This is a genomic window from Christiangramia crocea, from assembly GCF_022410465.1.
Lineage (GTDB): Bacteria > Bacteroidota > Bacteroidia > Flavobacteriales > Flavobacteriaceae > Christiangramia > Christiangramia crocea.
The window spans coordinates 57672-115342 of the sequence record NZ_JAJSON010000018.1; the positions used below are offsets into that span (position 1 = coordinate 57672).

General features: G+C 40.7%; 41 protein-coding genes and 1 tRNA gene (2 of these 42 cut by a window edge). 13 read left to right on the forward strand and 29 right to left on the reverse strand.

Annotation, left to right across the window (positions count from 1 at the left end; translation table 11 throughout):
• From cyoE to ruvB, 12 genes are all read right to left on the reverse strand, one after another.
• A protein-coding gene (cyoE, locus tag LU635_RS07825; protein ID WP_240097884.1) for a heme o synthase crosses the window boundary here: on the reverse strand, positions 1-873 show its 5' portion. 30 nt of this gene lie to the left of the window's left edge; 873 of the gene's 903 nt are visible here — the first part of the coding sequence; the start codon lies at positions 871-873; the stop codon falls past the left edge of the window.
• A gap of 87 nt (positions 874-960) precedes the next feature.
• Positions 961-3084 (reverse strand): gliding motility protein RemB, encoded by a 2124-nt coding sequence (locus LU635_RS07830; protein ID WP_240097886.1) that lies wholly within the window; start codon positions 3082-3084, stop codon positions 961-963.
• A 116-nt stretch (positions 3085-3200) separates the two neighbouring features.
• A complete protein-coding gene (locus tag LU635_RS07835) occupies positions 3201-3923 on the reverse strand; it encodes an energy transducer TonB (protein ID WP_240097888.1) in 723 nt (240 codons plus the stop codon).
• 570 nt (positions 3924-4493) lie between these two features.
• A complete protein-coding gene (locus LU635_RS07840; protein WP_240097890.1) occupies positions 4494-4892 on the reverse strand; it encodes a VanZ family protein in 399 nt (132 codons plus the stop codon).
• Entirely contained in the window at positions 4882-5262 is a 381-nt protein-coding gene (gene gcvH, locus LU635_RS07845; protein ID WP_240097892.1) for a glycine cleavage system protein GcvH, read from the reverse strand. The genes LU635_RS07840 and gcvH overlap by 11 nt, the downstream gene beginning before the upstream one ends.
• 61 nt (positions 5263-5323) lie before the next feature.
• Positions 5324-12412, reverse strand: a complete 7089-nt coding sequence (sov, locus tag LU635_RS07850) for a T9SS outer membrane translocon Sov/SprA (RefSeq protein WP_240098105.1) — start codon at positions 12410-12412, stop codon at positions 5324-5326.
• Positions 12413-12486: 74 nt separating this feature from the next.
• Positions 12487-13068 (reverse strand): Holliday junction branch migration protein RuvA, encoded by a 582-nt coding sequence (gene ruvA / locus LU635_RS07855; protein WP_240097894.1) that lies wholly within the window; start codon positions 13066-13068, stop codon positions 12487-12489.
• Positions 13069-13152: 84 nt separating this feature from the next.
• Positions 13153-15441 carry an NADP-dependent malic enzyme gene (locus LU635_RS07860; RefSeq protein WP_240097896.1) on the reverse strand — a complete coding sequence of 763 codons (2289 nt, stop codon included), beginning with the start codon at positions 15439-15441 and terminating at the stop codon, positions 13153-13155.
• A 55-nt stretch (positions 15442-15496) separates the two neighbouring features.
• Positions 15497-16420, reverse strand: a complete 924-nt coding sequence (gene queG / locus LU635_RS07865) for a tRNA epoxyqueuosine(34) reductase QueG (RefSeq protein ID WP_240097898.1) — start codon at positions 16418-16420, stop codon at positions 15497-15499.
• A gap of 409 nt (positions 16421-16829) precedes the next feature.
• Entirely contained in the window at positions 16830-17708 is an 879-nt protein-coding gene (locus LU635_RS07870; RefSeq protein WP_240097900.1) for a helix-turn-helix domain-containing protein, read from the reverse strand.
• Between the two features lie 130 nt (positions 17709-17838).
• Positions 17839-19167, reverse strand: a complete 1329-nt coding sequence (locus LU635_RS07875) for a cytochrome P450 (RefSeq protein ID WP_240097902.1) — start codon at positions 19165-19167, stop codon at positions 17839-17841.
• A 70-nt stretch (positions 19168-19237) separates the two neighbouring features.
• The gene (ruvB, locus tag LU635_RS07880; protein ID WP_240097904.1) at positions 19238-20266 is read right to left on the reverse strand and encodes a Holliday junction branch migration DNA helicase RuvB; all 1029 of its coding nucleotides are present in this window, start codon (positions 20264-20266) and stop codon (positions 19238-19240) included.
• Positions 20267-20364: 98 nt separating this feature from the next.
• On the opposite strand from ruvB, the gene LU635_RS07885 reads away from it, so the two are divergent.
• Complete coding sequence (locus LU635_RS07885) at positions 20365-22557, forward strand: DUF5916 domain-containing protein (RefSeq protein ID WP_240097906.1); 2193 nt, start codon at positions 20365-20367, stop codon at positions 22555-22557.
• 162 nt (positions 22558-22719) lie between these two features.
• Here the strand turns inward: LU635_RS07885 and LU635_RS07890 are convergent, their stop codons facing one another.
• From LU635_RS07890 to LU635_RS07925, 8 genes are read right to left on the reverse strand one after another with little or no spacing between them, the layout of a single operon-like run.
• Positions 22720-24540 carry a cytochrome c oxidase subunit I gene (locus LU635_RS07890; protein ID WP_240097908.1) on the reverse strand — a complete coding sequence of 607 codons (1821 nt, stop codon included), beginning with the start codon at positions 24538-24540 and terminating at the stop codon, positions 22720-22722.
• A 23-nt stretch (positions 24541-24563) separates the two neighbouring features.
• Positions 24564-25769 (reverse strand): cytochrome c oxidase subunit II, encoded by a 1206-nt coding sequence (locus tag LU635_RS07895; protein WP_240097910.1) that lies wholly within the window; start codon positions 25767-25769, stop codon positions 24564-24566.
• Between the two features lie 32 nt (positions 25770-25801).
• The gene (locus LU635_RS07900) at positions 25802-27181 is read right to left on the reverse strand and encodes a quinol:cytochrome C oxidoreductase (protein WP_240097912.1); all 1380 of its coding nucleotides are present in this window, start codon (positions 27179-27181) and stop codon (positions 25802-25804) included.
• Between the two features lie 18 nt (positions 27182-27199).
• Positions 27200-27919 (reverse strand): c-type cytochrome, encoded by a 720-nt coding sequence (locus LU635_RS07905; RefSeq protein ID WP_240097914.1) that lies wholly within the window; start codon positions 27917-27919, stop codon positions 27200-27202.
• A 12-nt stretch (positions 27920-27931) separates the two neighbouring features.
• The gene (locus LU635_RS07910) at positions 27932-28453 is read right to left on the reverse strand and encodes a DUF3341 domain-containing protein (RefSeq protein ID WP_240097916.1); all 522 of its coding nucleotides are present in this window, start codon (positions 28451-28453) and stop codon (positions 27932-27934) included.
• Between the two features lie 5 nt (positions 28454-28458).
• Positions 28459-30273, reverse strand: a complete 1815-nt coding sequence (gene nrfD / locus LU635_RS07915) for an NrfD/PsrC family molybdoenzyme membrane anchor subunit (RefSeq protein ID WP_240097918.1) — start codon at positions 30271-30273, stop codon at positions 28459-28461.
• A gap of 35 nt (positions 30274-30308) precedes the next feature.
• Positions 30309-33371, reverse strand: coding sequence for a TAT-variant-translocated molybdopterin oxidoreductase (locus LU635_RS07920; protein WP_240097920.1), 3063 nt, complete (start codon positions 33369-33371; stop codon positions 30309-30311).
• A 47-nt stretch (positions 33372-33418) separates the two neighbouring features.
• Complete coding sequence (locus LU635_RS07925) at positions 33419-34780, reverse strand: c-type cytochrome (protein ID WP_240097922.1); 1362 nt, start codon at positions 34778-34780, stop codon at positions 33419-33421.
• Positions 34781-35004: 224 nt separating this feature from the next.
• Here LU635_RS07925 and LU635_RS07930 point away from each other — a divergent pair, with 224 nt between their 5' ends.
• On the forward strand, positions 35005-35394 hold the full coding sequence (locus tag LU635_RS07930) for an SPOR domain-containing protein (RefSeq protein WP_240097924.1): 390 nt from the start codon (positions 35005-35007) through the stop codon (positions 35392-35394).
• A gap of 72 nt (positions 35395-35466) precedes the next feature.
• Here LU635_RS07930 and infB read toward each other — a convergent pair whose 3' ends face one another.
• The 3 genes from infB to rimP are packed head-to-tail and all read right to left on the reverse strand — an operon-like array spanning position 35467 to position 39962.
• Positions 35467-38202, reverse strand: a complete 2736-nt coding sequence (gene infB, locus LU635_RS07935; protein ID WP_240097926.1) for a translation initiation factor IF-2 — start codon at positions 38200-38202, stop codon at positions 35467-35469.
• Positions 38203-38255: 53 nt separating this feature from the next.
• Positions 38256-39488 (reverse strand): transcription termination factor NusA, encoded by a 1233-nt coding sequence (gene nusA, locus LU635_RS07940; RefSeq protein WP_240097928.1) that lies wholly within the window; start codon positions 39486-39488, stop codon positions 38256-38258.
• A gap of 12 nt (positions 39489-39500) precedes the next feature.
• Entirely contained in the window at positions 39501-39962 is a 462-nt protein-coding gene (gene rimP, locus LU635_RS07945) for a ribosome assembly cofactor RimP (protein WP_240098107.1), read from the reverse strand.
• A 159-nt stretch (positions 39963-40121) separates the two neighbouring features.
• Here rimP and LU635_RS07950 point away from each other — a divergent pair, with 159 nt between their 5' ends.
• Positions 40122-40949, forward strand: coding sequence for a universal stress protein (locus LU635_RS07950; RefSeq protein ID WP_240097930.1), 828 nt, complete (start codon positions 40122-40124; stop codon positions 40947-40949).
• On the opposite strand, the gene LU635_RS07955 is transcribed toward LU635_RS07950, so the two are convergent.
• Positions 40946-42466 carry a hypothetical protein gene (locus tag LU635_RS07955; RefSeq protein ID WP_240097932.1) on the reverse strand — a complete coding sequence of 507 codons (1521 nt, stop codon included), beginning with the start codon at positions 42464-42466 and terminating at the stop codon, positions 40946-40948. The genes LU635_RS07950 and LU635_RS07955 overlap by 4 nt on opposite strands.
• Before the next feature lie 188 nt (positions 42467-42654).
• Here LU635_RS07955 and LU635_RS07960 point away from each other — a divergent pair, with 188 nt between their 5' ends.
• The 3 genes from LU635_RS07960 to LU635_RS07970 all read left to right on the forward strand — a co-directional run bounded on the left by LU635_RS07960 (position 42655) and on the right by LU635_RS07970 (position 44047).
• Complete coding sequence (locus LU635_RS07960) at positions 42655-42876, forward strand: hypothetical protein (protein ID WP_240097934.1); 222 nt, start codon at positions 42655-42657, stop codon at positions 42874-42876.
• A 90-nt stretch (positions 42877-42966) separates the two neighbouring features.
• A complete protein-coding gene (locus LU635_RS07965) occupies positions 42967-43584 on the forward strand; it encodes a metallophosphatase domain-containing protein (protein ID WP_240097936.1) in 618 nt (205 codons plus the stop codon).
• Positions 43585-43717: 133 nt separating this feature from the next.
• The gene (locus tag LU635_RS07970) at positions 43718-44047 is read left to right on the forward strand and encodes a hypothetical protein (RefSeq protein ID WP_240097938.1); all 330 of its coding nucleotides are present in this window, start codon (positions 43718-43720) and stop codon (positions 44045-44047) included.
• Positions 44048-44104: 57 nt separating this feature from the next.
• Here LU635_RS07970 and LU635_RS07975 read toward each other — a convergent pair whose 3' ends face one another.
• Both LU635_RS07975 and LU635_RS07980 read right to left on the reverse strand, forming a co-directional pair.
• Positions 44105-44491: a response regulator gene (locus tag LU635_RS07975; RefSeq protein WP_240097940.1), complete on the reverse strand. Its 387-nt coding sequence runs from the start codon at positions 44489-44491 to the stop codon at positions 44105-44107.
• Entirely contained in the window at positions 44488-46836 is a 2349-nt protein-coding gene (locus LU635_RS07980) for a PAS domain S-box protein (protein WP_240097942.1), read from the reverse strand. Before LU635_RS07980 ends, LU635_RS07975 begins: the two co-directional genes overlap by 4 nt.
• A 446-nt stretch (positions 46837-47282) precedes the next feature.
• On the opposite strand from LU635_RS07980, the gene LU635_RS07985 reads away from it, so the two are divergent.
• From LU635_RS07985 to LU635_RS08005, 5 genes are all read left to right on the forward strand, one after another.
• Entirely contained in the window at positions 47283-47870 is a 588-nt protein-coding gene (locus LU635_RS07985; protein ID WP_240097944.1) for a YceI family protein, read from the forward strand.
• A gap of 24 nt (positions 47871-47894) precedes the next feature.
• Entirely contained in the window at positions 47895-49121 is a 1227-nt protein-coding gene (locus tag LU635_RS07990) for a hypothetical protein (protein ID WP_240097946.1), read from the forward strand.
• Positions 49122-49224: 103 nt separating this feature from the next.
• The gene (locus LU635_RS07995) at positions 49225-49791 is read left to right on the forward strand and encodes a YceI family protein (RefSeq protein ID WP_240097948.1); all 567 of its coding nucleotides are present in this window, start codon (positions 49225-49227) and stop codon (positions 49789-49791) included.
• Between the two features lie 95 nt (positions 49792-49886).
• On the forward strand, positions 49887-51155 hold the full coding sequence (locus LU635_RS08000) for an acetyl-CoA hydrolase/transferase family protein (protein ID WP_240097950.1): 1269 nt from the start codon (positions 49887-49889) through the stop codon (positions 51153-51155).
• Between the two features lie 94 nt (positions 51156-51249).
• Positions 51250-51531, forward strand: a complete 282-nt coding sequence (locus tag LU635_RS08005; protein ID WP_240097952.1) for a hypothetical protein — start codon at positions 51250-51252, stop codon at positions 51529-51531.
• Positions 51532-51830: 299 nt separating this feature from the next.
• Here the strand turns inward: LU635_RS08005 and LU635_RS08010 are convergent.
• Positions 51831-51903: transfer RNA gene (locus tag LU635_RS08010), tRNA-Gln, on the reverse strand.
• A gap of 212 nt (positions 51904-52115) precedes the next feature.
• Between LU635_RS08010 and LU635_RS08015 the strand changes: the two genes are divergently transcribed.
• On the forward strand, positions 52116-55427 hold the full coding sequence (locus tag LU635_RS08015; RefSeq protein ID WP_240097954.1) for a glycosyltransferase family 117 protein: 3312 nt from the start codon (positions 52116-52118) through the stop codon (positions 55425-55427).
• 105 nt (positions 55428-55532) lie between these two features.
• Positions 55533-56210 carry a polysaccharide deacetylase family protein gene (locus LU635_RS08020; RefSeq protein ID WP_240097956.1) on the forward strand — a complete coding sequence of 226 codons (678 nt, stop codon included), beginning with the start codon at positions 55533-55535 and terminating at the stop codon, positions 56208-56210.
• On the opposite strand, the gene LU635_RS08025 is transcribed toward LU635_RS08020, so the two are convergent.
• Both LU635_RS08025 and LU635_RS08030 read right to left on the reverse strand, forming a co-directional pair.
• On the reverse strand, positions 56194-56490 hold the full coding sequence (locus LU635_RS08025) for a thioredoxin family protein (protein WP_131394147.1): 297 nt from the start codon (positions 56488-56490) through the stop codon (positions 56194-56196). The genes LU635_RS08020 and LU635_RS08025 overlap by 17 nt on opposite strands.
• 74 nt (positions 56491-56564) lie before the next feature.
• Positions 56565-57671: the 3' portion of a metallophosphoesterase gene (locus LU635_RS08030; RefSeq protein WP_240097958.1), read on the reverse strand. Its footprint extends 120 nt past the window's final position; the window shows 1107 of its 1227 coding nt (coding positions 121-1227); its start codon lies beyond the right edge, outside the window; it ends in the stop codon at positions 56565-56567.

Below are 57671 nucleotides of genomic sequence, written 5' to 3' on the forward strand. Positions count from 1 at the left end.
TACATATACAATTTGAAGCAGTGTTATGTAAGAAACACTGGCAAACATCAGTTTTTTTGCGGCTTCAGCCGTTTTTTGCTGAAATAATCTTATCGCGTAATAAAGCATTCCCAGCCCCAGAATAAATATGATCACTCCCGAGACAGGAGTTAAAAAAAGTTTTCCCGTCACCCCGAAAACAGGGATTAAGGAAACCAGTATCGTCCAGCAAGTATAAAGAATTATCTGTATTGCCGTTCCGCGATCCCGCTTGCCTGTTGGCAACATAAAGAAGCCGCCCTTTTTGTAATCATCAAATAACCACCAGCCAATTGCCCAAAAATGGGGAAATTGCCAGAAGAACTGTATCATGAAAAGCGTACCCGGTTCAATACTGAACTTTCCGGTAGCCGCAACCCAGCCCAGCATGAATGGTATCGCTCCCGGAAAGGCACCAACGAAAACGGACAGCGGAGTCTTTGTCTTAAGAGGCGTATAGATGCTTACATACAGAAAGATGCTTATCGCACCAAACATCGCTGTCTTGGGATTAATGATATATAAGACCACCAGACCCAGGACCGTAAAAATACTTGCAATACTAAATGCCACAGGAACCGACATTCTTCCCGCAGGCAGGGGTCGGTTTTTGGTACGATCCATCAGTGCATCCAGGTTACGTTCAATAATCTGGTTGTACGCATTAGAAGCCCCTACCATGAGGTAACCCCCAATCGCCAGCAGGGTCACTACCACGAAATCGATATTATCGGCACCTAAAAAGTAGCCTGCTACCGATGAAAAGACCACACTAATAGCGAGTCTCATCTTGGTTATTTCCTTAAAATCTGACAGGATTGAAGCGTTTGAACTATGTACGCGAGTGTTGCTCAAAAAGGCTTTTTTTAACTGGCGCAAAGATACTCCTTAATTGGGTTTTAACAAGAAAGGCAATGTGTTAATTTTCAGTAATAAAAATGACTAATAATCGAAATACCAGTTAAAGATATCTGTTCGCAGACCAAAATTTATCCAGGCTGTTGAATTCTCAAAATTGGCAGGCGTATTTGTTTGAGGATTGAAATCGCGGTATATGAAGCTGGCAAAAAGTTTCAGATTCGTGGTTGGATTCACGATATAACCTGCCTCAAGTTCAGTATAAAACGAGTTGGTGGTATTTCCCTGACCAATCTCCACTCCGGTTTCCATAGGCCGGTCTTCCTCAGTTCTATAGATATTTTGACCATAATTTGATTTTGAACCGAAATCAGTGAAATCAAAACCACGCTTTCCATATATAATTTTTGTGCTACCATACCAGCGATCGCGTTTATATCTCGCAATCCCGATAAACTCCCTGAAATTAGCTCCCCAAAGATGAGCCATAGACTGGTTGTTATGCCCGTAATTAAGGGTGATAGAATTATGGGAAAAGGTATAAGGCCTCACCTGGTTATATTCCACCTGCAAATAGAGATTTTCAACATTAAAGGCATCGAAATATTTCAGACCCAGCTGAAAACCAAGTTTATTCTTCCAGCTGCCTTCACCCCCAAAAACGTCACCTGAAGAGAATTCATCAATAAGCCACTGGCCATAAGTATACGCCCTGTCAGAAAACTTGTATTTCCCGGTAAGCCCTATGATTGCATTTCCCCCATCTGCTCCGGTAGCAAATTCGATAGCCCGGTAAAAAATCACAGGATTCAGATAATTAAGATCGAATCCTCGATCATTATCATTCTCCCACATTACCGACTCAAAAAACCCAAGGTTCAGGCGTTTGGTCACATTCCAGCTGAGATAATGATTCGCAATATATTTTGTCCTGAAAGATCCGCTATTTACTACGGCAGGCCTTACATCTCTTAGCGACATCCAGGTATTGGTATATTTTATTTTCCAGAAACTGGTGTTCAATTTAAGATAAGGATATGGAGAAGGATTATCACTTAAAAGCAAAGACCTATACCCATCCCCAATAAAATTATTTCCATGACCAAATTGAATATTGATAAATTCTGCAGGAGTAAAAGACAAATAACCTTCTGCGACGGGATAATCATAGCCTTCATCCATAAATGTCTTGGCAATTCCGCGTCCCGGCACTATTGCAGGATCTCCGCCAGCGGGTCTTATTGATTCGGCATACCTGTTATAATATTCTGCAAATCTCCCCTGACTCTCATAAATTACTGAATAGAAATTGAATTTTTTTCCAAGACCACCCTGAACAATAAACTCCCGCCCATTATTATAGGTGAAATCATGAGATGTTTGTTCAAAATCCTTTCCTATCTGAAGGTCGAAACCGGGATCTAAAGTAAACCAGTAATCATCGGTTTGAAATCTCACCAGATGTTCATTCCAAAGCTTTCTTCCTGCCCAGGTAGACCTGTTTTGCAACAAAGCATCACGGTGGGCTTCAAAATCATAATACCTGTTCACCTCATTAAACATAAGGGGCTTTGAAGCTGAATGTGTATTAGTCCCTATCCTGTTGAAATCAGCATCGAACCTGCTATAGAATTCATGTGAAAGAGGAATATTTATCTGGCTGGTATATTCCGGACTTGTAAACTCACCGGATTTTATATTTTCATATTCCGTAAGCGGATTATCGGTAAGACTCTCCGCCTGCTCCACTTCGGTCTTTAATTCGATCTCATCTTCTTCATCAATCTCCTGAACGACAACATTACTGTTCAGCGGAATTCTCAAGGGCAGTTTAAACTGCATATGAATTGGCCGCCCATTATAAGTCGCCGGTTTAAGAACCGGAAGCTCCTCAAAAACCCTTCTTATTTCATCCTTAAGCTCATCGTAGGCTGCATCCATATATATGATCTGGAACCTACCCTCTTCATCGACCTCAAAAATAATGGTTAGAAGACCTTTGTAATTTTCAGATTTAACCACTTCAGGCAATTGAAAACTTTCGGTGATAAAACTAACAAGGTTTCTATTAAAGCAGGCTGCCTGATCGTTATAATCAACATTTTCACACTCTTCAAATTCAGGATAAACTTCAGAAGACAGGCTTGTATCCTGAGCGGTTAGTTGGAAACTTAAAAATATAAAAGGAAGAAGTAAAATATACTTCATACGCTTAGGGGGCCTATTGTTTTACGGTTGTAATATACATTTTTTCCTAAAGGCAATTTACATAAAATAAAAAATCCCGGCGAATGCCGGGATTTAAAATATCTTTTTATGTAAAATTAGTCCTGAACCTTAAAGGCAATTGGAAGTGAGTACATAACCCCTACCGGTTTACCACGCTGCTTACCAGGTTTCATTTTAGGCAAACTGTTGATTACTCTCGCAGCTTCCTGCTCAAGTCTTGGGTGCGGAGCACGCGCTCTTACCTGACCAATATTTCCTTTCTCGTCAATTCTAAACTGTACTATAACACGGTTAATACCAGTTAATCCAAGTTCAGCACCAAGATCAGTATCAAATTCCTTATTAACGAAGCTACTAATCTTCTCACTCATACATTTCTTACGCTCATCATTATTCCTTAGGTTCTCACAACCCGGGAAGATTGGCACATCCTCAATAACCGCAAATGGAACATCTTCTACCTCTTCCTCTACTGGAGCCTCAACAACTTCTTCAACTTCCACGATCTCATCGAGATTGGTTTCAGTAGACTGAATTTCGTCTTCCTCTACCTCTTCTTCATCTTCCACAACCTCAATCACCTCTGGTGCCGGTGGCGGCGGTGGTGGCGGTGGTGGAGTGTTCTGCATTTCAGTAATCGGGACATCTTCCTCATCAAGAGCGTCCATATTTACTTGCCCTATATCTATCTGTTCAGGATCATAAGTCTTCCACTCAATTGCCTGCCAAGTTAGAAATAGAACGATGACAAGACCAAGCTGCAAGTAAAGCACTCTGTTCCTTGTTAAGTCAGCTTTAGGATTTTTCTTCGGTTCCATAATGCGTTATATTGTTAAGGGTTGCTAAAATAAAGATTTTTTCCAAAAAATTAAATTTATCTGAGATAATAAGCGATTAAAAACTCAGTATTTTTATAAAGTCGTCATTCTCAGTCCTGAACTTTGAATTTTAAAGGGATTATAAAAGAAGCAGGAACTGTTTTTCCTCTTTGTTTTCCAGTCTGCACTTTTGGGCAACCTTCTTATTACGCGTTCAGTCTTTTTCCAGTTCGGGGCTGGAGACGAGCTTTTGATCTGTTCAACCTCACCTTTCTGTTGACTTTATACATAATCACCTCAAGATTCGTACCAGTGAGACCCATCTCGAACTAAACCGTGTTGAACTCTTCGCATACCAGCAGTATACAACCGTGCTCAAGGATCCTCAACGAATTCGGAAGGAACATTTACCGGCTGTCTCCAATATCCCTAAACTCCTTTATTCATTAAGACTCCGCCAGGTCATCCAGATCTTTCCAGTTAGGGAACTCTATCTTCTTTAGCTACAATTCACGCACAAATATTGCAATGGTAATGAAAAATTATCAATGGCTTATTTAATAATAAAGATTAGTCAATTTTCTGTTTCAGGCTTTTTACTGTTGGTGCCATGACCAGAAAAAATAAAACAGCAAGAATAACACCCGTAGAGTTGGCCAGGATATCCCACCAATCGGGAGTTCTGTAACTGGTAAGGGTTCCCTGCAAAACCTCTATCAACATACCAAAGATAAAACAGGCGAATGCCACCCATAGCAGATTGGAAGTATAGCGCTTAAAACTGGAGTTTTTAAAAACAAAAAACAGATTCCACAAAAAGGCCAAAAACAAATATGCTCCGGCATGGAGCATTTTGTCTGTGGGATCAAATCCCGCCATACTAATCTTAAAGTCCATCACTATCAAGGAAAAATAGGTAATGGCACCGGTATAGATCAGTGCAGTAAATAAAAGTATTCTAGCTACCAATTATTTCTTTATATTCTTCAGCAGACAAAAGATCTTCTATTTCAGAGGCATCTGAAAGCTTCACTTTTATCATCCAGCCTTCACCGTAGGGATCAGCATTTACTTTCTCAGGCTCATCCTCAAGACTGTCATTAAATTCAATGATCTCACCTGAAACGGGCATGAAAAGATCAGAAACGGTCTTCACCGCTTCCACAGTTCCAAAAACTTCTTCTCTTTCCAGAGTCTCGTCCAGGGTCTCTACCTCAACATATACGATATCCCCAAGCTCTCCCTGGGCAAAATCTGTAACTCCTATGGTTGCGGTATCACCTTCTATCTTAACCCACTCGTGGTCTTTTGTGTACTTTAATTCTTGTGGAATGTTCATAGTTTAGTATTATAAGACCGCAAAGTTAGTTTTTTAGCGGAATTGTTCAAATAAGCCTTCGTTAATTTCCGAAATTATATATCAAAGTGATTCCAGATCTTATAGTAGTTTGAGGAAATGCCGTTGAAACCGCATATTCTGAAAAGCTATGATCGTAATAGAACCTTGCAGTAAGATTCCTGGTAAGACCATAATCAGCCGTGAAGTTAATTGCCCAGATATCCTGTCCTGAAATGGTTTGATTGTTTTCCAGGTCCAGGTAACGTACTATCGTACGGTTCTTTCTATATGAGACATCTGCCTTAAAATTAAGATCACTGCTTAGAATTCGATTCCTGCCTCCAAGGCCTGTGGAGATCTTTAGGTCCTTAAGCCGGTACCCAAGACCTACAGTATATTCATTACCACTATATTCCGTTAGCAGGTTATTATCAAAACTAAAGGCTAAGGAACGGTCTTTTTCCATCTGTGCAAGTACCTGAATATTACCCTTCGTCTCAAAATCTATACGAGCAAGGGGGGTAAAAAGTTCAGTGAGTACTACATTAGAATAAAGAATGGGGTTTTTAAAGTCACCGGCCTGATTCAACTCCTCGGGATTCTCAGGATCGTAATCCAGATTCGTCTGGAACTGGTTCAGTGTATAATCTGATCTGTATCCATGATTTATCGAGAATCTGCGGAATTTATCCCTGAACCACTCAAATCTCATTAGACCTGTATATTTAAGAGTCCAGTTTGGCAAGGGTGTATCTCTAAAAGGCCCAAGTTTAACTTTACCCGCATCTTTCCCGGAATAAGCCGAAATAAATGCCGGAAGCAATACAGCCTGATTCGATCTTCCTATACCTCGAGGATAGCCGTCTTCATCAACATCGTTCGGGTCCAGTCCCAGTTCAGCAGCCAGCCTTCGGGCGATCTCCAGCCTGTTCTCCCTGAAGGTCTGGAAGGTTTCCGAACTGGTCTCGGTTGATTGACTGAATGCCGTTTTTATAAGAATAGTGGAAATATTGAAGTTCCCATAAGTATATGGTGTTAAAGGCTGATACTCCAGGGAAACGGGATCAACCTTATAGTTTTCTGAATAGTTCTCTGAATAATTCTTTCTACCGCTAAGCTCAATAGTGAGATCTGGCAGAAAATCCAGAGTGGCCTGGGCATCCAGTTGCTCGTTTTCCACAGCACTGTATTGCTGGTTAAAATTCTGGTAAAGGGTTAGCCATCCTCTTTCGGCCGCCATATATCTGATCTCATCCTGGAACCCGAAAGTAAAGGCTGTCGTAGGCCTAAATGTCCCCATGAAACCAATACTTTCAGTATAGCCCGGCAGAAATATCCCCCGGCTATTGCGGTAATTTACCTGTAAACTTTTAATCCCTGTAACTATATTCACAAAGGTGTTATAGCCTTTATTCGTTTTTTGGCGGGGTTCATTTTCCTGCTGCTGTTCATTCTCTTCATCCGGAGGACCAAGAGTCGGCACACCACGGCTTCTTTCCCGGATACTCTTTGCCGCACTCTGCGGTTTCTTTTCCACCAGTCCAACATAATTATACAGATCCTGCATATTAAGATTTGCATTTATCTGATGGGTGTTTGAGTTCTGGACACTATTCCCGAGATCAGGAATACCTTCCAGCTGATCGAAAATCTGTGAACCTCTTTGCCACTGGAAATCACCGGTGTAGGAATAAGTTGCCCTGATGAATCGTAATACGGGAACCTTATCAAAAGGCACCTGATAATTCACCTGCAGGGTCTGGTAATGCAGATTAGGCTCACCTATGTTCAAGAAATCATCCCACAGACCTATGCTGTTATCTGCAAAACCTTCTTCATCAATATAGTTACGAATTATCCGGTTATTACTGGCATTAAATGCAAAGCTCAAAGATTTTGTCAGGTTATAATTAACACCATACTGCCAGTCAAACAAATAATTCCTCTGGTATAAAGTAGGTATTCCAATATCATTTTCACTCAGCTCAAGCGATCTGAACTTTTGCTGATTGTACTGTCTGAATATATTTGAGCTCGCATTGATATTGGATGGCAGATAATTAAAATTGAAATCCCTCAATAATGCAAAATAATCACTGCTATCCAGAACGGTGATCTTTTTAAGTGGCTCAACAGATTTTTCCGGAAAATTGAACTCATAGGTCCCGCCTACCCGAATGCTCTGATCCAGACTCTGCTCCACTTCGAAATCACGATGGTTTATCTGGTTATATGAAGTTGAAAAAGTAAAATTTTCCACATCATAAGGCATCGGCTTTTTCTCTCCAACCCGTTCCTTACGTAAACCTATCACATTTATGCTTTCCCTTTTGGTATAGGATTGAGATTGTTTCTTCACAGCCTCTCTCTCATCAGCATCCACAATATTCTCCAGCCTGGTATCCAGTTCCACATCCAGAAACTCCTGGTCATATTTTGGAGTAATAAGCTCTTCACCCCTGCTATAGTTCACCGGGATTTTGACTCCCCATTTCCTTGGAAGCAGTTGCCCCATATTCACATTGGTGACCATATCATATTGCTGCAGGTCTTCCCTGCTTCGCTGGTTTGGCCCCTGCTCTATGCTTCCGAAGCCTACGGTACTTCTCCTACCGGTTGCCGAAATATTGGCAAAATCGGCAAGGTTACTATCCATACTTACAACTCCTGCCCAGCCACCTTCATTCTTAAGATCGGAAAGCCTTAATTCATTAAACCAGACTTCCCCGCAAAGATCGGTAACACCATCCACCCTGGTTCCATTTTTCACACCAAGCATTAGAAGTCTTATATTCCCAAAACTCGGATTTCCTTTTACCCCAAGTCTTAATCTCCCCATATCATAAGGCGCTTCGGCATCTATCTGCTGAAGTTCCTCAGTAAAGAAATTGAGTTCTGTAGAATTTAAAGAAGGATCTCCCAGTACCGCTGTTTTGATCTGTTGAAGAAGATCCAGCTGCAGGTTCAATCGGTTCACCTCAGGCCATATCTCTTCAGGAGTGGAAGCTCCGAATAAGGTTGGGGATAACGGGATTTCTATCTGATAAAAGTTATCGCTGAAATCGGTTCCCATTCTAATGAAGGCTACCAGCTGCCCGTCCTTTAGAGGCTGCCTGTTCACCAGGGATTCCGCATGAAGGAACATCTCCAGATTCACATACTGTCGCATGTCTACCTGAAAATTCTTGTAAACAGCACGTGCATCCTGAGGCTCCAGCCCACAGGTCCTTAAAGAAAGCGACTGTTCGTTCTGCCTTATATTGGTATTGTTCTCATAAAGCTCTTCTCTTACCACTCCCGGAGGAAGCACATAAGGAACAGGCTGACGGTTCTCATTTTCCTCAATATTAACGGCATTCACCTCAAAAAGCGTGTTGGGGTTACTGGGACGCCCCTCGTCTTCAAAAAGGCTTTGAGTATATCTTCTATAATCTCCTCTAACCAGATCCATGGTTCCAAATCTCAACAGCGTAGGATCCTGAAAATCGGAAAGGTACATCCTGATAAAACGAATGGACCTGAAATCGGCAATTCCCCCTATCGCCTCTGTAGGTTCAAAGATTGGCACCTTGAACTGAAGCCATCTCACAGGTAGCTCCTGGCCATTTCTTAAAGTGGTGGTAATCTCTTTTACATCAGTTATGTACTGATTGTTGTCAATGTTCATTCCGGGGAAGAAAGGCACCTCATATTCAAAATAACTATTGATGGTATTCATCGTATTATCCCGGTTGATATCTTCAGTAGTCGGAAGGGTGGTATTCCCGCGGTTGGTATCGGTCACCTGGGTAGGTGAGTTCCCCTGGGTACCATTATAATTCCTATAACGCTCAAGTATATTTCCCTCAGTATTCAGGAAATACTCATAGTTATCTGCAGACGGGTCGGGAAGATTAGCAAAATCGGAAAAACGTATAGCCTCCTCAGCATCAAGAATTCCATCATAACCCGCATCCTGCTGAGTTCTCGCGTCCCCTTCGGTATCAAAAGCATAGACTAAAGACTGGTCAGCAGGAACATTTCCAAACGAAGTATTAATGATATTAGCTTCTCCCTCCCCTTCAGGCAATCCATTCTCATATTGTTTTCGTCCATCTTTCAGGACATCTTCGGAAATATTACCAAGGTTAAAATGAATATTTCCTCCCTGGCTTCCGGAGTTTTCGGAATAGATATAAGGATCCATCACCCAGAACTGTATGTATTCAACATTCGACTGTTCAAAGTTGGTGGTATTGATGGATCGCATGATCCCTCCAAAATTATTTGCGGGATTTGGAAGACTATTGCTTCCCGCAGCTGCCGGGTTATAATTGAAAGGACCTCGCTCTTCCGGATTATAGGCCACATCCATGGTATAAACTACCTGCGGCTGCCCCTGCACCACATCCGTATTCGGGAAGATCTCGTTGAGTGCCACCCGCCTCGCGGCATAGCTTGAAATATCAGAATCACTGATCCCAGAAGGCCTCCTGTTACTATAGAAAATAGGATCAATAGTGTACCATGACATTTTTGCCCTTTTATATCCAACATTCAGATCTCCGTTTGGAAGCTCTCCTCCAAAACCAATAGGCACACTGGAAAGTTCCCAGCTTAAAGGATTGTTTATATCTATCGAGGTCTGGGAAGCCTCAAAATCGTCTATATAAGTCGTTGCCTTGCCATCAAAATCGTTGGTAGCAGGCGCACCAGGCACCAAATAGGCAAATTCCCCACGAACCGAAACATTCGATTTTACATCAGTATCAATATTTGGCAATTTATTTACCATCCTGGTAAGGAAAGGAACCTCGGTACTGTAATTCAAATTAAGCCCAAGAATTGTATTATTTATTGGCTCATAACTATAATTAGCCTTTTGCGTTAGAGGGCGTTCTTTCAGATTGACAAAAGTACCTCCAATCAAGAAGTTCTCATTGAACTTATGTTCCACATTTATCCCTGTAAAGCGCTTTGTCTGCTGTCCGAACAAAGCATTGTTCTCGGTATTCACCTGGATGGGAATATCTGAAGCCAGCAAAGCTTCATCCAGGATCTGCACCCTTCCCAGTTCATAATTCACCACATAATCCACTCCTTCCTGCAGGATCCTTCCACCGGCTGTCACGGTAACTGAACCCGGGGGTAAATTGAAACCAATGGGAATGCCTTCCACCTCAGCCGACTTATAGCGTCCTTTTAGCTGGAACTTATTCTTATCTGCTTCTTCCTGCTCTGCCTGGGTTTTCGTAGTACGGTACATTGCCCTGAATACATATTTCTGCTGATTCTCATTCCAGGTTTCTGGGATGGTGTAATCTTCAGTGCCTGTATTAGGTGTTTCATCAAGTTTATCGAAGAGATGCCTTCCGAAAGGTTCGACTGTGGTAAAAATGATATTTCCATTCTGCGGATCAATCGTGATCTGAGGCACATAATCAAAGAAACCATCTCCACCGTTTATGGGGTCATTATTAGTATTTAATTGATCCAGCCTGAAAACCCGAAGCAAGGGTGTCTCAGCCACATCTGGCGGCAAAGTGGTTCCTTCAGCAGGTTTTATATAATTAAGTGGCTGCGGATCAGTATAAAGTATATTCATCCTGAAATCTTCCCGCTCCAGCTGATAGGCACCAAGACTATAGATATTCTTCATCATCAGGTCCCAAATAGGCTCATTTACATTAGTGATGGTACTCTTCAGTAATTTCACCACCAGATTCTGATTTGCTCGAGGATTGGAACCCGTGTCCGGTGTCTGGTCGGGATCATTGACAGTTGAATTCACCCCATCGTTCGCAAATTCACCCACCTGATAAACTTCCCCGTTGATAGTATACTGAAAGGCGACCGCAAGGACCTCATCATTGCTTAACCTCTGGTTAAGCGAAATATAACCTAACTGGGTGTTTACTGTATATTCATTTGGCTTAAGCTGCCTCGCGTTCTCAAGTTTAGCATAATCTGTGCCTTCGGAAACCGTCACTCCGCCAAAACCACTTTCAACCGTTGCAATATCACGAATGGCGGGAGTAAGTATAGATTCCTGGGGACCGGTAATACCGAAAGGATTAAAATCGTTATTCCGGTTATCGGGAAAAGCTCCTGCCGGCTGGTTAAAGAATCCTCCCGGTGGATTGTCCAGACCAATATTCCCAGGAACATTCGTTTCACCAAGATCCTGGACGGCCACAATATTCCTGGTGTCGGCAAGGTTCTGAATATTATTGGTCCTGTTGGTGATCCAGACCTGGATCCTTTTTATCTGAATATTGGAGTTAATAAAAGGGTAATTCCTTAATGCATCATCATAACTATCACGGAAATAATGAGCGAGAAAGAAGTGCCTGTCCTGATCGTAATCCAGCGCAAATTTCTCAAATTCCTCCACTGTTGCCCCTCCTTCAACATTCACGGTTCTTCTCTCTGACTTCTGTTCTGAAAAGACCCCTGTGATTCGCGTTTTCCCGAATTGAAGTTCTGTCTTGAACCCAAAAAGGCTTTGAGCGCCCTGGATCAACGCATTATTAAGAGGCATGTTCACATTACCAACCTCAATCTTCTGGACGATATCATCTTCATTGGGAGTGTATTCCAGTTTCAACTGATTCTGAAAATCAAAGGTCGACTCGGTATCGTAATTGGCAGTGATCTGTAGTCGCTCACCTATCTGACCAAGCAAACTCAGACTTATACGCTGATCAAAATCAAAGGAAAGATTCCGCCGATTTCTTGGTGAAAATGCCGGATTATCCTGTTTAGTGAACAGCAAACCAAGGTCCATTTCTACTGAACCCTGAGGGACAATATTAATTTCGCTACCGCCAAAAATGGTCTCAAAGAAATTATTGTTCACATAGAAATCCGGTAAAAGATCTCTTTGAATATCTTCTGAGCCTTCCTTTCTACCTGTAAGAGCGTCATTCTTCAGCTTAAAATAATCACGCATTTCCTCGGCAAGCACCAGATCTTCAAATTCTTCAGGAGTAAGTACCAGGGGAAGACCAAGGTTGATATCTCCCAGGCTTTCCTTATAGAAATAACGGTCAAGAATGGGGTCGTATTCGTATTTAGAGATGATACTTTCAGGATCGGGAAGGCTTATATCCCCCAGCACATAACCAGTTGCGGTGGTATCCTGCGGCGTTTCCTGAGCCACAGAATCCATCGAAAATACCAGTATTATCAGAAAAGTAAGGCGTACCGGTACAGATAATTTAAGGTAGTTGTTCCTCAATTTACTTACAGCTTTTTTAGAGCCAGTTTTATAATAGATTCTACGGTAGATTCGGGATTCTCTTTCAAAATCTTGTCTACAACCTTGCCGGCCTGACGCCTGTTATAGCCTAAGATCTCTAAAGCAGATAACGCTTCTTCCTTGTTAGTATTGTTTTGAGACACGAAAACTTCACCATCTCCAAGCACCTTCAGCACTTTATCCTTAAGGTCAAGAATCACCCTTTGTGCGGTTTTCGCACCGATTCCTTTTACACTTTGAATGGTTGGCACATCACCAGTAGCAATCGCTTCGGACACTTCCTTGGGATGAAGCGAAGAAAGCATGGTTCGGGCCGTACTGGTCCCAACTCCTGAAACGGAAATAAGCAACTTGAATATCTCCCTTTCAGACTTTTCAGCAAAACCATACAAAGTATGCGCGTCTTCTTTTACCTGCAGGTAAGTATATAAATTAATCGATTCAGAATCGGAGATTAGTGAATAGGTATGGAGTGAAATATTTACCGTATATCCAACTCCGTTGCAATCTATTACAACATAAGTTGGATTTTTTTCAATTAATTGCCCCTTTAGATGATGAATCATGAAAAAAACTTGTATTCAACTCAAATGTAGTAAAATAAACCAAAGGCCGAAATCAGGTTCAGCCTTTAGTCCGGTATATTAACCCTATTTCTTGGTTTTTTTTTCTTTTTCCTGAGCATCCACAACAGCCACAGCAGCCATGTTCACCATTTCCTCCACACTTGCCCCAAGCTGTAAAATGTGCACCGGCTTCTTCATTCCCATCATGATAGGCCCTATGGAATCTACATTATTAAGCTCCTTGATAAGCTTATAGGTGCTGTTAGCTGAATCCAGATCGGGATAAATAAGTGTATTCACTTTTTTTCCGGCTAGTTTTGAAAAAGGGAATTTGCTCTGAAGCATCTCACGGTTCAAGGCAAAATCTGCCTGCAATTCTCCATCTACCATCAGTTCAGGATGAAATCTATGTAAATAAGACACTGCCTCTTTCACCTTTTTAGCCCTGGGATCTTTAGATGAACCAAAATTAGCATAGGAAATCATCGCGATCACCGGTTCCATCCCGAATAGCTGAACGGTGCGGGCCGTCATCTGCGCAATTTTGGCAAGATCCTTTGCCGGCGGATCTATATTTATGGAGGTATCACTGATAAACAAAGGTCCCCTGGAGGTATTCATCACATTGGTTGCCGCGACCCTTGAAACACCCTTGGCCATCCCGATAAGTTCCAGCATTGGTTTTACCACAGTGGGATAAGCCCTGGAATAACCAGAAAGCAGCGCGTCAGCATCACCCTCGTTCACCATCATAGCCGCAAAATAGTTGCGTTCACGCATTAATTTTTCAGCATCATATTTGGTAACGCCATTTCTGTGGCGGGTTTCCCAGTATTTCTGAGCGTAAGTCTTACGGTGTTCCTCTTCTTCATCAGATTTCGAATCGATGATCAAGACATCTTCTTCTTCAAAATCGATCTCTGCCATCAGTTCTTTTATTACTTCTCTTCTTCCCAACAAAATCGGGATACCAATTCCCTCATCCCTCGTGATTTGAGCAGCCTTTAGAACATCAAGATGATCGGCTTCAGCAAATACAATACGCTTAGGATTGGTCTTAGCACGGTTGATTAGCAAACGAGTGATCTTATTCTCGTTACCCATTCTCTCAAGAAGCTCTTCTTCATATTTTTGCCAGTCCTGAATACCCTGCCTTGCCACCCCGCTATCCATGGCAGCCTTAGCAACTGCCGGTGGTACCTTGGCTATAAGTCTGGGGTCAAAAGGTTTTGGGATTATATAATCCGGACCAAAATTAAGTCGGGTTTCACCATAGGCGATGTTCACCTGTTCCGGCACGGCTTCTTTGGCAAGTTCAGCCAGGGCTTTGACCGCGGCCTTTTTCATTTCTTCGTTGATCTTCGAGGCACGAACATCCAGAGCTCCGCGGAAGATAAATGGAAATCCAAGCACATTATTCACCTGGTTAGGGTGGTCGCTACGCCCCGTAGCCATTATGATATCTTTTCTGGTTTTCATGGCCAGCTCATAATCTATTTCCGGATTCGGATTCGCCATTGCAAAAACGATAGGCCTCTTTGCCATGCTCTTAAGCATTTCAGGAGAAACGATATCGGCGATAGAAAGCCCTACAAACACATCGGCATTCTTCATGGCTTCTTCCAGGGTGTCGATCTTTCGGTCCGTTGCAAATTCAGTTTTTTCTTCGGAAAGATTATCCCTGTCCTTTCGGATCACCCCTTTACTATCTAGCATCACGATATTCTCAGCCTTAGCTCCGAATGACTTATACAGTTTTGTACAGGAAACCGCAGCTGCACCAGCACCACTCACCACGATCTTCACTTTTTCGATCTTCTTTTTTGCCAGTTCCAGGGCATTTAAAAGTGCTGCCGCTGAAATGATTGCAGTCCCGTGCTGGTCATCATGCATTACCGGGATATCCAGCTCAGCCTTTAATCGCTGTTCGATCTCAAAAGCTTCTGGAGCCTTAATATCTTCAAGGTTGATACCTCCAAAAGTTGGAGCGATATTCTTAACTGTTTCAATGAATTTATCCACATCTTTGGTATCGACTTCGATATCAAAAACATCAATATCCGCAAATATCTTGAAGAGTAAACCTTTCCCCTCCATCACAGGTTTGGATGCTTCTGGACCTATGTCGCCCAGTCCAAGAACCGCTGTTCCGTTGGAAATAACGGCTACCAGATTTCCTTTAGTAGTATACTTATAAGCGTTTTCCTTATCCTTTTCTATCTCCAGACAGGGCTCGGCTACACCGGGTGAATACGCCAGAGAAAGATCTCTTTGCGTAGCATATTTTTTAGTTGGTACAACTTCTATTTTTCCCGGCTTCGGTTTAGCGTGATAAACCAGTGCCTCTCTTCTCTTTCTGGAAGTATTACTCATAATTCAATTATTTGGCTGATTAACAAAGGTAGTAAGGCTGAAGCTAAATAGAAATCTATTCTTTCAAAAAGCTGATATTTCTTTTTAAACCTTCAAATTTGGTACGTTTCACGGCAGATTTCCGGAATATCTCATTAAATGTTTCCCGGGTGATCTCCTCCCAATCCTTCTTATCATTTTCAAGAAGAGCGGGATGTGGATTGAACAAAGGCTCATTATGAGGCTTTGAAAAACGATTCCAGGGACACACATCCTGACAAACATCACAACCAAACATCCAGTCATCGAATTTATACTTATAAGAATCTGGCAATTCGTCCTTTAGTTCTATGGTGAAATAGGAAATACATTTACTCCCGTCAACTTTGTATGGTTCCACGATGGCGTTTGTTGGACAGGCATCTATACATGCAGTGCAGCTTCCACAATGATCGGTCACAGGAGTATCATATTCCAGATCAAGGTCTACAATAAGTTCAGCAATAAAATAAAATGACCCGGTTTGTTTTGAAAGCAGATTAGAGTGTTTCCCAATCCAGCCCAATCCGCTTTTAGCAGCCCAGGCTTTATCCAGAACCGGAGCGGAATCTACAAATGCCCTGCCATGGAAATCACCAATTTCATCCTGAAGGCTGGATAGTAATTCTTTCAATCTATCCTTGATCACAAAATGATAATCCCTGCCGTAAGCATATTTACTAATCTTATAGGAATCTTCATTCTGAAGTTCATGCGGATAATAATTCAATAACAAGGAGATCACACTTTTGGAACCGGGGACCAGTTTGGTTGGATCGAGACGCTTATCGAAATAGTTTTCCATATAGCGCATTTCCCCATGCATATTATTGTTCAGCCAGTTTTCAAGCCGGGGCGCTTCTTCCTCAAGAAATTCAGCTTTGGAAATTCCGCAGGAAAGAAAGCCGAGGCGTTTAGCTTCAGATTTAATTAATTCAGAATGGCTTCTTTTTAAATTCATTTAAACTAACCTTGTTGGATACTCATTGTACCTCAAAAAAGTTAGTAAAAATATGAAAGCTTATCTAGTAAAACCGGGTAAGGCCTCCGGTATTTTAAAAAAAGTTATACATAATGCATTAAATAAACGATCATAATCTTCTAAGAATAAGTGTAGTCCGGTTTTTAAACAATAATAATAACCTTAACAATCTACTATGCGCCCCCCAAAGCGGATAATCAAAGATTATTAAGGTTATTGTCTTAAAATAAAAGTGCTTCTAGGATCACGGTCTTACAAATTAACACCCCTACTAATGATTAATTACTGAACGTCTTTTGATAAGCAATTTTTAAATTTTGGCCGTGATCAAAAATGGAAAGTTCAATTTATGATTCTTTAATAAATAAATTACTGTACAAACACGCCATTAATGATTTTTACTTTGTGTAGTAAGATAGGTTTCTATCAGTGGATTATCATTTCGGCGGAATGAAGTAGGTAATATTCCGGCCTTTTCTTTAAAATCATGCGCCAGATGCGCAACATCATAATACCCCGCACGAAAGGCTATTTCAGATAAACTGGATTTTGGATTTTCCATTATCAGTCTCATAGCATTTTCCATCTGCCAGATCTTAGCATAAGCGCTGGCTGAAATTCCCACCTTCAGGAGGAAATTTCTGCTAAAATTCCGATGGCTCATACAGTATTCCTGAGCAAGTTCATTTATCTTAACACAACCCTTATACTGAATGATTTTATTTACAGCATGATATATAGGATCATTAATGTAGCTTTCCTTTTTGGGAAGATAGGTGCTTAAGAACTCCTGAAGAATTTTATGGTCTATAGAATCGATCCTTTCATTTTTTTGCGCATTGCGAAGCTCCATACTTTTTTTGCTATTTAAAATAATACTGGTAATCTCTACCTGTCTGTTAGTGATCTCCCACATTGGCACCTTAAGAAAATAGTAACCTATTACAGGATGCATTCTAATAGCATAGCCTTTACAATCACCTTCCTGCTCCAAATGAAGCGCACCATCAGTAAATAGACCGGCAATGTATAACCTATTTGAAACAGCTTGAGACCCGGAATAATTTAGAAATTTGTTTTTATAACTACCGCCGCAATAGAAATTTAATACCAGATGTCCTATTCTTGGGAAGGGAGTGATGACCTTGTCTGGTATTTTCAGATTTAAGAGACAATACGGGATGGTATGATCATTGACTTCATGAATACCGAAATCATAATCCACTTCAAACTTTTCTAATCTTACCGGGATGTTATAATCTTTCATATTAATTGCTTCTTGTCCCTGTATTGAAGAAACAATTTATATAAAAATTTGGGCTATAACTATTTACAATATATCATTAACACTTGTTTAAGCACATCTGGTTTATAGCAGTTATGGATCATAAGAAAATCTATTCTCTTCTTATAAATTTTAAATAAGCATTCTTTGGCTTTAAGGTAATTAGAGGCGTGATCTCTATCCTGTTAGTAACAGGTAAGATTTGGTAGCGGGAGATAAGCTCGGCTATGGCAATGATCATCTCGAACATCGCAAAATTATTGCCTATACATTTCCTGGGACCGGCACCAAAAGGAAAATATTTAGAGGAGTATTTCTTTCCAGCTTCTTCAAACCTCTGTGGCATGAATTCATCAGGTTCTTTCCAAAGAGAAGGATGCCTGTGGATCTCATACAACGAGAACAGCAGGTTGGAGCCGGCTTTAAATTTCATTCCTTTAAATTGATCGTCTTCAAGATTCACCCGGTCTATAAAATAAGCCGGTGGATATAAGCGCATTCCTTCTTCTATCACCTGCTGGGTTAATGGGGACCGTGTAACCAGGTGCATGAGATCACTTCCCATATTTTCTTGAGATTCCTCATATAATCTTTGCTGCCATTCGGGATGAAGGGCCAGCAGCTGGGCAATAAAACTAAGCGCATTTGATGTGGTTTCATGGCCGGCTACAAAAAGGATCAGGATCTCATCGATAAGTTGCTCATCATCCATGATACTGCCATCATCATATTTCGCTTCCAGTAACATATCCAGAAGGTCACCATATTGTTCCTGCGATTCGCGCCTCTCATTAACAATTCGCTTCAGGATTTCCCTGGATTCTGCAGTTAAGCGAAGATATTTATCAAGTTTACCGCTAGCTTTGAACCACCAGCGTAAATAAGGCTGTCGTAATTCCCTTACCAGCATTTTCTGTGCAGACTCCGTAATGAACTGAAGCCGGTTGATCTCTTCCTGATTTACAGCACTGCTAAAAAGCGATTTTACAACCGTTTGAAAAGCCAGATCATTGAATACCGGAAATACATCAATCTTACTATTTGTTTTGATCTTATTAAATTCCGTAAGAATCGCTTCCCTTATTGATTCGAGGAGATTTGCAAGCTGCTTTTTATGAAATGCAGGCTGAATAAGCTTCCGTTGTTTTCTCCAGTGGTCCCCGTCTGAAGTAAGCAAACCTTTGCCCACATATTTCGCAAGATCTTTCGTCTGTATCTCAGACTTTATATAATTCTTCTGATTTTTCTGCAGAACATATTCCAGTAAACCCGCGTCCCTTGAAAAGATAACTGATCTGGCCAGACCTATATTCAGCCGGAAAGTATCTCCCTTTTCCTCAAAATTCTTATGATGGAACGGAAGTGGATTCTTTACAATATTGGTAGAATGTCTCAGAAAACGAAACAATGAGACTTCGGGAATATTGCTTTCTTTTTTCATTTATTATGTTTCTGCGGCAACAATAGACCTTTCAGATTTTATAAAAATTTAAAATCTGATCAATACAAATTTACTGATCAAACAGGCCTCCCTGAGAACTGCCTTTAATTCGCCCAAGATGTTTATAGGCATGCTCGGTAACCTCTCTGCCCCGGGGAGTTCTATAAATGAATCCCTGCTGAATCAGAAAAGGCTCATAAACTTCTTCAATGGTTTCGGCGCTCTCGCTTACCGCGGTGGCCAAAGTAGTTATTCCAACCGGGCCTCCTTTGAATTTATCGATGATAGTGGCCAGGATCTTATTATCCATCTCATCCAGTCCATGGGTATCCACATTCAGGGCTTTAAGCCCAAATCTGGCAATTTCGATATCTATCCTGCCATTCCCTTTGATCTGCGCAAAATCCCTTACCCTTCTTAATAGAGCATTGGCGATCCTGGGTGTGCCCCGGCTTCTTCCTGCAATTTCGATCGCAGCTTCCTGGCTGATAGGAACTTTTAGAATATCAGCGCTTCTTTCTACGATTCCCGAAAGCAATTCGGTAGTATAATACTGTAAGCGGCTGGAGATCCCAAACCTGGCTCTCATGGGAGAGGTTAGCAATCCAGACCTTGTGGTCGCTCCTATAAGTGTAAAAGGATTCAGATTGATCTGAACGGTTCTTGCATTCGGACCCGTTTCGATCATAATATCAATCCTGTAATCCTCCATTGCAGAATAGAGATATTCTTCTACAATAGGACTTAAACGATGGATCTCATCTATAAAAAGAATATCCCTTTCTTCCAGATTGGTAAGTAAACCGGCCAGATCTCCCGGCTTGTCCAAAACAGGACCTGAAGTGACCTTTATCCCAACATTCAATTCATTCGCAAGAATATGTGCAAGCGTGGTTTTTCCCAATCCCGGGGGGCCGTGAAAAAGTGTATGGTCCAGGGCTTCACCTCTCAGGTTTGCCGCCTGAACAAATACCTGAAGATTTTCAAGCACCTGCTCCTGTCCTGCAAAATCGTCAAAACTTAGCGGACGTAAGGCTCTCTCAATATCAAATTCTTCCGCTGAAAAATTCTCTCCTGTTGGATCAAGGTTCTCATTCATAAAACAAATATACAAATTGGACGATAAGCGCTGACGAAAACTATAATTAGACATTAAGGATTTGAATTAGTATTTTCGTATTCCCGATAATCACAATAATGAAACAACTACTTAGTCTCTGTCTAATACTCCTTCTTCCTACCTGTCTTATTTCGCAAACTAAAGAGTTTCACGTAAAGTATGTGAACACGCCGATTTCTATTGATGGTATTCTTGATGAACCCGTCTGGGAGCAGGCTGAACCTGCCAGCGATTTCTGGCAGTATTTCCCATCAGATAGTATTCAGGCCAAAAATCAGTCGGAAATCAGAATGCTTTATAATGAAAATATGCTATATGTAGGAATCAAAGTATATGTTCAGGGACAGGACTTCGTTATTCCTTCCCTTAGAAGGGATTTTAGAGCAGGGGGAAGTGACAATATCACATTAATGTTCGATACTTTTAATGACGGAGCCAACGCATTCCTTTTTGGTGTAAATCCTGCCGGGGTACGACGAGAAGCCCTTGTTTCAGGTGGAGGAACCAGTTTAAGAGGCTTTACAACCAGCTGGGATGTGAAGTGGACTGCTCAGACGAAAATATATAAGGAATTCTATATAAGCGAATGGGCGATCCCAATGAGTTCTTTTAAATTCACTGAAGGCACTAAAAAATGGCGATTCAATTCTTATCAGTTCGATACACAGGGCAATGAGCGTAATACCTGGATAAGGATCCCCCGTAACCAGTTTATTTTCAATCTCTCTTATATGGGAGACATGATCTTTGAAAAACCTCTTACAAATTCAAAAACTCCTATCTCACTGATTCCTTATGTGACAGGGATCCATAGTAAGGATTTTGAAAATGACAAGGATCTTAATGATTTCAAAGCCGGTGGTGATGCCAAGCTAAGTATAGGAAACAGTCTAAACCTTGATCTGACTTTTAATCCTGACTTCTCCCAGGTTGAAGCCGATAATCTGGTAACCAACCTTACACGATTTGAAGTAAATTTACCCGAAAGAAGACAGTTCTTTATTGAGAACAGTGACCTTTTTGGAAATTTCGGAAATCCTGGAGAAGCGAACCCTTTCTTTTCGAGACGAATAGGCATTGCTCGCGACTCCCTGGGAGTCAATCGTCAGATCGATATTCTTGCGGGAGCCAGGCTTAGCGGGAAACTTACGAACGATTTTAGAATAGGCCTGCTCAATGTACAGACAAATGAAGAAAAGCAGTTCGATATTGGGGCTAACAATCACACCGTAGTCGCCCTTCAGCATCGGGTATTTGAACGTTCCAATATTAGTGCGATCTTCCTAAACAGACAGAATACTTCTAATGAAGATTATATAAATCCGGAAGATGAGTATAACCGGTTAGTCGGCCTCGATTACAACCTTGGAACCCTTGATAACACCTGGGCAGGAAATGCATATATCCATAAATCCTTTACTCCAGGGCTTCATAAGAATGATTTTTCTACAGGATTAAGACTCAATTATAATAGTTTTCGATGGAGGATACGTGGCAGCGGGTTTTATGTAGGAGAAAATTTTAATTCGGATCTCGGATTTATACCCAGGAAAGGAATTCTTAGAATTGATCCCGAAATTGAACATTTAATTTTCCCTGCTCACGAAAAGGTCGTTCAACATAATATAAGCTTTATACCATTAGTGATCTGGAAACCTGATTTAAATTATAAGCTAACCGATTATAACATGATTGGTTTATGGAACGTTGAATTTACAAATACTAGCCAGTTTTCTGCAAAGCTATTCAACCGATATACTTTTCTATTTTCTGAATTTGACCCTTCTGGCACCGGAAATAAAGCTTTACCTGCCTTCACTGACTACCATTATACGAGTGGGGAGATTGAATACAGAAGTAATAGCAGAAAGATCTTTTTCTATGAACTCGAAAGCAATTATGGAAAGTTCTATAATGGAGAAAAATTTACTCAGGAGGCCAAGGTGAACCTGCGAATTCAGCCAAATTATCTCATGTCCCTGGAGGCAAGATATGATAAGATTGACATGCCCGAACCATATTCTGATAATGATATCTGGCTAATAGGAAGCAAATTTGATATTACCTTTAGTAAGTCCCTATTTTGGGCAACTCTAATCCAGTATAGCAATCTGGAAAATAATTTCGGGATAAATTCGAGGCTGCAGTGGCGCTTTGCTCCACTATCGGATATTTTTCTTGTTTATAACGATAATTACCTTTCAAATAACTCCTTTGAACCAAGGTACAGGAGTATCAACCTGAAGCTGAATTACTGGTTATATTTATAATATGAATTTCTTCGGGGAAGGCCCCCAGAGCATTCAAAAGGGCGAGATTTTTAAACTTTACAGCATTTACTAACAAGAAATCCACGGGGTATTTATTCTCCTAGAATAAATAAAAAAGGGCTTTTCTATGAATAGCCCTTGATATATTAAATTAGGTCTTGCTTAATGATTAAGCTCCTCTTCTTTATCCTGTAAAGGAACCGTTTGTGGAACAAAGTCCTGTCCTTTTATCACATAATCTCCGTTCTCACCGGTCTTGGAGTAATCATAAGCCCAACGATAAACCGAAGGAATTGCTCCAGGCCAGTTTCCGTGGATATGCTCTACCGGAGTAGTCCATTCAAGTGTGTTAGATTTCCATGGATTCTGAACGGCTTTCTTTCCGAAGAAAATCGAACCAAAGAAATTATAAAGGAACACCAGCTGAACTGCTGCAGTAATGATAGCCGCCACAGTGATGATAACATTTACATCTGCATAATCATCAAAGTAAGGGAAATTGGTATTTGTATAATAACGTCTAGGAAGTCCGGCAATCCCTATAAAGTGCATAGGGAAGAAAACTCCGTAAGCCCCTACTGCTGTTACCCAGAAATGAATATACCCAAGGTTCTTATTCATCATTCTACCGAACATTTTCGGATACCAGTGATAAACCCCGGCAAACAAACCGTACAGGGCAGAGATACCCATTACCAGGTGGAAGTGAGCTACCACGAAGTATGTATCATGAACATTAATATCCAGGGTAGAATCTCCAAGGATAATACCTGTTAGACCACCCGTGATAAAAGTAGAAACGAGTCCGATAGAGAACAACATTCCCGGGTTCATCTGGAGGTTACCCTTCCATAAGGTGGTTATATAGTTAAATGCTTTTACTGCGGATGGAATTGCAATCAATAAAGTCGTAAAGGTAAATACCGATCCAAGGAACGGGTTCATACCGGAAACGAACATATGGTGACCCCATACTATCGTTGAAAGGAATGCGATCGCAAGTATGGATGCAACCATCGCACGGTAACCAAAGATAGGTTTACGTGAGTTTGTTGCAATAATTTCTGAGGTTATCCCCAGTGCCGGAAGAATTACAATATATACCTCCGGGTGACCAAGGAACCAGAAAAGGTGCTCAAACAATACCGGTGAACCTCCCTGGTGACTCAAAACCTCTCCCTGAATAAAGATATCGCTAAGAAAGAATGAAGTCCCAAAACTACGGTCCATAATCAAAAGAAGCGCAGCTGAAAGCAAAACCGGAAATGAAACCACCCCTATTATTGCAGTTACAAAGAACGCCCAGATCGTAAGTGGAAGTCTGGTCATAGACATTCCCTTGGTTCTAAGGTTTATTACAGTAACTATATAGTTTAGTGAACCTAAAAGCGATGATGCAATGAAGATAGCCATAGACACCAGCCAAAGCGTCATCCCGGTACCAGATCCACCAATTGCCTGTGGCAAAGCACTAAGCGGCGGATAAATTGTCCAACCTGCCGATGCAGGACCAGCTTCAACAAATAATGAGCTAAGCATAATCACACTAGAAAGGAAGAACAACCAGTAAGATACCATGTTAAGGAAACCAGATGCCATATCCCTTGCACCTATCTGCAATGGAATCAAAAGGTTACTAAAAGTACCACTTAGACCAGCTGTTAGAACAAAGAATACCATTATAGTACCGTGAATGGTTACGAGTGCAAGATAAATGCTTGGCGTCATAACCCCATCTGGAGCCCATTTTCCAAGAAGGGCTTCAAAGACCCAGAACGATTGTTCCGGCCAGGCCAGCTGAATACGGAACAATATCGACATTGCGATACCTATGACCCCCATTATAAGTCCGGTTATAAGATATTGCTTGGCAATCATCTTATGATCCTGACTAAAAATATACTTTGTTATAAAAGTCTCTTTATGATGATGTCCGTGATCGTCGTGATGATCGTGTGCCGGTGCGTTTGCAATTGCTGACATATCTCTAATTCTTTATCTTAATCTTAGTTATTTTTTTCCACTACGGCCACCGCTTCGCTCTCCTGTGACTGCTCGTTAGTATTATCTTCACCTTCTGCATCTTCTTCTCCTTCTGATGCCGGAGACTCGCTTCCACTGGTATCTTCAGGACGATCGACATCCTTGCTCTGATCGGCCATCACACTACCAAAGGTAGGCTGTTCTTCCAGCCATGCATTAAAATCCTTTTCAGACTCAACAACTATCTTCATCTGCATATTATAATGTGCCTGACCGCAGATCTTGTTACATAGAAGGAAGTATTCGAATTCATATGGATCCAGTGTTGGTTCTCCATTAGCGATTAATTCTTCATTTCTCTCCTGTCTCTCTTCGTTCACACTCTGTACTTTCTCAACCATATATTCACTCTGGCGCATCTCTTCAGAAGTAATGGTTGGAGTAAACCCGAATTGAGTGATCATTCCGGGAACAACATTCATCTGTGCCCTGAAAAATGGGAAATAAGCGGAGTGAAGTACATCCTGAGAACGGAACTTGAACAAGACCGGTTTATCTACCGGTAAATGAAGTTCGGTAACGATCTTATCATCCTTTCCGTAAGAATCTGACTCATCCACACCTAACTGGTTAACGCCTTCTATAAATCTTACATTAGCTTTCCCTAAAGTATTATCTTCACCTGCATATCTTGCTCTCCACGCGAACTGGTATGCATATACCTCCACAATCATAGGATCTTCTTCGGTATTCACATTCATAATATCACTCCAGGTGAAAAGACCGTAAATAATAAGTCCAGCAAGGACGATCACCGGAATGATGGTCCAGACGAATTCAAGCTTATCATTATCAGCAAAGAAAAGGGCTTTCTTAGTTTTTTCGCCTTTATATTTAAATGCAAAGAAATGTAAAAGTCCCTGGGTGATCACCTGCACTACCATGATAAGTGCAATGGAAACGAACATCAGCGTATCATATTCAGACCCGTGTTCAGAAGCTGCTTCAGGAAGGTAGAACCTACCATATTCCCAGAAACAGTAAATGGTAATCACATAAAGAAAAATAACAAAGGCAAGCATCAGGATACCATTCAGCTTGTTATCCTTATCGTTTGCTATCTGCGAGGTATCAGCATCTGGCCTCTTAGACATTTCAAAGATCTTGGAGATCTGCCAACCTGTTACGGCCAGAAGTGCTAGTACGATTATTACTAAAAATACGGTCATTTTATAAAATCTTCTTTAAACAATCAATCTTTTTAATAATGGTAATGCTTGCTTTCCTTGATGAAAGGATTTCCTTTTACAAGCAAAGGCGCCTTTGTAAGTGCGTTGAAAACTACGAATAAGAAAAATCCTCCAAACAACAATACGGCACTTATTTCAGAAACACCTATAAACCAGGATTCTCCAACAGTTGCAGGCATTACCAGTACAAAAACGTTCAGGTAATGACCGGCCAGTATTATAATTCCTGTCATGATCACAAACCAGTTCACTCTCTTGTAGTCACTGTTCATAAGTAAAAGAACAGGGAAAATAAAGTTAGTTACAAGCATTCCCCAGAAAAGTACTGGATAATCTTCCATTCTTGTGATAAAATAAACAACCTCTTCCGGTATATTGGAGTACCAGATAAGCATAAATTGAGAAAACCATAGATAGGTCCAGAAAATACTTATTCCGAACATGAATTTAGCCAGATCGTGAATATGACTGTCATTCACAAATTCAAGATATCCCCTTGACTTAAGATATATACTTATAATAGCGATGGTAGTAATCCCAGACACAAATAAACTGGCAAATACGAACCATCCGAATAAGGTACTAAACCAGTGCGGATCTAAACTCATGATCCAGTCCCATGACATCATAGATTCTGTTACTATAAAGAATACAAGGAATCCTGCTGCCAGTTTAAAGTTCTTTTTAAAGTATGTGTTATCTGTAGCATCATCCATCTTAAGCGAGTTCTTTCTAAGCAGATGTCTGAACAAGATCCATCCACCAAGATAGATCGCAGCTCTTATCAAAAAGAAAGGAACATTCAAATAAGCAGTCTTTGCCTGGATTATTTCATCATGAGCCACTACTTCAGGATCCATCCAGATAAACAAATGGTTAACGTGGAAGCCAGAAAGCATTAAAAGCACAAATACTATAATTCCTCCAGGTAACAGATAAGCAGTGATCGCTTCCATTACCCTGAATAATACAGGAGACCACCCTGCCTGGGCTGCATACTGTATTGCATAGAATGCAAGTACCCCAAGTGAGATCATAAAGAAAAAGAAAGCTGCCACATATAGTGCTGACCATGGCTTGTTCTGTAACTGATGAAGCACATGCTCATAGTGTTCATTATCATGAGCGGCTTCTTCGCCGTGTCCGCCTTCAGCTGCGGCATGGGTTTCTTCGGCATGTTCCTCAGAAATACCTTCACCCGGTAATTGTTCTACATTAATTTCAGAAGATTCTACCCCTGCATGTTCTTCACCATGATGTTCAGAAGCCATCATTTCCTTGACATCCTCTACTGTTTCCGGTGCAGCGATAAATCCGTAAATGAGACCTATTGCGCCAACAATCATAAAAATGATCGCTGTTAATTTTAATTTACTGGATAACGTATACATATCGATAGATCTAAATCTTTATTCTTGAGTTTCGGTTTGGTTGTTTGCAGTTTCCTGCCCGTTTTCGTTTTCCATAGTTGAGTCTTCTTCACCTGCATCCTGATATAAATCGGCATCAGCTTTTGACGGATAAAGATTAGTTTTGGCAGAAGTTTCCTCTTCAAATTCCCTTTCCGGATTACCTTCCAGTTGATCTTTAAGACTCATCACATAATGAGTGATCTGCCAGCGCTCCTCAATAGAGGTTTGAGAGGCATATGAACCCATATTGTTAAGACCGTAATACATTACATGATACACACTACCTTCAGTAATTGCACGTCCTGCATCGTCATACGAAGGAACACCAAGGATCTTTTCACGTTCAACCAGTATTCCTTTTCCGGCACCTTTATCACCGTGGCAAACGGCACAATAAATAGTGTAAAGCTGCTTACCTTCGTTCAGATTGTCTTCAGTATAAGGCAAAGGATTGGTAAGATTAGCTTTAGCTTCAGCAGCATCCTGAACATTGTTCTGATACTCGTAAGGCATCCAGCCTCTGGCCACTGTTCCTTCTACCGGAAGTTTAGCTTCCTGCCCATTCTCAAAAACCTTGTACTCACCATAAGTCTCATAACTTACAGGCTCATACATATCTGGCATATACTGATAGTTAGGATCATCTTTATCCTGGCAGGACACAACTGTAAAGCCAAGAAGAAACAATGCTATAGTTTTATGGAACAAACTTCTCATTATCACTATTTATTATTCTATTAATTTAATTTCAGAAGCTCCAGTCTTATATAAAAAGTCTGTAAGGTCTTCCACATTATGATTGGCAGCATCCACCTCCATAAGGAACACATCGTCTGTAGTTCTTACATCAGGGTTCTCAGCTTTCTTAAAAGGCCATAGTTTACTTCTCATGTAGAAAGTGATCACCATAAGGTGAGCAGCAAAGAATACAGTTAATTCAAACATAATTGGCACAAAAGCCGGCATGTTCTGAAAGAAACTGAAACTTGGTTTACCTCCGATATCCTGAGGCCAGTCTTCTATCATGATAAAATTCATCATTGCGATTGCAACGGCTAATCCAACCAGTCCATACAGAAAAGATGTGATGGCTAATCTTGTTGGGGCAAGTCCCATGGCCTTATCCAGTCCGTGAACAGGGAATGGGCAGTAGATCTCACCAATATGATAGCGTGCTTCACGAATCTGCTTCACAGCCTGTAAAAGCAGATCGTCATCTCTGTAAATAGCGTGTAAAACTTTAGATGCCATCCTGATTATTTATTTTTTAGTTTGTTTGCCTGAGCTACCCATCCTTCTCTATTTTCTTGTATAGGGAAGTTTTCGATCACTTCATCAAGCAATTCAAAATCCTCTTCTTTTAGTTTGCTAACCTGATCGAATAGATAGATACCAACCTGGTGCAGGTGCTGCTGAAGCAAGGGTCCTACATTTTTAAGCCTGGTTAGATCGTCTGCTGTTTGAGTTTCAGGGTCAAATGTTCCTATTCTCGCAAGCATTTCATCAATACGATCTTTCATCACTTCAGATATAACAATTCCGTCTACATTAACGGTCTCTTCATGAGCCTGACTGGTATTATCGGAATTGTCATCATCACTATCATCGATCTTGTTATGAATTCCTTCTTCAACATTTCGGGCAGGATTCTTACCGTAAGTTTCATGCTCATGGTATACCACATTATCACCATGCTCAGCTCTAAGTTTTTTATACTTTTCTCCGGAAGCCTTAAGAATGGTCTTCACTTCAGCCTGGGCGATCACAGGGAACGAACGGGCATATAAAAGGAACAATACGAAGAAGAATCCAATAGTACCTATGAAAATCCCAATATCCACAAATGTTGGAGAGAACATGGTCCACGAAGACGGAAGGTAATCACGGTGAAGCGAAGTCACGATAATTACAAAACGCTCGAACCACATCCCGATATTCACGACGATCGAGATAAAGAATGAGAACATGATACTTGTACGCAGTTTCTTGAACCACATGAACTGCGGAGAGAACACGTTACAGGTCATCATACTCCAGTATGCCCACCAGTAAGGTCCGGTAGCCCTGTTAAGAAATGCGTACTGTTCGTATTCTACACCCGAATACCATGCGATAACAAGCTCTGTAATATAAGCAGTACCCACGATAGAACCTGTGATCATGATCACAATATTCATCAATTCGATATGCTGAATAGTAATATAGTCTTCAAGATTAGATACCTTCCTCATGATAATAAGCAGGGTGTTCACCATTGCAAACCCTGAAAATATCGCACCTGCAACAAAGTAAGGAGGGAAAATGGTGGTGTGCCATCCCGGGATTACCGATGTTGCAAAGTCAAAAGATACAATAGTATGTACAGAAAGTACCAGTGGCGTTGCAAGTCCTGCAAGTACCAGAGACACTTCTTCAAAACGCTGCCAGTCTTTGGCGCGTCCACTCCATCCGAAAGAAAGTATACTGTACACCCTTTTTGTAAAGGGAGTGATCGCTCTGTCACGGATCATTGCGAAATCAGGCAGCAATCCTGTCCACCAGAATACCAGTGATACAGAAAGATATGTAGAGATCGCAAATACATCCCAAAGCAGGGGCGAATTAAAGTTCACCCAAAGGGATCCAAACTGGTTAGGAATTGGAAGTACCCAATAAGCTAACCATGGACGTCCCATGTGAATTAAAGGGAAAAGTCCCGCCTGCATTACCGAGAAGATCGTCATCGCCTCTGCAGATCTGTTAATGGCCATTCTCCATTTTTGACGGAACAGCAATAATACCGCCGAGATAAGTGTACCGGCGTGACCAATACCTACCCACCAAACAAAGTTGGTGATATCCCAGGCCCAGCCTACTGTTTTATTTAGTCCCCAGGTACCAATACCTGTGGAAATGGTATAAACTATACATCCTACACCCCAGAGAAAGGCCACAAGGGAGATAGAAAAAACTATCCACCAGGATTTGTTAGCCCTTCCTTCAACCGGCGCAGCCACATCAACAGTCACATCGTGATAGCTTTTGTTACCGGTAACTAGAGGCTTTCGTATAGGTGCTTCGTAATGAGACATATCCTTATCTGATTGATTCTTAGTTATTCGTTTATTTAAGCTTCGGTTGTATTTCTAACTTTTGTCTGGTACATCACATTTGGTTTGGTACCTACATACTCAAGCAGATGATACATCCTGTCATCATTTTTCTTTTCAAGAATTTTTGAGTCCTCGTTATTTACATCCCCAAAGACCATTGCCCCTTTATCACAAGCTGCAGAACAGGCCGTATGGAATTCTCCATCTTTAATCGTTCTACCTTCACGCTTGGCATCAAGGATAGTCTTCTGGGTTTTCTGGATACACATAGAACATTTTTCCATAACCCCTCTGGAACGTACAGTAACATCCGGGTTAAGCACCATTCTCCCAAGGTCATTGTTCATATGGTAATCAAATTCATCATTTTTAACATAATTGAACCAGTTAAAACGACGTACTTTATAAGGACAGTTGTTGGCACAGTATCTCGTACCCACACAACGGTTATAGATCATCTGGTTTTGACCCTGTCTACCATGAGAGGTTGCCGCAACAGGACAAACAGTCTCACATGGAGCATGGTTACAATGCTGACACATTACAGGCTGGAATACAACCTGAGGATTATCTGCCGCCTGCTCCAACTCTCCGAATTCTGAAAGCGAGCTTCCAAGGCCACCAATATTTTCCTTTTTCTCGAGATCGCCGGTAAATGTATCTTCAGAAGAGAAATATCGGTCAATACGCAGCCAGTGCATATCTCTTGATTTTCTTACTTCTTCCTTACCAACTACCGGAACATTATTTTCAGAATGACATGCGATAACACAGGCACCACAACCAGTACAGGCATTAAGATCTATACTAAGGTTAAAGTGAGGTCCCGTAGTCCTGTCAAAACTTTCCCAGATATCAACCTCTGGCGCGGTAACAGGAGTCTCAATATGATTAAGAGATACCTCAGGTGTTTCATTCCACACATGAGCATCTTTAGTATTGAAAATTTCAAGAGTAGTTTCCTTGATGATATCACCTCTACCCATCAGGGTATTATGCAGCTGAACACATGCAAATTCATGCATTCCCGCAGCTTTCTCAATTTTCACCTTTTGAACGGAGCTGAAGTTCTGATACAGAGGATAAGCATTCACCCCTGTTTGCATTTCTTCCTGAATCCCTGCTTTTCTACCATAACCAAGCGCAAGACCAACAGAGCCTTTTGCCTGTCCCGGCATAATATAAACAGGAACATTCTGAACTACAGAATCACCTACGCTAACATTCACATAACTTCCGTTAAGACCACCGTCAGCAACATGCTCATTTACCAGCCCGAGTTCTTCAGCATCAGCTTTTGAAACAGTAAGGTAGTTATCCCAGCTCGCTCTTGTAAGCGGATCTGGCATTTCCTGCAACCACGGGTTGTTAGCCTGCTGGCCATCACCAATAGCAGTATTTGTATACAAAGAAAGCTCAAAACCATCTCCTTCAAGCTCATCCATATTGAATGAAACGGAAGAATTACCGGAACCTTCAGAGGCAGCAACCTCTACAGGAGAAGTCGCTTCAAAAATACCGTCATGAAGTACTTCACTCCAGTTACGATCACCCAGTCCGCCAGACCAGGTCTCTTTAATATATTCGTAATAAGACTTATTATTATCAGACCATTTAAGGAGTGTATCCTGGAATTGCCTTGTATCGAACAAAGGCCTAATGGTTGGCTGCATCAAGCTGAAAGACCTTTCACTAAACTGAATGTCCCCCCAACTCTCCAGATAATGAGGAGTAGCAGCCACATATTTACTTAATTTAGAAGTCTCATCGGTTCTGGTAGTGAAATCAACTACCGTTTCAACCTGCTTAAGACCTTCTACAAAATCATTTGAATTTGGTAAAGTATGAACAGGGTTAAGTCCGGCGATCAAAAGAGCGCCAACACTTCCATTATTCATATCTTCCACCAGCTGAGCCACCTCACCAGAATTACCCTGACGGATAACTCTTGCATTTGAAGTATCCATCACCTGGCTACCAAGTGCTTCATTGATCTCAAGGGCCCAGGTTTGAGCTTCGTCATCAGGAATACCACAGGCAACAACAGCACCACTACCAGCCTGCCTTAGCTGTCTTGCAGCTTTCACTACAGCATCATCAATATTCGCAGGCAGATCACTTGTAGACGAACCTCCGGCAACATAACCTCTTAATGCAGAAAGAACTGCTTTTTGCTGGGACGGCTTTAAAGGTACACGCTTATCTGCGTTCGCACCAGTAAGAGTCATATTAGATTCAAACTGAATATGACGGGACATTTCTCCATTTTCAGGAATCCTGGTCTTCGCATATGCAGCATCATAGCCACCACCCTGCCAGTCAGCAAGGAAATCTGCACCTACACCAACAATGGTTTTAGCCTTTGAAAAGTCGTAATTAGGCAATGCACGTCTTCCATATTTTGCCTGAAATGCGTTTAGAGCAGCATCCTCAGATACAGCATCATAAACTACGTGACGAACATTCCCATATTTAGAAGAAAACTCCTTAATGAGTTTAGAAGTCGAAGGACTAGCAAATGTTTGAGTCAAAAGAACGATCTCACCACTGGTATTCTCCAGAGCAGATCTTACTTCACGATCAAATTCTTCCCAGGAAACATTTCTCCCTTCGATCATTGGGCGTTTCACCCTTTTTGTATCGTATAAAGAAAGTACCGAAGCATGAACACGGGCATTCACCCCGCCTTTAAACTTCGACAGATCATTATTTTCAATTTTTATTGGTCGACCCTCCCGAGTTTTTACCAAAACGCTCGCAAAGTCAAATCCATCAGCAATGGTAGATGCGTAAAAATTTGCAACTCCAGGCACAATCCTCTCCGGTTGCACCACGTAAGGAATAGACTTCGTCACAGGGCCTTCGCAGGCAGCCAGTGATGCCGCTGCTGTACTGAATCCAACATACTTAAGAAAATCCCTTCTTGAGGTTTTTGAAGTCTCGAGAGAAGATTTATCCCCAAGAAACTCATCCACCGGGATCTCCTCGGTAAACTCTTTTTGTTGGAGCGTCTCAACAACAGAGCTGTTTTCATTTAGCTCTTCAACACTTTTCCAGTATTTCTTGTTTGATGACATATTATATCTAGATATTAGCTTCTTAAATAAACCTGAATCTCAGGATTTTAATAGTGACACTTACCACATTCAATTCCACCCATCTGGGCAACAGTAAGCTCTTCCACACCGTATTTCTTTGATAATTCCTCATGGATCTTTTCGTAATACTCATTACCCTCGATCCTGATATTGGTTTCACGGTGACAGTTAATACACCAACCCATCGTTAACGGAGCATTTTGATATACTACCTCCATTTCCTCGATTGGACCGTGACATTGCTGACACTGAATATTACCAACACTTACGTGCTGAGAGTGGTTGAAATATGCGAGGTCTGGAAGATTATGAATACGAACCCACTTAACAGGCTTTTCTTCGCCCGAATAAGTCCTAGTAGCAGGATCCCATCCGGTTGCCTCATAGAGCTTGGCGATTTCATTATCGTAGAATTCTTTAGAGTATTCCTCGGTAGCCGTTTCAGGAGCCACTTCAGAAATAGCTTTATGACAGTTCATACAAACGTTAAGCGAAGGAATGCCCGAATGTTTTGAAGTTCTGGCAGAAGAGTGACAGTATTTACAATCTATCTGGTTATCTCCAGCGTGTATCCTGTGAGAATAATGTATTGGCTGAATTGGCTGGTAACCTTGATCCACACCAACCTGCATCATCCATCCGTAAGCGAAGTATCCAACAGCGAGCAATACAATAATCGAACTCACCAATAAAAGGAACTGATTCTCTACGAATGCTTTCCATACAGGTTTTCTTTTTGGCTTCTCCGGAATAACAATACCCGAAGCATCAGCGAAATTTCTAAGGGTTTTATTCACAAGGAACAGCACCACTAAAAGAACCACGAGCACGAAGACCAGAATTCCCAGAATAACATTCACAGAAACACCTCCGCCTCCAGTCTGGGAAGCAGCATCACCACCGGCTCCACTGGCAGCAGCCTTAGGCTCAGGCTTAGGTTGCTCTACATAAGCAAGTATATTTCCTATATCTTCATTGCTAAGCTGCGGAAATGCAGGCATAGCAGTTTGATTATATTCTTCATAGATCTGAACAGCTTCCTGATCACCAGAAGCGATCATTGCCGCAGAATTTGAAATCCACGACTGAATCCACGCCATATCACGCCTATCAGTAATCCCATTCAAAGCGGGCCCAATAGATTCTGAGTAAGGTTTATGGCAGGCAGCACACAAAGAATTAAACAACTCTTTACCAGCAGCAGGATCTCCTAAATCGGAGCCACCTGAATCCTGCCCGGCAGCAGCCTCCGCCTCTGACTGAGCAGCAGGAGTGGTATCCTGAGCAGCGTCATTCTGAGCAAAGCCAAAGAATGTAAATGAAAACAAAAATGCTACGCTAAAGAGTAGTTGTCGCGAAGTTGAATGGCGGTAAATCACCTTTTTCATATTGTAAGTTCGGTTAACGTCTAAACTTTGGTACGGTTTTTACACTCAGTATTTTAGGTCTAAAAACCCAAAAAGGTACCTTTAAATTCGTGGACAAAAGTAATACTTCTAGTGGATTTTAGGAATGTTACATAAGTGTTAATCCTTAATTTATATTAGTTCTAAATAATAAATCGCAAGCGTTTAAGTTATTTAATTTTACATTTGTCAAAAAGCTTAAAAATATGAAAAATATAAGATTCTCACATCTAATATTACTTAGTGCAATCGGCTTCTTTTTTACGACCGAATCAAAAGGCCAGCAGGCATCGGTGAATATTCAGCAAAGCGAAAAAATAGAAAAACTAATGGAGGTTAAAAAAGAGCTGAATAGAAATAACCGCATAAGAGATCGTTATGTTATTCAGTTATTTTATGGTGATAACGGAGAAGCGAACGAGGTGATACAGAAATATCGTGGCCTTTACACCTATCCCTCTCAAATAACCTATGAAGCTCCAAATTACAAGGTCTGGGTGGGAAATTTCCGGAACCGTCTTGAAGCCGACAGAGCCTTACTGGAGATAAAAGATAATTTTCCAGCTGCCTTTATCCCAAAACCCAAACGTAAATAGAACAAATAAATCAAATAAAAAAAGCGGCTGAAATCAGCCGCTTTTTTTATTTGATTTATTTAAAGGTCTTCGTTACTTAAGAGTCTTCTTAACTTCAACTTCCCTGAAGGCCTCGATAACATCACCTTCCTTGATATCATTGTAGTTCTTAACCTGAATACCACAATCATATCCTTTGGAAACCTCTTTCACATCATCCTTGAATCGCTTCAGCGATGCCAGCTCTCCGGTATAGATTACCACGCCATCACGTATCAAGCGAATTCCGGCACTTCTATATATCTTACCAGAAGTAACCATACATCCGGCAATGGTTCCAATCTTGGAGATCTTAAAGGTCTCCCTGATCTCTGCAGTACCTGTGATCTCTTCCTTAAGTTCCGGCGAAAGCATTCCTTCCATCGCATCTTTCAGATCATTGATCGCATCGTAGATGATCGAGTAAGTTCTGATATCTATCTCTTCCTTATCGGCTACCTGTCTAGCATTACCTGCCGGACGAACGTTAAATCCGATAATAATAGCGTCTGATGCAGAAGCGAGCAACACATCACTTTCAGTAATTGCTCCAACTCCTTTATGTATTATATTAACCTGGATCTCTTCGGTTGAAAGTTTCTGGAAACTATCGGTAAGCGCTTCAACAGAACCATCCACATCACCTTTCAGGATAATATTCAATTCCTTAAAGTCACCAAGAGCGATTCGTCTACCAATTTCATCAAGTGTGATATGACGTTGAGTCCTTACATTCTGCTCACGTTGCAATTGTGTACGTCTTGCAGCAATTTCCTTGGCCTCACGTTCATCTTCCATCACCTTGAAGGTATCACCAGCCTGTGGCGCACCATCAAGACCAAGTATGGAAACTGGAGTAGACGGGCCGGCTTCCTTCACCTCTTTTCCACGTTCATCATGCATAGCCTTTACTTTACCACTATGACGACCGGCGAGCACATAATCACCCACTTTTAGAGTTCCGGACTGTACAAGAATCGTAGCCACATAACCACGACCTTTATCAAGGAAAGCCTCCACTACGGTACCCTTAGAAAGTTTATCAGGATTAGCCTTTAGCTCAAGAATCTCTGCTTCAAGCAGTACTTTTTCAAGCAACTCCTTAACACCAGTTCCTGTTTTTGCCGAAATATCATGCGACTGGATCTTACCTCCCCAATCTTCTACCAGTAAATTCATACCGGCGAGCTTTTCCTTGATCTTTTCAGGGTTTGCTGTTGGAAGATCAGATTTGTTGATCGCAAATACAATAGGAACACCTGCAGCCTGCGCGTGCGAGATAGCCTCTTTTGTTTGCGGCATCACATCATCATCGGCAGCGATCACGATAATCGCAATATCTGTAACCTGCGCACCACGAGCACGCATCGCCGTAAAGGCCTCGTGACCCGGGGTATCCAGGAATGTTATTTTTTGTCCGTTATCTAGTTCAACTCCGTAGGCACCAATATGCTGAGTAATTCCACCACTTTCACCTGCGATCACATTTTCCTGACGGATGTAATCCAGCAAGGATGTTTTTCCATGGTCAACGTGTCCCATTACGGTTACTATAGGAGCTCTATCAACAAGGTCTTCCGGATTTTCTTCAACTTCCTCAACGGTTTCTTCAACATCAGCCGTCGTAAATTCAACTTCATAACCGAATTCCTCTGCTACAATACTTAAGGTTTCAGCATCCAGCCTCTGGTTCATGGTAACCATCATACCAAGAGACATACATGCAGAGATCACCTTGGTAACTGAAACATCCATCATGGTTGCCACCTCACTTACAGTAACGAATTCAGTAACTTTTAATACTTTTTCGTCTGACTCCTGTTGTGCAAGATCCTGCTCAGATCTCTGACGGTGCTGATCTCTTTTCTCTCTACGGTATTTAGCGCCTTTACCTTTACTGGATTTCCCCTGAAGTTTTTCAAGGGTTTCGCGAACCTGCTTTTGTACTTCTTCTTCGGTAGGCTCCTCTTTAGCAATTGGCTTGCCTCTTTTGCGCGCACCTCTTTTACCAGGCCCCTGATTAGGACCTCCTTTCACATCCTTACTGATGCGGCGGCGGCGCTTTTTACGCTTATCTTTCTTATCATCATCTGCAGAAGCCTTCTTTTCCTCCTTCTTCTTGACCGGCTTTTTAAATTGTGAAAGATCGATCTTCTTACCAGTGAAATTAGGACCACTAAGCTTAGTGTACTTGGTTTCAATAGTACTTGATTCTTTAGCCTCTTCCTTCTCTTCTTTTTCCGGCTCAGGCTTCTTCTCTTCCTTCGGTTCTTCTTTCTCTGCTTTTTCTGTTTTTTCTTCTTTCGCAGCTGGTTTTTCGGGCTCTTTACTGGCTTCAGCTTCTTTGACAGGTTCTTCGGCTGGAGCTTTCGATTCCTCTTTAGGGGCTTCTTCTTCCTTAGGGGCTTGTTCCTCTTTCTGAGGTTTTTCACCTGGTTTATCCAGATCTATTTTCCCAACAGTTTTGGGACCCTCAAGTTTAGCTCTTGATGAAATAGCTTCTTCCTTCTCCTTTTTCTCCTCCTCAGCCTTCCGCTTTTCTTCAATTTCCTTACGCAGCTCTTCTTTCTCTTTCTTCCTCTCCTCACCAACTTCTTTAGAAGCAACTTTTTTACTCTTGTCGGTTTGGAATTCATCAGAAAGCACCTCATAGATTTCTCCAGAGATTTTTGTAGTTGGACGTGCATCTATCTCGTAGCCCTTGGAATTAAGATATTCCACAGCCCTGTCTAACGAGATATTGAACTCACGTAGAACCTTATTTAATCGCGTTGTTTTCGCTTCTGCCATAAATTGCCCTCTAAATTAACCTCTTTTAATGTATTCTTTAATATAAAAAAATATTATTCTTCAAATTCTGAGCGAAGAACTGCCATCACATCCCTGATGGTTTCTTCCTCAAGGTCTGTACGGCGAACAAGATCGTCAACATCCTGTTCCAGTACAGCCTTTGCCGTATCCAGACCGATTTTTGAAAATTCTGCAATCACCCAATCTTCAATTTCGTCTGTAAATTCTTTCAACTCAACATCTTCTTCAACTCCTTCACGATACACATCAATCTCATAACCCGTCAACTGACCCGCCAATCGAATATTGTGCCCTCCACGACCTATCGCTTTAGAAACCTCTTCAGGCTTTAGCATAACTTCTGCCGTTTTCGCTTCTTCATTCATTTTAATGGAAGTTATCTTAGCAGGACTCAGTGCCCTAGTAATAAATAACTGTTCATTATTAGTGAAATTAATCACATCAATATTTTCATTCCCCAACTCACGTACTATACTGTGAATCCTGGAACCTTTCATTCCCACACATGCTCCAACCGGATCTATCCTGTCGTCATAAGAATCAACAGCTACTTTCGCTTTCTCACCGGGAACACGTACTACTTTCTTAATTGTAATCAAACCATCAAACACTTCCGGGATTTCCTGTTCGAATAACTTCTCAAGGAAACCGGGAGCGGTTCTGGACATTATAATCGTAGGCTTGTTACCTTTTAGTTCCACGCTCTCAATGATCCCTCGTACATTCTCTCCCTTACGGAAGAAATCTGACGGGATCTGGCGGTCTTTTGGAAGCACTATCTCATTTCCTTCATCATCAAGAAGAATAATGGCTCTGTGCCTTATATGATGAACTTCTGCAGTGTAGATCTCTCCTTCAAGATCTTTGAACTGCTTGTAAATATTCGTGTTATCATGCTCATGAATCTTAGAGATAAGATTTTGACGCAATGCAAGAATTGCTCTTCGTCCAAGATCAGCAAGCTTCACTTCTTCGGAAACATCTTCACCCACTTCAAAGTCGGGCTCGATCTTTCTCGCCTGAGTAAGCGAGATCTCCCTGTTAGAATCTTCTACTTCACCATCGGCTACCACCACTCTGTTTCTCCAAATTTCGAGATCCCCTTTATCAGGGTTTACAATAATATCAAAATTATCGTCTTCTCCATACTTTTTCTTTAAAGCATTTCTAAAAACATCCTCTAAAATCGCCATTAAGGTTACACGATCTATGAGCTTATCGTCTTTAAACTCTGAGAATGACTCAATCAACGCGATATTTTCCATATCAATTTGTGATTAAAATGTTATTTTAACTTTTGCTTCCACAATATCAGAATAAGGCAATACGACCTCTTTCTGTACTGTAACTTTTCCTTTTCCTACCGGTTTTGGTTCTCTCGCCTTCCAGGAAAGTTTTATTTCATTTTCATCTGCAGCCACAAGCTCTCCTTCGAATTTATCATCCGCGGTTTTCACCTTTAACTTACGACCTAAGTTTTTTTTGTATTGTCTTGGCATCGAAAGAGGTTCTGAGACTCCCGCTGAAGTCACCTCCAGGGAAAAATCTTCTTCGTCCCTGTCCAGGTTATGCTCTATGGCACGGCTTACCATTATACAGTCATTTACTGAAACTCCTTCATCGCCGTCTATAACGACCTTAATGTTGTTCGCAGAGTTCACATCAAGGCTGATTAAAAATAAGAAATTATTCTCTTCAAAAACCTTCGCTGCTAATTTTTCTACCTTCTCCTTCAGCATATGTTTATAAAAAGAGGGGACTCCTGTCCCCTCGCTGTACTTTTTTAGTTTCAACGCTGCAAATATAGCAATAATTTCCAAGTATAAAAACGTGATAATAAATGAAATATTCTTTGTAGTTTTAAACATACATTCATTCATAAGCTATTACTCACACTCATGAAAAACATCCTTGTTCCTACAGACTTTAGCGACCAGGCAGAAAAAGCACTAAAAGTAGCCGCTCAACTAGCCAGAAAGTTCGACGGAGAGATCTTTTTACTGCACATGCTGGAACTCCCGCTACAACTAATAGACCCGGTTCAGGGAAGCAGCCATAATTTACCGGAAGCTATATTCTTCATGAAACTTGCCCATCAGCGTTTCTCCAATCTAATGAAACAACCGTATCTTAAAGGCCTCAAGGTACACGAAACCGTAGAGTTTCACCGTGCTTTTGATGGCATTATGGAAATTGGACGTGAGAAAAAATGCGACCTTATTGTGATGGGATCTCATGGAGTAAGCGGCTTTCAGGAAATGTTCATAGGTTCCAATACTGAAAAAGTGGTAAGACATTCGGAGATTCCTGTACTGGTGATCAAAAATGAAATCCCCGATTTTGAGATAGACAACTTCATTTTTGCCACAGATGCCAATCCTGAACATAAGCACACCTTAAAAAAAGCAATAAAATTTGCTAATACCATTGGCGCCAAACTCCACCTTCTGTTCGTAAATACTCCGAACAATTTCATGACCAGTGAAGAAGCCAGCGAGAGAATGGCAAAATTCATTGATGAATCAGATCCCGGTAATTACGAGGTTCATATATATAATGACATAAGTGTGGAAAAAGGGATTTTGCACTTTGCTGAAAAGATGCATGCAGGATTAATAGGAATCAGTACTCATGGCCGCAAAGGGCTGGCACATTTCTTTAACGGAAGCATCAGCGAGGATCTTGTAAATCATTCAAACCGGCCGGTGGTAACCTTCAAGATCTAAAGAAAAGCCTTCATAGCACCTTTCCTGATCAGATTCCAGAAATAATTCCAGAAAGATTTGGTTTCATCCCGCGTGAAAGAAACATCTTTATAGTTGGCTTCTTCATTCAATGCTTTATTTCCGACTATTAGATTAGCAAAAAAGGAAACAACAGAATTTTTCTCTTTTCCGTTTTTCTGCAATACCTCTACTTTAAAATCCCTGTATTCCACCCTCATATCTCCTGAAGCACTGTTGTTATTCCCATTGAAATTGAAATACATATTAAGAATTTCACCATTGGCCTTTATGTTCCTGGCAGGAGTAAGAAATTTGTTGATCTGCTCTGCCTGAAGGTGACCCATTTCACCTGAAATATTAAAATGATCATTGTTATTACTAATATCGAATTCCCAGTCTACCCGGAGGTATGCTGTGGTCATAAAATCTGCATTTACATCTATACGGGTTTTTGGAAAATCTTTCTGATTCATCCCAATATTTGTAATATTAGAGATACCGGCATTCAGGTTGGAAAATTCAACTACACCTGTTTCCCTGTCCGGATGAATATTTTCCTCATACTTAATATAAGTATTACGGAGGCTAACAGAATCCAGACCAAGTTTTACAGGAAGCTGCCTGATCATTTTGCTATACAGGGGTTTAACAGCAGTGTCATCAGGTTTGAGTTTATCCCGGTAAATCATGAAATTCACATTATCAATTTCAGTGAGGTCACTTTGTATTTTTAAAGAATCGTTTACTATAGACCAATTGAAGTTTTTCAAGCTGATAGAATCAATACTAAGATCATACCTGTCCTTTTCTACCTTAATAGTTTCCTGATGCCCGCTTTTTGAGTATTTCGGAATGATTTTGAAATTCATGACGTTCAGGTTATTATCGGTAAGAGCTAAATTTTCTGCAGCCATCTCATGCTGTTCATTGAGATCGAAAAAAATACTGTCTAACTCCATAATATCTATTCGATAACCAAAAGGAATTTCCTCTTGTAACGTTTCAGATGTAATTTTCACCCTTTGGAGCAGGACTTTATTAATCGAAGTAAATAATTTATGCTGTGAGCTATCCTTACCAAAAATTTGTAAACTTCCACCTTTAATATTTACATCCTTAATAAGAAGTTTGTTTTTGAATTTCTTTTTGTTCGCTTTACCGGTGGAATCTTTAGGTTTTGACCTTTTATAAATCTTTACAACCGGTTGGGAAATATCGAGGTTACCAATAATTATATTCTTTTTCGTGATATAATCCCATAAATGAATATCATTAATCTTTATGGTATCCACCTTAAGTGTTTTAGAGCCTGTATTAAAATAGGGATTGATAACTTCAGCTTTCCTGCTAAGAATACTTACATCTACTTTATCATAAGTGGCACTAACTTTTTTCAGGTTTTCCTCCAGGCTTTTTTTTATACGGCTTTCAGCATAATTGTTCAGTCCGATTAATAGAATTGCAAGACCTGCTATAACAGTCAGGACTATATAAGTGATTTTAGCAGATCTTTTCAAAAGGCGTGATCGTATTGGTTTAAAACCAATTTACAATTCCAGGCAACTTATAAGGCAGTGTTTAAGAGTTTTTAACTTAAAAGATTGTAAGACAGCAGCTCCCTTAGTTAAATATTCGTCAAACTTAATTCTTTACTTTTCCGGTACGATAATTGGGTGGTATATTTGACCAGATTCAAAAAGAAAAAATGTTTTTCAAATTCGGCATTAAAATATTGTTTGTAGTTATCGAGATCTTCCTTGGATTCTACAGTCTTCTTATCAGCGACAGTTTGTTATTGAAATTTATATTTTTTGCCGTTACCGCTGCCATCATCGCTTTTGGAATGCTAAAATCGCTAAACAGGGTTCTTCCCAGCGATAATGATTATATAAAGTTGAATCCGGAAGAGGAAGAAGAGGCAGAATAATTTTTTATAAAAACTTCAGAAGATACGATCTGTTGCTGTAGCCAACGGATTTTTTTATTTACATTGGCATTTCAATTTAATCAGGATTCCATGAGGCTCATTTGCCTGGCCGACACTCATAACCAACATCACGATATACCTATTCCGGAAGGAGACATCCTTATTCATGCAGGTGACTGTACCGATGGCGGAACGAGGAATGAGACCTCAGATTTTCTTCAATGGCTCTCCGGCCAACCCCATAAATATAAGATACTTGTACCCGGAAATCATGATTTTTATTTTCAAAAACCTGAAAACCTAAAACACATCCCTGAAGACATACACCTTTTAATAGATAAAGGTGTCGAAATTGAAGGTCTGCAGTTTTGGGGATCCCCTTTCACCCCCGGAATTGGAAACTGGGCTTTTAGCCGCGAAAGAGGATCGGATATAAAAAAGCACTGGGACCTTATCCCGAAAACTACAGATATCTTAATTACCCACACACCACCATATGGAATTCTGGACCAGATTGGCAGTGGAGTGAATCTGGGATGTGAAGAACTAGGCAAAGCCTTACAAATTGTCCAGCCGACATATCATTTGTTTGGACATATTCATCATTCCTCTGGCAAATTAATGCGCTCCAGTAGCCAGTATTTCAACTTATCCATACTTGATGAACGCTTTAGGATCATGAGTTCCCCGGTGGTCCTGGATTTATAAAGTAAACATCTTCTTAATTCCGGCCTCTTGAAGTTAAATATTTATTAACGAGGGAAGTATTACATTTTTTTTAACAGCTTTTATACGCTCTAGTAGTATTTTAGCCGTGATGAAAATGATGAAAACGATACCTATGAAAACAAGCACTACTCCCGAAATAATAGATGAAATTAAGAATCTAATTTCTTACAGTATTACAAATAGGACCATGGAGAATTCTAATTTCCAGACTATGCATCGCGCCATCATCAAGAAATACTTCGAGGCGAAACATGTAAATATAAATTACAAAGAGCAAACTATCGATATGCAGCTTCCGGTTGGCAATAAAAGATATACCAGCATCACATTTGAATGTCAGAACCTGGAGAGATTCTTGAGGTCCTGCCTTAAAAAGGATGAAAAGAGCCTTTTCTTCTATCAAAGTCTGCTAACTCACTATAATGTGATTTCCGCTGCATAATTTAAAGAATTATCCCCAATAATTGGTATAAGCCTCGGTCCCTACGCCGGGCTTTTTTTATTTTACAGCTTTCCCAATCTCAATCAGTTGATCCACCTTAATTGGTTTGGACAAGAAGCCTGCAAGGCCGGAGAATTCTTTCAGTTTTTCCTTATCTGAATAGGCTATTGAGGAAGTGACAATATAAATAGCACATTCATTAAAGAGGGAAGGATATGACTTCTGGAGTAGCTCAATGAACTGCCAGCCATCCATTCCAGGCATATTTATATCAAGTAAGATCACATCCGGGAGGCTTGTTTCAGGATTTCTAAGGTCTTCAAGTGCATCACTGGCCCTCATATAAAAGACGGCCCTTTCAAAAACCTCTGCCCTGGCAATTAGCTTCCTGATGATCTTTTGATAGATCTCATCATCGTCTATAACACAAATGCCCTTTCTCATTTAAAATCAACTTTAAAGGTAGTACCTATATCAGGTTTGCTTTCCACCTCTACCGTTCCACCCATGGCATTGATCTGATTTTTAGTAATAAATAATCCTACTCCACGGCCATCCTGCCTTCCTGAAAAAGTTTTATATAATCCAAAGACCTTATCTCCATGTTTGTTCAAATCTATACCAATACCATTATCTTTTATTTCCAAAGTCCAATTAGAATCCTCTTTATATCCTTTTATACTTATCTCGGGCTGTCTATCTGGATGACTATATCTCAAAGCGTTAGTAATAAAGTTTAACAGTACGCTTTCCATATAGGCCGAGTTGAAAGACACGACCATCTCCCCGGGTACTTCATTAATTATACGGGCATCTTTAGATTTTATTTGCAAGCCCAAAATTTCAATGGCCTTATCTAAATACGCTGAAACATTGATTGGTTCCACTCCAATATCAAGATTCGTATTAATGGAAACCACTTCATTAAGATCATGCAGCGACTGATTAAGATTATCGGAAACATTCTTAAGCAAAGCTATATAATTCCTTTTTTCCTTTTCAGAATCTTCAAAATCATAAAGTTCTAAGATCGATTCAAGATTACTGGAATGAGAACGTAAATTATGAGACACGATATATGCGAAATTAAGGAGTCGCTTATTCTGTTCCATCACTAACTCATAAGATTTAACCAGGTTCAGTTCTGCTTCCTTTTTACCAGTAATATCTCTTAAATTTACGATATACCCCTCAATATTCTTTTCTTCCAGAAAATTAGTAAGTGTCGCATTAACCCAGATCCAGCTGGAACTGCTGGTCTTTACCCGCATAATGATTTCAGAATATGGCTTTCCAGGATTAGTTCGTACTCTTTTGAGTTTCTCTATTAAGAGGCAACGTTCCTCCGGATGGATCAAAGAAAAAATATCGTTTCCGGAACAAAGAAGTTCATCATAGCCCGTAATACGCTTAAAAGAAGGAGAACAGTAAACGGCTTCCCCCCTATTGTTGATAATAAGAATAACTTCATTGGAGTTCTCTACCAGAGACCTGAAACGCTTTTCATTTTCTACCAGTTCCTGTTTTGCCTTTACCCGAGCCGAGATATCCTCTACTATAGCAATGTGGGATGTCGCTTCCTGATCTTTTTTCCATAATGCGGATACATGGAGTCCAACCCAGATATAATCTCCTTTTTTTTGTTTAAGTCTTTTCTTTAAACTGTACTCTCTTATCTCATTATTTTTCAATTTTTTCATAAGCTTCTGGTTCTCCTCAATATCATCTTCATGAGAGACATCCAAATAATGCATAAGCTTAAGTTCCTCTTCGGAATATCCAATCAATTCCTGAAACCGTTTATTTGTTTCCTGGATCATTCCTGTCTTTGAATCAACCCTTACCATGCCAATAGCGGCCTGATTAAAAATAGTCCTGAAACGCAATTCACTTTTTGCGAGCTCTCCAGCCTGTTCTTTAACGCGTGCCTCAAGAATTAAAGGCTGTTTCAGGGTATTATAAATGATCCATCCAAATGCTCCTGAAAGAATAAGCATCAGAAATGCAACCGGCACCACAGTATAGAAAGGCTGATAGGGATCTACCGGAATTATATAAATCTTCCATTCTCCATCGGGAAAGGTTAAATATTCGGAATAGGACTCGTTAATCCCGGAGACATCTTTAAGAAAGAATTCCTCTTTTGCCGTGGAAGGATTTATCTTGGAAAACTGAAATTTGTACTTCTCGCCTGAAAGTTCCCGTATCCCGGATTGATCAATGAGATTATTAAAATCTATAATTACCGCAACAAAACCCCAGAACTCATTCTTTATAAACACAGGAAGCCTCCCCACAATGGCCAGTCCGCCCTGCTTGAGTTCAAAAGGACCTCCAAAGAACATACGCCGTCTCTCTATAGCTTTAAAAGCTTCTTCGTTCCGAGTACTATCCTTTAAAATATTATAATTAATCGCTGCTTTATTCTCCTCGTAAGGATACACTTTTGTGATAATGCCATCAGGAACTATCTCAATTGCATCTATATTGGAATTATTGTCAACCAGCTGAGGAGCTACCTCATCAAAATTTTCAATCCTACCCTCTGCATCAATCTGCAAAGCCAGGGAAAGGGCTGCAGAATAACTATATTTAAGAGACTGGTCAATATTTTGCTCAACCACATCTATAATGCTTTCCATTTCACTTTGACGGGATTCTACCAGGATCTGGTAGCGTTGCCACAGCATAAATAATCCACCCAACAGAAGAAACAAAAATGCCAGAATACCTATAAGTAATGGTTTCCTTTGAGAAAGGATATCTGAGTTTTTAATTTTCTGTGCCATGGAAAAGCTTAAGATCTAGCTCAGGGCTTTAATTTTAAGGAGTCCAAATATAGCTAATTACTTGTAAATAGGAAGATTAATTCCGGGAAGGGATATTTCAGGGAAATGAGTTCTGAGTTTTGAAGGTTAGAAGAAAAAATCAGATTTACAATTTTAAATTTGAAACTGAACCTTCCTATGGTTCTGGCGAGGCGAAGTTGAAACCGGTATTTTTAATTTTGAATGATGAATTTTTAATTAAAAATTCATTTAAAAGTAGATTTCTTAATACGCATGAAATGACTTTGTCTTATAATTTCCAAAACTCAGCACTTCCCCCACTTACTTTAACTGACAATTATCAGCTTTTATGTTCTAAGCAGGAAAAAAAACCAAAACCTGATTCCCGTCATATTTTACCATGCACTCCTGCTGCAACTTTGTACTGATTTAAAAACGCAATTATTATGAAAAGTTACGGCACAATTAAAGTTTTGATTACAGCCATGATTGTGAGCATAGGAATGAACATGAATCTTAATGCCCAATCTTACACACTTAACAATAAGTCTTCCAGTCTTATAGTAGAAGGAACCTCTAACATCCATGACTGGACAATGGAAGCTGAAAGCACCAGCGGAACAATTTCGGCTGAAATGGACGAAGGAAAGCTGGAAGAAATAGATGCACTGCGCTTTACTGCAGAAGCAGAAGGTTTAAAAAGCGGTAAGAGTGGAATGGATAAGAACGCCTATAAAGCTCTAAATACCAGTAAGTATAAAAAGATCACTTATGAGCTAAAGAATGTAAAGGAGATCACAGGTTCCAATGGAAACTATAAAGCAAAAACCACAGGAAGCCTTGAGATCGCAGGCGTTAAAAAGGATATTGCACTTAATTTTAACCTAACAATAAGCCCCGACAAGATCATATTAAAAGGAGAACACAACTTAAACATGACAGACTATGGCGTAGAACCACCAACTGCAATGTTCGGTACTATCACTACCGGCGAAACCGTAAAAATCAAATTTGAAACACACTTTAATAAATAAACTTCAATCTAAACATTTAACAAGATGAAAACTACTATCCAATATTTAAGTTTAGTGCTTATAGCACTGTTAGCGATGCCAGCGATGGCTCAAACGCAAAGGGATCTGGATAACTTCCGTTACCGCGATCAAAGAGGTATTAACATGTTCGAAGCTCCAAAAGACACGGCTTCTACTTTTGACGGAGTACATGTAAGAGTAGGTGGAGCTTCCACTATCCAATTACAAGGACTAAGACAGGAAAATTCTTCAGGGGAGGACGATCTTACAGAACTTGGAACTAATTTCAACCTTGCTACTGCCAACCTTGATCTTGATGTGGCATTAGCTCCAGGTATGAGAATGCACTTGAGAACATATCTTTCTTCTCAACACCACACTGAAGCATACGTTAAAGGTGGATACATCCAGATCGATGGTCTTGAATGGATCAGCGAGGACCTTGCAGGGGTTATGGACAACTGGAGAATTAAAATCGGGCATATGGAGAACAACTATGGTGACGCTCACTTTAGAAGGTCTGACAACGCGATGGCTCTTTACAACCCATTCGTAGGGAACTACCTGATGGACGCCTTTACTACCGAAGTTGGTGCAGAAGTGTACTACATGAATGGACCATGGTTAGCAATGGTAGGTTTTACTAACAGTACAATTAACCAAAGTTCCGTAAAAAGCGATAGAGATCCTTCTTACCTTGCCAAATTTGGTTATGACAAGCAAATAAGTGAAGATTTCAGATTTAGATTAACAGGATCTGTATTCCACTCTGGATTCAGACCAATTGGTTCAAGAGGAGCTACACAATACCTTTACAGTGGTGACCGTGCAGGATCAAGATATTACAATGTAATAGAGGGTGATTTCAGAGCTGGTAGAATTAACCCTGCCCAAGGAGAAGAACTTACTTCTTTCATGATCAACCCATTCGTAAAAGTTGGAGGACTTGAGTTCTTTGGAATCTATGAAAATGCATCAACTGAAAATGATGACTGGAATCAATTTGCAGGTGAGCTTATCTACCGCTTTGGTCAGGATGAAGACTTCTACTTAGGTACTCGCTACAATACTGCCAGCAATGATGATGTTTCTGTTAATCGTTTCAACCTAGGTGCTGGTTGGTTCTTGACCAAAAACGTTCTTGCGAAAATTGAGTACGTAAACCAGCAGTATAACGACTATCCTGCCGGAACAGTTTACGACGATGCACAATTCGACGGATTCAACATTGAAGCAGTGATTAGCTTCTAATATTTAAAACCTTAATTTCGGGCAGAGTTTTTGAATAAGATCCCCCAAGCTTATTGAAAACTTTGCCCGAATTAATTTAAAGTAAAACCTAAATTCTCCTATCATGAAAAATCTTTTAACGTGCATATGTGGTTTGCTTTTCTGCGCCGGTCTTATGGCACAGAAAGATTTTGAAAAGGAAACCCTAAGAATTTTACCAGAAAGCGAGCTAATTATTGCAGGGAGCACAAACGTTAATAAATTTGACTGCCGCTTTGATATAGGCCTGATCACCAACACCAGGTCCATTAAATACTCCTTTGAAGAAAATTACCTTTACTTCCCTGAGCTTAACCTCCATCTAAGCATAAATGGTTTTGACTGTGGCAACAGAAGAATGAATGAGGATTTTTGTGATCTTCTGAAATCTGAAACATATCCTGAAATAAAAATAAAAATTGATAAGATAGAGCTCATTTCAGCACAATATTCCAAAGCCTATATTACCGTAAAACTTGCCGGAGTAGAGAATATGTATAATCTGCCTGTTCAAATTGAAGAAGATCGTTTTAAGGGGCAGTTCAAAATGAATATTCGTGATTTTGGCCTGGAACCTCCAACCAAAGCCCTTGGCCTTATCGAGGTAAATGAAGAGATCGAGGTACGATTCAATCTTCTGGTCCAAAGGTAAAAGCCTAAATATTCCCATTATTTTTTCTTAAATTTTCTTGAGGTATTAATACCTTGAGTGTCTAATTTTTTTTTGAAAAATTGTTTATGGAAACTATGAAGATAGTATCGGCTCAGGAAGCTGTAAAAGAAATAAAATCTAATCAAAGAGTATTTCTACAGGGAGCTGCAATGACTCCAAATGTACTTATAGACGCTCTTTGTGAGAGATATCAGGAACTTAAGAACGTAGAGTTCATTCAGATCCATACTGAAGGAAATGCTCCTTATACCGAGGCGCCTTACAATGAATCTTTCAGAACAAACACCTGTTTTGTGGGATCAAACGTTAGAAAGGCTGTCAACTCAAATCATGGGGCTTATATCCCGATCTTTTTAAGTGAGATCCACCAGCTATTCAGGCAGAATATTCTGCCGCTGGATTTTGCCTTTATTCAGGTTTCCCCTCCCGACAAGCACGGTTATTGCTCGCTGGGCGTTTCTGTAGATATTGCATTACCAGCCATTCAGAATGCCAAAAAGGTGATCGCACAAATTAATCCAAATGTACCAAGAACTCATGGTGACGGAATTATTCATATAGACCGGATCTATTCGGCTGTTGAAGTAGACCAGCCTATTCACTCCGCTCATCTCACCGAGCCCACAAAGGTTGAAACCATGATAGGAAAACATATCGCAGGTTTAATTGAAGATGGCGCTACCTTACAAATGGGAATTGGCGGGATTCCAAATGTGGTCCTTAATAATCTCACCAATCACAAAAGACTTGGAGTACACACCGAAATGTTTTCAGACGGTGTACTTCCACTAATTGAAAAAGGCGTGATCACCGGAGAGGAAAAATCTATTAAAACCGGTAAAATGGTTACCTGCTTTGCCATAGGTTCACCAAAACTATATGATTTTATAGATGACAACCCGCTGGTACATTTCAAGGAAGCAGCCTACACAAACGATACGGCGATAATCAGGCAGAATCCTAAGGTAACCGCAATAAATTCAGCAATAGAGATAGACCTCACCGGCCAAGTATGTGCCGATACTATTGGGAAATACCAGTATTCAGGTGTAGGCGGACAGATGGATTTTATAAGAGGGGCAGCCCTTTCAGAAGGTGGAAAAGCCATTATCGCCATGCCCTCTGTCACCAACAAAGGAATTTCCAAGATCGTCCCATATCTTAAAGAAGGCGCCGGTGTTACCACTACACGTGCCCATGTTCATTATATAGCCACAGAATACGGAATTGTAGACCTGTTTGGGAAAAATTTGAAACAGAGAGCCGAGGCTCTAATTTCTATCGCACACCCTGATCACCAGGAGGAACTTTCTAAGCAGGCTTTTGAACGCCTTAATTCATAGAGATTTTTTACAAAACCGGTGTAAAGCTGAGATTCATCATATTTTAGAAAGAGTTCCATCCATACTTTTACCGTGTAATTAAAAAACCGGAGGCATGAAATTATACACAAAATTGTATGAGGATTTCGAGGAGATGTATCTTGGTTATGCTGCACTGGCCATCATCGCTTCAAGTTGTTTAGGATCTGTTGCTGCAATGCTCATTCTTATGAATGGTCACGGATTTTGGAATATGGTTGAACTATTCCTGGTAGTGTCTGTATGTATGGGTTTTAATGCAGGTGTGCTGGCCCAGTTAAAAACGAAAGTTGTATTTAATAGTTTGATAATTAGCCTGGCTGTAAGTATTATTTTAATTATAGCAAATTCAATTTAGCTCCTAATATTTAAAATAAGATCAAAGCTAAATTCCATGATCGCCTCTTCAAGATTCCTTACGGTGATTTTCTGAAGAGGTGATCCTTTTTTTAAAAGTCATAAGTTTTAAGACTGTAAGCCCGGGTGGAGTCGGGGCTACTTTTTAATTTTGAACACTGAATACTTGCAAAGGTCTTTACGAGGACCAGCCATAGAAAACTCTAATTAAACAGCTGTAAGTTTTAAGCACAGGATAAACTTCTCACAATATCAGAAACAAAAAAAGCCTGAACTCACGTTCAGGCTTTTTACACTTTGTTGGCCTACTAGGGCTCGAACCTAGACTCTTCTGGACCAAAACCAGACGTGTTGCCAGTTACACCATAGGCCAATGCTTAAATGCGGATGCAAATTTAAGACAAAGTTTATTTTACACAAACTTTTTCTAAGAATTTTACCCAAAAAATCTGCTTATTTACTCACTTATTTTATTGCTGCTTCATTTTCAGCTTTTTCCAAAATAAACGCTTTTATCCATCGTTTTGAAAGCATTCAGCATTTTATTATTAAATTCGCCACTTTAGTACAACTACACTACTATTTATGACAAATTTTAACTTTGGTAAGTGGAACAAAATTCTGGGCTGGCTGGTTTTTGTTATCGCTTTGACCACATATACGCTTACACTGGAACCAACGGCTAGTTTCTGGGATGCCGGTGAATACATTGCTACTTCCGCTAATCTTGAAGTGGGACATCCTCCCGGGGCCCCTTTTTACCAGATGATGGGTGCATTCTTTGCCACCTTTGCTCCGGATAATGGTTCTGTAGCACTTATGATAAACTTCATGTCCGGATTTGCAAGCGCCATTGCGATCTTGTTCATGTTCTGGTCTATAACGATTTTAGTACTAAAAGTTGCCGGGCCTGTCGATAAACTAAGTACCTCAAAAAAAATAGCTATCCTGGGAAGTTCCCTTGTAGGCTCTCTTGCATTCACTTTTACCGATAGCTTCTGGTTCAATGCCGTTGAAGCTGAAGTATATGCTATGGCAGCCTGCTTTATGTCGGTTATGTTCTATCTCGGCCTTTTATGGGAAAGGGATATGTTCACACCAAGAGGTAACCGATGGATCATCCTGATCTCGCTCGTAATAGGACTGTCCTTCGGAGTTCACTTTATGGGACTGCTAACACTTCCGGCTATTGGCTTCTTGTATTTCTTCAAGAATTATAAGAAAGTAACCGTAAAGAATTTCATTGTTGCGAACATAGTAGTGGTCGCGGTATTGATGTTCATTTTTAAACTTTTATTACCATATACCCTAACCTTTTTCTCTGCTTCGGAACTGTTCTTTACCAACAGCCTTGGCCTTCCATTTAATACTGGAACCATAGTCGCATTGCTGGTAATAGTGGGAATTTTCTATTTCGGCATCAACTATACCCGGAAAAAGAATCTTTATAAATACAATACTCTTCTTCTTTGTATTCTGTTTGTTCTAATAGGATTCTCAAGCTGGGTGATGCTTCCAATTAGAAGCAACGCTCCCACGGTGATCAATGAGAACAGTCCGGATAATGCAAGAGAATTACTGGCCTACTATAACCGTGAGCAGTACGGTGAAACCCACCTGTTTTATGGACCGCAATGGTCTGAGATGTATTCCGGTCTGGATGCTGAAAATCCATATGAAGACGCGAAGCCAAAATATGAAAAGGATGAAGAACTTGGCAAATATGTGATCGTTAACGATTACAAGAATGCCAAACAGAATCTGGATGATGATCATAAGGCGATCCTTCCCCGCATGTGGAGCACAGAACATGCCGTAAACTATATGGAATTCACAGGGCCGCTGGATTTTAAGGTAAAACCCGAGTACCAGGGAGAAGAAAGACTGATTTCTGCTGTAAATGAATTCAGGAACCAGTATTCCCGTGGAGAAAGGGACATAGAAGATTATCATAAGTTCCTGAGTCAGTTTAGTGAATATCTGGATGTTGAAAAACCCAGTTTTGCTGAAAACATAGCCTATTTACTGGAATACCAGATTGGGTATATGTACTGGCGTTATTTCATGTGGAACTTTACAGGACGCCAGGATGATATCCAGGGAAAATATAACGACCTGCACGGAAACTGGTTGAGCGGAATAGATTTAATCGACGAAATGCATATTGGCTCTCAGGAAAACCTGCCTTCAGATGTTAAGAACAACAAGGCAAGGAATACCTATTATTTTCTTCCGCTCATCCTTGGGCTAATTGGTTTTGTATTTCAGCTTAAACGCGATAAGAAAAATTTCTGGGTGCTCATGGTATTCTTCCTTTTTACGGGGATCGCACTAAAGATCTATCTTAACGAAAGACCTTTTGAACCGCGGGAAAGAGATTATGCTCTGGTGGGCTCGTTCTATGTATTTGCTATTTGGATAGGATTCGGGGTGTATGCTTTGTTTGATAAACTCCGAAGATCCCTGAGTGCGAAAATAGTAGCACCGGCAGTAATAGCGGTGAGTTTACTTTGTGTTCCGGTTCTGCTGGCCTCAGAGAACTGGGATGATCATGACCGCTCTGGCAGGGATTCTGCCTTTATAATGGCTAAGATGTACCTGGACTCGGTTGATGAAAATGGAATATTATTTACCATAGGTGATAATGACACCTTTGCCCTCTGGTATGTACAGCAGGTAGAAAAATACAGGACCGATGTCAGGATTGTGAACACCAGCCTCCTTGCTACAGACTGGTACATTGACCAAATGAAAAGAAAGGCCTTTGAAAGTGAACCGGTTCCCTCACAGCTGGAAAATGAATTCTACAATGGTAAGAACGATGCTATTTTCTTAAGGGAGGTCACCCAGGACACAATTCCTATCGATACCTGGATGAATTATATCGAAAATGAAGATCCAAGAACCAAGGCAGAACTTCAGAGCGGATCTATGATCAATACCTTTCCTTCCAGAAATGTGCGGATACCTGTAGACAAGCAAACTGTACTGGAAAACGGAATCGTTGACGAATCTGAAGCAGACCAGATCGTTGATCATATAGATATCACAATTGGAGACCAGATCCTGTATAAAAACCGTCTGCTCATGATGGATATACTGGCCAACAACGACTGGGAAAGACCTATCTATTTTACCGGAGGCAGCTTTGGGGATGACGATTATCTCTGGATGAAAGACTATCTTCAGCTGGAAGGAGTGGCTTATAAACTCGTTCCAATTAGAACGCCGCTGGACCCAAGAAATCCTTTCGATATGGGCCGGGTGAATACCGAAAAGATGTATAATATTGTCAAGAACTGGGACTGGGGCAATATGGGTTCTGCAGACATCTATCATGATCCTGAAACCAGAAAGAACAGCATTACATATCGAAGTAATCTGGCAAGGCTTACCGAAAACCTTCTGAATGAAGGCGATACCATTCATGCTGAAGAAGTCCTTGATCTCGGAATGAAACATATGCCGGTTGAATATTATGAATACTACACGTTACTAGAACCATTCATAAGTGGTTATTATGAAGTCAACCAACCTGAAAAAGCGAGGCAGATATGGGAGAAAGTAGCTGAAAAATACCAGGAAAACCTCACTTTTTATAGTAACTGGGATGTGGACCGCCAGTACCTGTATGCCGATGAGATAATAACCGATATGGAACGTTATCGCGGATTGGTAGATCTTCTTTCGGTTTACGAAGACCGGGATACCGTAACCCGGAAAGCGGAAGAATTTAACAGTTACCTGCGTTTATTCAGGCATTTCTACAGACAGGAGGAAGAGTTTGACACCGAAGTACAGTCACCTCAGCAAGAGGTGCTGGAAGAAGGAATTGATGGCGCCGCACCGGCTCCAAGCAATATTGATTCTATGGCTTTGGATTCAGTTCAAAATTAAGTAATGTGCTAAAGTCATTATGAGTCGAAGGCGAAGCAATCTTTAAAAACCACGAAAGATTGTTTCGTCTTTGCTTTATACTGAAAAGTTCCAATATTAAGGATTATGAAATTCTTCCTGCCAAAATATCCCGCATTGCTGAAATGGCTTTACCCACAGAGGATTTCCCGGATAAATAAGGCCAATTCCATCTATCTGACATTCGATGATGGGCCCGTGCCTGAAGTCACTCCCTGGGTACTGGATGAGCTTAAGAAATTCAATGCCAGAGCTACTTTTTTTTGTATTGGAGAAAACATTGCAAAGCATCCTGATATTTTTAAAAGAATTATACTGGAAGGTCATACCATTGGTAATCATACTCATAATCACCTGGATGGATGGAAAACTTCGGCACCCGGTTATATGGAAAATATAAAGCTCGCTGAGGAAAGAATATCTTCTCTGCAAAGCGGCAGTAAGCATCCAGAAAAAGAAAAGAGAATAGAGAGCAGTCCCTTTTTCAGACCCCCCTATGGAAAAATTAAAAACTCCCAGGCAAGAATGGTCAGAAATGCGGGTTATAAGATCGTAATGTGGGATGTGATCAGTGGTGATTACAATCAGAATTTTTCCGCTGAAAAGTGTTATAAAAATGTAACCGAAAATGCCGTACCCGGTAGTACCATCGTTCTTCACGACTCCATAAAAGCCTTCGGGAATCTTCGGGTATTCCTTCCCAGGATTTTAGATTATTATAAAGAAAAAGGAATTGAATTCCGTAGTCTTAAAGATATTCCTTAAGTAAGCCTATAAGTGTATTGGCATCCTGCTCGCCACTATGCCGCCATTTCATTTCGCCGGACTTGTAGATCATTAATGTTGGCAACCCTTTGACTCGAAGAGCTTCAGCGAGTTGTGAATTTTTATCCACGTCTATTTTTATCACTTTAGCCTTGTCGCCCATTGCCGCGGCAACATCTCTTAAAACCGGATGCATGGCTACGGAAGCCTCATTCCATTCGGTATAGAAATCCAACAAAACAGGGATCTTTAAATCTACTAATTCACCAAATTTTGACATAATTCAGGATTTAATTTCAGCCTACGGCAGCCATAATAATGACAGCTTAAATCAAATATAGCAAAATCTTCTAATTAAGCGGGTTTCGGACCCTTTTTCAACTCGATAACACTAATTTCCGGCCAGATACCAACCCGGCCCGGATAAGCCAGAAATCCGAAGCCACGATTCACGTTGATATAACGCCCCGCTTCCTCATAAATCCCAGCCCAGTGCTTATAGCGATACTGAACAGGACTCCACTTGAACCAGCCAGGAATCTCGATCCCAAATTGCATTCCATGAGTATGCCCGCTAAGTGTTAAATGATAATGTTTTTCATGTGCTTTCACCTCTTGTTCCCAATGAGAAGGATCATGACTTAACAGAATCTTGAAATCTTCTCTATCAACACCTGTTCCTGCCTTTTCCAGATCTCCGGCTTTTTTAAACCCGCCAGCGCCCCAGTTCTCCACTCCAACCACAGCGATTCTTTCTCCATTCTTTTCGATGAATCGGTTCTCATTCAGAATTAGGTCCCAGCCCATATCTGCATGCGTCTTCTTTAGTTTTTCTAGGTTCTTCGTTTTGGCTTCCTCACTCTCCCAGTTATGATAATCCCCATAATCATGATTTCCCAGAATCGAAAAAACCCCATCTCTTGCATTCACCCGGGAAAACATTGTCTTCCAGTCTTCCATTTCAGAAGCAAGGTTATTTACAAGATCACCTGTGAATACCACCAGGTCACTATCCTGTTCTTTTAACAGTTCAATTCCATATTCGATCTTATTCTTGTTATCAAAACTTCCGCTATGAATATCACTGATCTGGCTAATCCTGTAACCGTCAAAAGCATCAGGAAGATCCTCAAAGTATAAGGTATACCTCAAAACACGAAAATCATATTTCCCTTTATACATCCCGTATAACAAAGAAGCAAAAGGAATTGCTGCCAGACCAATAGCCACAGTACTTAAAAATTTTCTCCTTGACGGAATTGAAAAAGCCTCAGACTCACCAAATATTCTCTGGATCCCAGCAATGGGAACTCTTACTATATCCTCCCCCAGCATGATCACAGCAAGCACTATTTTTGAAACGAAGAATGCAAGAAAGATGCCTATGGCATATCCCCGGCCACCAGAAAATGTTCCTCCCTCATTAGGATGGTTGAACTGAAGTATAAGATTCCCTATTAC

What these genes read in the sequence shown, in the direction of transcription:
- LU635_RS07910 (WP_240097916.1), bottom strand. Translation starts at nt 28,453, where the DNA reads ATGGCATCTAAAGTTTTACACGCTATTTACAGAGATGACGATCTGCTT.
- LU635_RS07975 (WP_240097940.1), bottom strand. Translation starts at nt 44,491, where the DNA reads ATGAGAAAGGGCATTTGTGTTATAGACGATGATGAGATCTATCAAAAG.
- LU635_RS07925 (WP_240097922.1), bottom strand. Translation starts at nt 34,780, where the DNA reads ATGAAAAAGGTGATTTACCGCCATTCAACTTCGCGACAACTACTCTTT.
- LU635_RS07950 (WP_240097930.1), top strand. Translation starts at nt 40,122, where the DNA reads ATGAAAAACATCCTTGTTCCTACAGACTTTAGCGACCAGGCAGAAAAA.
- sov (WP_240098105.1), bottom strand. Translation starts at nt 12,412, where the DNA reads ATGGATTCTGTGGCTCAGGAAACGCCGCAGGATACCACCGCAACTGGT.
- LU635_RS07930 (WP_240097924.1), top strand. Translation starts at nt 35,005, where the DNA reads ATGAAAAATATAAGATTCTCACATCTAATATTACTTAGTGCAATCGGC.
- nrfD (WP_240097918.1), bottom strand. Translation starts at nt 30,273, where the DNA reads ATGTCTCATTACGAAGCACCTATACGAAAGCCTCTAGTTACCGGTAAC.
- LU635_RS07985 (WP_240097944.1), top strand. Translation starts at nt 47,283, where the DNA reads ATGAAAAGTTACGGCACAATTAAAGTTTTGATTACAGCCATGATTGTG.
- infB (WP_240097926.1), bottom strand. Translation starts at nt 38,202, where the DNA reads ATGGCAGAAGCGAAAACAACGCGATTAAATAAGGTTCTACGTGAGTTC.
- LU635_RS07870 (WP_240097900.1), bottom strand. Translation starts at nt 17,708, where the DNA reads ATGAAAGATTATAACATCCCGGTAAGATTAGAAAAGTTTGAAGTGGAT.
- LU635_RS07965 (WP_240097936.1), top strand. Translation starts at nt 42,967, where the DNA reads ATGAGGCTCATTTGCCTGGCCGACACTCATAACCAACATCACGATATA.
- LU635_RS07835 (WP_240097888.1), bottom strand. Translation starts at nt 3,923, where the DNA reads ATGGAACCGAAGAAAAATCCTAAAGCTGACTTAACAAGGAACAGAGTG.
- LU635_RS08025 (WP_131394147.1), bottom strand. Translation starts at nt 56,490, where the DNA reads ATGTCAAAATTTGGTGAATTAGTAGATTTAAAGATCCCTGTTTTGTTG.
- queG (WP_240097898.1), bottom strand. Translation starts at nt 16,420, where the DNA reads ATGAATTTAAAAAGAAGCCATTCTGAATTAATTAAATCTGAAGCTAAA.
- LU635_RS07860 (WP_240097896.1), bottom strand. Translation starts at nt 15,441, where the DNA reads ATGAGTAATACTTCCAGAAAGAGAAGAGAGGCACTGGTTTATCACGCT.
- LU635_RS07990 (WP_240097946.1), top strand. Translation starts at nt 47,895, where the DNA reads ATGAAAACTACTATCCAATATTTAAGTTTAGTGCTTATAGCACTGTTA.
- nusA (WP_240097928.1), bottom strand. Translation starts at nt 39,488, where the DNA reads ATGGAAAATATCGCGTTGATTGAGTCATTCTCAGAGTTTAAAGACGAT.
- LU635_RS07980 (WP_240097942.1), bottom strand. Translation starts at nt 46,836, where the DNA reads ATGGCACAGAAAATTAAAAACTCAGATATCCTTTCTCAAAGGAAACCA.
- ruvA (WP_240097894.1), bottom strand. Translation starts at nt 13,068, where the DNA reads ATGATTCATCATCTAAAGGGGCAATTAATTGAAAAAAATCCAACTTAT.
- LU635_RS07920 (WP_240097920.1), bottom strand. Translation starts at nt 33,371, where the DNA reads ATGTCATCAAACAAGAAATACTGGAAAAGTGTTGAAGAGCTAAATGAA.
- LU635_RS07830 (WP_240097886.1), bottom strand. Translation starts at nt 3,084, where the DNA reads ATGAAGTATATTTTACTTCTTCCTTTTATATTTTTAAGTTTCCAACTA.
- ruvB (WP_240097904.1), bottom strand. Translation starts at nt 20,266, where the DNA reads ATGAATGAGAACCTTGATCCAACAGGAGAGAATTTTTCAGCGGAAGAA.
- LU635_RS07970 (WP_240097938.1), top strand. Translation starts at nt 43,718, where the DNA reads ATGAAAACAAGCACTACTCCCGAAATAATAGATGAAATTAAGAATCTA.
- gcvH (WP_240097892.1), bottom strand. Translation starts at nt 5,262, where the DNA reads ATGAACATTCCACAAGAATTAAAGTACACAAAAGACCACGAGTGGGTT.
- LU635_RS07875 (WP_240097902.1), bottom strand. Translation starts at nt 19,167, where the DNA reads ATGAAAAAAGAAAGCAATATTCCCGAAGTCTCATTGTTTCGTTTTCTG.
- LU635_RS07905 (WP_240097914.1), bottom strand. Translation starts at nt 27,919, where the DNA reads ATGAGAAGTTTGTTCCATAAAACTATAGCATTGTTTCTTCTTGGCTTT.
- LU635_RS07900 (WP_240097912.1), bottom strand. Translation starts at nt 27,181, where the DNA reads ATGTATACGTTATCCAGTAAATTAAAATTAACAGCGATCATTTTTATG.
- LU635_RS07890 (WP_240097908.1), bottom strand. Translation starts at nt 24,540, where the DNA reads ATGTCAGCAATTGCAAACGCACCGGCACACGATCATCACGACGATCAC.
- LU635_RS08015 (WP_240097954.1), top strand. Translation starts at nt 52,116, where the DNA reads ATGACAAATTTTAACTTTGGTAAGTGGAACAAAATTCTGGGCTGGCTG.
- LU635_RS07960 (WP_240097934.1), top strand. Translation starts at nt 42,655, where the DNA reads ATGTTTTTCAAATTCGGCATTAAAATATTGTTTGTAGTTATCGAGATC.
- LU635_RS08000 (WP_240097950.1), top strand. Translation starts at nt 49,887, where the DNA reads ATGAAGATAGTATCGGCTCAGGAAGCTGTAAAAGAAATAAAATCTAAT.
- LU635_RS07895 (WP_240097910.1), bottom strand. Translation starts at nt 25,769, where the DNA reads ATGACCGTATTTTTAGTAATAATCGTACTAGCACTTCTGGCCGTAACA.
- LU635_RS08020 (WP_240097956.1), top strand. Translation starts at nt 55,533, where the DNA reads ATGAAATTCTTCCTGCCAAAATATCCCGCATTGCTGAAATGGCTTTAC.
- LU635_RS08005 (WP_240097952.1), top strand. Translation starts at nt 51,250, where the DNA reads ATGAAATTATACACAAAATTGTATGAGGATTTCGAGGAGATGTATCTT.
- LU635_RS07885 (WP_240097906.1), top strand. Translation starts at nt 20,365, where the DNA reads ATGAAACAACTACTTAGTCTCTGTCTAATACTCCTTCTTCCTACCTGT.
- rimP (WP_240098107.1), bottom strand. Translation starts at nt 39,962, where the DNA reads ATGCTGAAGGAGAAGGTAGAAAAATTAGCAGCGAAGGTTTTTGAAGAG.
- LU635_RS07995 (WP_240097948.1), top strand. Translation starts at nt 49,225, where the DNA reads ATGAAAAATCTTTTAACGTGCATATGTGGTTTGCTTTTCTGCGCCGGT.